The organism is Mycoplasmatota bacterium, from assembly GCA_018394295.1.
Classification (GTDB): Bacteria; Bacillota_I; Bacilli_A; order Haloplasmatales; family Haloplasmataceae; genus JAENYC01.
On the sequence record CP074573.1, the window covers coordinates 1,095,755 to 1,153,425 of the forward strand.

Annotated in this window: 64 protein-coding genes and 2 pseudogenes (2 of these 66 running past the window's edge); 45 read left to right on the forward strand and 21 right to left on the reverse strand. The window is 29.0% G+C overall.

The features are described from left to right. Window positions 1-178: the 5' portion of a hypothetical protein gene (locus KHQ81_04915; protein ID QVK19050.1), read on the reverse strand. The gene continues 1,220 nt to the left of window position 1, outside the view; 178 of the gene's 1,398 nt are visible here — the first part of the coding sequence; it begins with the start codon at window positions 176-178; its stop codon lies off the left edge, out of view. Window positions 179-339: 161 nt separating this feature from the next. Between KHQ81_04915 and KHQ81_04920 the strand changes: the two genes are divergently transcribed. The 7 genes and pseudogenes from KHQ81_04920 to KHQ81_04950 all read left to right on the forward strand — a co-directional run bounded on the left by KHQ81_04920 (window position 340) and on the right by KHQ81_04950 (window position 5,287). Next, entirely contained in the window at window positions 340-510 is a 171-nt protein-coding gene (locus KHQ81_04920) for a hypothetical protein (GenBank protein QVK19051.1), read from the forward strand. A gap of 149 nt (window positions 511-659) precedes the next feature. Continuing rightward, entirely contained in the window at window positions 660-1,106 is a 447-nt protein-coding gene (locus tag KHQ81_04925) for a hypothetical protein (GenBank protein QVK19052.1), read from the forward strand. Window positions 1,107-1,341: 235 nt separating this feature from the next. After that, window positions 1,342-2,067: a methyltransferase domain-containing protein gene (locus KHQ81_04930; GenBank protein QVK19053.1), complete on the forward strand. Its 726-nt coding sequence runs from the start codon at window positions 1,342-1,344 to the stop codon at window positions 2,065-2,067. Window positions 2,068-2,142: 75 nt separating this feature from the next. Further along, on the forward strand, window positions 2,143-2,760 hold the full coding sequence (locus KHQ81_04935) for a class I SAM-dependent methyltransferase (GenBank protein QVK19054.1): 618 nt from the start codon (window positions 2,143-2,145) through the stop codon (window positions 2,758-2,760). A gap of 228 nt (window positions 2,761-2,988) precedes the next feature. Continuing rightward, window positions 2,989-3,306, forward strand: a complete 318-nt coding sequence (locus tag KHQ81_04940; GenBank protein QVK19055.1) for an IS66 family insertion sequence element accessory protein TnpB — start codon at window positions 2,989-2,991, stop codon at window positions 3,304-3,306. Beyond that, the gene (gene tnpB, locus KHQ81_04945) at window positions 3,303-3,572 is read left to right on the forward strand and encodes an IS66 family insertion sequence element accessory protein TnpB (protein QVK19056.1); all 270 of its coding nucleotides are present in this window, start codon (window positions 3,303-3,305) and stop codon (window positions 3,570-3,572) included. The genes KHQ81_04940 and tnpB overlap by 4 nt, the downstream gene beginning before the upstream one ends. A gap of 160 nt (window positions 3,573-3,732) precedes the next feature. After that, a pseudogene (locus tag KHQ81_04950) lies at window positions 3,733-5,287 on the forward strand (IS66 family transposase). Window positions 5,288-5,413: 126 nt separating this feature from the next. Here the strand turns inward: KHQ81_04950 and KHQ81_04955 are convergent. The 3 genes from KHQ81_04955 to KHQ81_04965 form a co-directional block, all read right to left on the reverse strand. After that, a complete protein-coding gene (locus tag KHQ81_04955; GenBank protein QVK19555.1) occupies window positions 5,414-6,724 on the reverse strand; it encodes an ISL3 family transposase in 1,311 nt (436 codons plus the stop codon). Then, complete coding sequence (locus KHQ81_04960; protein QVK19057.1) at window positions 6,711-7,157, reverse strand: transposase family protein; 447 nt, start codon at window positions 7,155-7,157, stop codon at window positions 6,711-6,713. The genes KHQ81_04955 and KHQ81_04960 overlap by 14 nt, the downstream gene beginning before the upstream one ends. A 241-nt stretch (window positions 7,158-7,398) precedes the next feature. Beyond that, a complete protein-coding gene (locus KHQ81_04965) occupies window positions 7,399-8,784 on the reverse strand; it encodes a hypothetical protein (GenBank protein ID QVK19058.1) in 1,386 nt (461 codons plus the stop codon). Between the two features lie 253 nt (window positions 8,785-9,037). On the opposite strand from KHQ81_04965, the gene KHQ81_04970 reads away from it, so the two are divergent. Together KHQ81_04970 and KHQ81_04975 are read left to right on the forward strand one after the other, a co-directional pair. Next, a complete protein-coding gene (locus KHQ81_04970) occupies window positions 9,038-9,673 on the forward strand; it encodes a class I SAM-dependent methyltransferase (GenBank protein QVK19059.1) in 636 nt (211 codons plus the stop codon). Between the two features lie 13 nt (window positions 9,674-9,686). After that, window positions 9,687-9,979, forward strand: a pseudogene (locus KHQ81_04975) (hypothetical protein). A gap of 92 nt (window positions 9,980-10,071) precedes the next feature. Here KHQ81_04975 and KHQ81_04980 read toward each other — a convergent pair. After that, window positions 10,072-11,442 carry an MATE family efflux transporter gene (locus tag KHQ81_04980; protein ID QVK19060.1) on the reverse strand — a complete coding sequence of 457 codons (1,371 nt, stop codon included), beginning with the start codon at window positions 11,440-11,442 and terminating at the stop codon, window positions 10,072-10,074. After that, on the reverse strand, window positions 11,426-12,229 hold the full coding sequence (locus KHQ81_04985) for a TrmB family transcriptional regulator (GenBank protein ID QVK19061.1): 804 nt from the start codon (window positions 12,227-12,229) through the stop codon (window positions 11,426-11,428). Before KHQ81_04985 ends, KHQ81_04980 begins: the two co-directional genes overlap by 17 nt. A 274-nt stretch (window positions 12,230-12,503) precedes the next feature. On the opposite strand from KHQ81_04985, the gene KHQ81_04990 reads away from it, so the two are divergent. The 3 genes from KHQ81_04990 to KHQ81_05000 all read left to right on the forward strand — a co-directional run bounded on the left by KHQ81_04990 (window position 12,504) and on the right by KHQ81_05000 (window position 14,281). After that, window positions 12,504-12,848 (forward strand): four-helix bundle copper-binding protein, encoded by a 345-nt coding sequence (locus tag KHQ81_04990; GenBank protein QVK19062.1) that lies wholly within the window; start codon window positions 12,504-12,506, stop codon window positions 12,846-12,848. Window positions 12,849-12,980: 132 nt separating this feature from the next. Next, a complete protein-coding gene (locus KHQ81_04995) occupies window positions 12,981-13,544 on the forward strand; it encodes a hypothetical protein (protein ID QVK19063.1) in 564 nt (187 codons plus the stop codon). Then, entirely contained in the window at window positions 13,478-14,281 is an 804-nt protein-coding gene (locus KHQ81_05000) for an IS3 family transposase (GenBank protein QVK19064.1), read from the forward strand. The genes KHQ81_04995 and KHQ81_05000 overlap by 67 nt, the downstream gene beginning before the upstream one ends. A 205-nt stretch (window positions 14,282-14,486) precedes the next feature. On the opposite strand, the gene KHQ81_05005 is transcribed toward KHQ81_05000, so the two are convergent. The 8 genes from KHQ81_05005 to KHQ81_05040 all read right to left on the reverse strand — a co-directional run bounded on the left by KHQ81_05005 (window position 14,487) and on the right by KHQ81_05040 (window position 18,932). Beyond that, window positions 14,487-15,026 (reverse strand): CueP family metal-binding protein, encoded by a 540-nt coding sequence (locus KHQ81_05005; protein ID QVK19065.1) that lies wholly within the window; start codon window positions 15,024-15,026, stop codon window positions 14,487-14,489. A gap of 31 nt (window positions 15,027-15,057) precedes the next feature. Then, on the reverse strand, window positions 15,058-15,465 hold the full coding sequence (locus KHQ81_05010) for a hypothetical protein (protein QVK19066.1): 408 nt from the start codon (window positions 15,463-15,465) through the stop codon (window positions 15,058-15,060). Continuing rightward, window positions 15,465-15,644 carry a hypothetical protein gene (locus KHQ81_05015; GenBank protein ID QVK19067.1) on the reverse strand — a complete coding sequence of 60 codons (180 nt, stop codon included), beginning with the start codon at window positions 15,642-15,644 and terminating at the stop codon, window positions 15,465-15,467. Before KHQ81_05015 ends, KHQ81_05010 begins: the two co-directional genes overlap by 1 nt. A 30-nt stretch (window positions 15,645-15,674) precedes the next feature. Further along, window positions 15,675-15,989, reverse strand: a complete 315-nt coding sequence (locus KHQ81_05020) for a hypothetical protein (GenBank protein QVK19068.1) — start codon at window positions 15,987-15,989, stop codon at window positions 15,675-15,677. Window positions 15,990-16,038: 49 nt separating this feature from the next. Beyond that, entirely contained in the window at window positions 16,039-17,283 is a 1,245-nt protein-coding gene (locus tag KHQ81_05025) for a HAMP domain-containing histidine kinase (protein QVK19069.1), read from the reverse strand. Then, window positions 17,276-17,956, reverse strand: a complete 681-nt coding sequence (locus KHQ81_05030; protein ID QVK19070.1) for a response regulator transcription factor — start codon at window positions 17,954-17,956, stop codon at window positions 17,276-17,278. The genes KHQ81_05025 and KHQ81_05030 overlap by 8 nt, the downstream gene beginning before the upstream one ends. A 547-nt stretch (window positions 17,957-18,503) precedes the next feature. Beyond that, window positions 18,504-18,782 carry a hypothetical protein gene (locus tag KHQ81_05035; protein ID QVK19071.1) on the reverse strand — a complete coding sequence of 93 codons (279 nt, stop codon included), beginning with the start codon at window positions 18,780-18,782 and terminating at the stop codon, window positions 18,504-18,506. Then, window positions 18,783-18,932, reverse strand: coding sequence for a hypothetical protein (locus KHQ81_05040; protein QVK19072.1), 150 nt, complete (start codon window positions 18,930-18,932; stop codon window positions 18,783-18,785). Window positions 18,933-19,261: 329 nt separating this feature from the next. Here KHQ81_05040 and KHQ81_05045 point away from each other — a divergent pair, with 329 nt between their 5' ends. Genes KHQ81_05045 through KHQ81_05055 form a run of 3 tightly spaced genes read left to right on the forward strand, consistent with a single transcriptional unit; the run spans window position 19,262 to window position 22,224 of the window. After that, the gene (locus KHQ81_05045; GenBank protein ID QVK19073.1) at window positions 19,262-20,401 is read left to right on the forward strand and encodes an acyl-CoA dehydrogenase; all 1,140 of its coding nucleotides are present in this window, start codon (window positions 19,262-19,264) and stop codon (window positions 20,399-20,401) included. Between the two features lie 14 nt (window positions 20,402-20,415). Further along, window positions 20,416-21,201, forward strand: a complete 786-nt coding sequence (locus tag KHQ81_05050; protein QVK19074.1) for an electron transfer flavoprotein subunit beta/FixA family protein — start codon at window positions 20,416-20,418, stop codon at window positions 21,199-21,201. Window positions 21,202-21,213: 12 nt separating this feature from the next. Then, window positions 21,214-22,224, forward strand: coding sequence for an electron transfer flavoprotein subunit alpha/FixB family protein (locus KHQ81_05055; protein QVK19075.1), 1,011 nt, complete (start codon window positions 21,214-21,216; stop codon window positions 22,222-22,224). A gap of 97 nt (window positions 22,225-22,321) precedes the next feature. Here the strand turns inward: KHQ81_05055 and KHQ81_05060 are convergent, their stop codons facing one another. Genes KHQ81_05060 through KHQ81_05070 form a run of 3 tightly spaced genes read right to left on the reverse strand, consistent with a single transcriptional unit; the run spans window position 22,322 to window position 24,408 of the window. Then, the gene (locus KHQ81_05060) at window positions 22,322-22,882 is read right to left on the reverse strand and encodes a histidine phosphatase family protein (protein QVK19076.1); all 561 of its coding nucleotides are present in this window, start codon (window positions 22,880-22,882) and stop codon (window positions 22,322-22,324) included. Window positions 22,883-22,885: 3 nt separating this feature from the next. Continuing rightward, complete coding sequence (locus KHQ81_05065) at window positions 22,886-23,746, reverse strand: phosphotransferase (GenBank protein ID QVK19077.1); 861 nt, start codon at window positions 23,744-23,746, stop codon at window positions 22,886-22,888. After that, complete coding sequence (locus KHQ81_05070) at window positions 23,746-24,408, reverse strand: class I SAM-dependent methyltransferase (GenBank protein QVK19078.1); 663 nt, start codon at window positions 24,406-24,408, stop codon at window positions 23,746-23,748. The genes KHQ81_05065 and KHQ81_05070 overlap by 1 nt, the downstream gene beginning before the upstream one ends. Window positions 24,409-24,644: 236 nt before the next feature. Between KHQ81_05070 and KHQ81_05075 the strand changes: the two genes are divergently transcribed. After that, window positions 24,645-25,433: a sulfite exporter TauE/SafE family protein gene (locus tag KHQ81_05075; protein ID QVK19079.1), complete on the forward strand. Its 789-nt coding sequence runs from the start codon at window positions 24,645-24,647 to the stop codon at window positions 25,431-25,433. Window positions 25,434-25,501: 68 nt separating this feature from the next. Here KHQ81_05075 and KHQ81_05080 read toward each other — a convergent pair whose 3' ends face one another. Further along, window positions 25,502-26,740: an NAD(P)/FAD-dependent oxidoreductase gene (locus KHQ81_05080; GenBank protein QVK19080.1), complete on the reverse strand. Its 1,239-nt coding sequence runs from the start codon at window positions 26,738-26,740 to the stop codon at window positions 25,502-25,504. A gap of 243 nt (window positions 26,741-26,983) precedes the next feature. On the opposite strand from KHQ81_05080, the gene KHQ81_05085 reads away from it, so the two are divergent. After that, window positions 26,984-27,187 carry a DUF896 domain-containing protein gene (locus KHQ81_05085; protein QVK19081.1) on the forward strand — a complete coding sequence of 68 codons (204 nt, stop codon included), beginning with the start codon at window positions 26,984-26,986 and terminating at the stop codon, window positions 27,185-27,187. Here the strand turns inward: KHQ81_05085 and KHQ81_05090 are convergent. Continuing rightward, window positions 27,181-27,903 (reverse strand): class I SAM-dependent methyltransferase, encoded by a 723-nt coding sequence (locus tag KHQ81_05090; protein QVK19082.1) that lies wholly within the window; start codon window positions 27,901-27,903, stop codon window positions 27,181-27,183. The genes KHQ81_05085 and KHQ81_05090 overlap by 7 nt on opposite strands. A gap of 201 nt (window positions 27,904-28,104) precedes the next feature. Between KHQ81_05090 and KHQ81_05095 the strand changes: the two genes are divergently transcribed. The 7 genes from KHQ81_05095 to KHQ81_05125 all read left to right on the forward strand — a co-directional run bounded on the left by KHQ81_05095 (window position 28,105) and on the right by KHQ81_05125 (window position 35,540). Next, a complete protein-coding gene (locus KHQ81_05095) occupies window positions 28,105-28,533 on the forward strand; it encodes a YbaN family protein (protein QVK19083.1) in 429 nt (142 codons plus the stop codon). Beyond that, entirely contained in the window at window positions 28,530-29,303 is a 774-nt protein-coding gene (locus KHQ81_05100; GenBank protein QVK19084.1) for an EFR1 family ferrodoxin, read from the forward strand. Before KHQ81_05095 ends, KHQ81_05100 begins: the two co-directional genes overlap by 4 nt. Window positions 29,304-29,439: 136 nt before the next feature. Next, window positions 29,440-29,997, forward strand: a complete 558-nt coding sequence (locus KHQ81_05105) for an NTP transferase domain-containing protein (GenBank protein QVK19085.1) — start codon at window positions 29,440-29,442, stop codon at window positions 29,995-29,997. Window positions 29,998-30,028: 31 nt separating this feature from the next. After that, window positions 30,029-31,897: a WG repeat-containing protein gene (locus KHQ81_05110; protein QVK19086.1), complete on the forward strand. Its 1,869-nt coding sequence runs from the start codon at window positions 30,029-30,031 to the stop codon at window positions 31,895-31,897. Window positions 31,898-31,996: 99 nt separating this feature from the next. After that, window positions 31,997-32,854, forward strand: a complete 858-nt coding sequence (locus KHQ81_05115; protein ID QVK19087.1) for a patatin-like phospholipase family protein — start codon at window positions 31,997-31,999, stop codon at window positions 32,852-32,854. An 89-nt stretch (window positions 32,855-32,943) separates the two neighbouring features. Next, window positions 32,944-34,248, forward strand: coding sequence for a glutamate--cysteine ligase (locus KHQ81_05120; GenBank protein QVK19088.1), 1,305 nt, complete (start codon window positions 32,944-32,946; stop codon window positions 34,246-34,248). Beyond that, a complete protein-coding gene (locus tag KHQ81_05125) occupies window positions 34,230-35,540 on the forward strand; it encodes a glutathionylspermidine synthase family protein (GenBank protein QVK19089.1) in 1,311 nt (436 codons plus the stop codon). Before KHQ81_05120 ends, KHQ81_05125 begins: the two co-directional genes overlap by 19 nt. A gap of 259 nt (window positions 35,541-35,799) precedes the next feature. On the opposite strand, the gene KHQ81_05130 is transcribed toward KHQ81_05125, so the two are convergent. Both KHQ81_05130 and KHQ81_05135 read right to left on the reverse strand, forming a co-directional pair. After that, window positions 35,800-36,138, reverse strand: coding sequence for a hypothetical protein (locus tag KHQ81_05130; protein QVK19090.1), 339 nt, complete (start codon window positions 36,136-36,138; stop codon window positions 35,800-35,802). 214 nt (window positions 36,139-36,352) lie between these two features. Beyond that, on the reverse strand, window positions 36,353-37,267 hold the full coding sequence (locus KHQ81_05135) for a hypothetical protein (GenBank protein ID QVK19091.1): 915 nt from the start codon (window positions 37,265-37,267) through the stop codon (window positions 36,353-36,355). A gap of 344 nt (window positions 37,268-37,611) precedes the next feature. Between KHQ81_05135 and KHQ81_05140 the strand changes: the two genes are divergently transcribed. The 21 genes from KHQ81_05140 to arcA all read left to right on the forward strand — a co-directional run. After that, window positions 37,612-38,241 carry a helix-turn-helix transcriptional regulator gene (locus KHQ81_05140; GenBank protein QVK19556.1) on the forward strand — a complete coding sequence of 210 codons (630 nt, stop codon included), beginning with the start codon at window positions 37,612-37,614 and terminating at the stop codon, window positions 38,239-38,241. 11 nt (window positions 38,242-38,252) lie between these two features. Continuing rightward, a complete protein-coding gene (locus KHQ81_05145) occupies window positions 38,253-39,080 on the forward strand; it encodes a kinase/pyrophosphorylase (GenBank protein ID QVK19092.1) in 828 nt (275 codons plus the stop codon). 15 nt (window positions 39,081-39,095) lie between these two features. Continuing rightward, window positions 39,096-41,729 carry a pyruvate, phosphate dikinase gene (gene ppdK, locus KHQ81_05150; GenBank protein ID QVK19093.1) on the forward strand — a complete coding sequence of 878 codons (2,634 nt, stop codon included), beginning with the start codon at window positions 39,096-39,098 and terminating at the stop codon, window positions 41,727-41,729. Beyond that, window positions 41,726-42,247, forward strand: coding sequence for a hypothetical protein (locus KHQ81_05155; protein QVK19094.1), 522 nt, complete (start codon window positions 41,726-41,728; stop codon window positions 42,245-42,247). The genes ppdK and KHQ81_05155 overlap by 4 nt, the downstream gene beginning before the upstream one ends. A 146-nt stretch (window positions 42,248-42,393) precedes the next feature. Continuing rightward, the gene (locus KHQ81_05160) at window positions 42,394-43,782 is read left to right on the forward strand and encodes a tryptophanase (protein ID QVK19095.1); all 1,389 of its coding nucleotides are present in this window, start codon (window positions 42,394-42,396) and stop codon (window positions 43,780-43,782) included. 340 nt (window positions 43,783-44,122) lie between these two features. Next, entirely contained in the window at window positions 44,123-44,371 is a 249-nt protein-coding gene (locus KHQ81_05165; GenBank protein QVK19096.1) for a type II toxin-antitoxin system Phd/YefM family antitoxin, read from the forward strand. 4 nt (window positions 44,372-44,375) lie between these two features. Then, window positions 44,376-44,690, forward strand: a complete 315-nt coding sequence (locus KHQ81_05170) for a type II toxin-antitoxin system RelE/ParE family toxin (GenBank protein QVK19097.1) — start codon at window positions 44,376-44,378, stop codon at window positions 44,688-44,690. A gap of 673 nt (window positions 44,691-45,363) precedes the next feature. Beyond that, a complete protein-coding gene (locus KHQ81_05175; GenBank protein ID QVK19098.1) occupies window positions 45,364-45,744 on the forward strand; it encodes a 3-aminobutyryl-CoA ammonia lyase in 381 nt (126 codons plus the stop codon). A gap of 11 nt (window positions 45,745-45,755) precedes the next feature. Then, window positions 45,756-46,577, forward strand: coding sequence for a 3-keto-5-aminohexanoate cleavage protein (locus tag KHQ81_05180; GenBank protein ID QVK19099.1), 822 nt, complete (start codon window positions 45,756-45,758; stop codon window positions 46,575-46,577). A gap of 12 nt (window positions 46,578-46,589) precedes the next feature. Continuing rightward, complete coding sequence (locus KHQ81_05185) at window positions 46,590-47,624, forward strand: zinc-binding alcohol dehydrogenase family protein (protein QVK19100.1); 1,035 nt, start codon at window positions 46,590-46,592, stop codon at window positions 47,622-47,624. A 20-nt stretch (window positions 47,625-47,644) separates the two neighbouring features. Further along, a complete protein-coding gene (gene ablA, locus KHQ81_05190; protein QVK19557.1) occupies window positions 47,645-48,877 on the forward strand; it encodes a lysine 2,3-aminomutase in 1,233 nt (410 codons plus the stop codon). A 1-nt stretch (window position 48,878) separates the two neighbouring features. Continuing rightward, the gene (locus KHQ81_05195; protein ID QVK19558.1) at window positions 48,879-49,898 is read left to right on the forward strand and encodes a hypothetical protein; all 1,020 of its coding nucleotides are present in this window, start codon (window positions 48,879-48,881) and stop codon (window positions 49,896-49,898) included. Next, the gene (locus KHQ81_05200) at window positions 49,891-51,309 is read left to right on the forward strand and encodes a DNA mismatch repair protein MutS (protein QVK19101.1); all 1,419 of its coding nucleotides are present in this window, start codon (window positions 49,891-49,893) and stop codon (window positions 51,307-51,309) included. Before KHQ81_05195 ends, KHQ81_05200 begins: the two co-directional genes overlap by 8 nt. Before the next feature lie 7 nt (window positions 51,310-51,316). Next, entirely contained in the window at window positions 51,317-52,876 is a 1,560-nt protein-coding gene (locus tag KHQ81_05205) for a lysine 5,6-aminomutase subunit alpha (GenBank protein QVK19102.1), read from the forward strand. A 1-nt stretch (window position 52,877) separates the two neighbouring features. Then, window positions 52,878-53,687 (forward strand): cobalamin-dependent protein, encoded by an 810-nt coding sequence (locus KHQ81_05210; GenBank protein ID QVK19103.1) that lies wholly within the window; start codon window positions 52,878-52,880, stop codon window positions 53,685-53,687. A gap of 9 nt (window positions 53,688-53,696) precedes the next feature. Continuing rightward, window positions 53,697-54,479: an enoyl-CoA hydratase/isomerase family protein gene (locus KHQ81_05215; GenBank protein ID QVK19104.1), complete on the forward strand. Its 783-nt coding sequence runs from the start codon at window positions 53,697-53,699 to the stop codon at window positions 54,477-54,479. 1 nt (window position 54,480) lies between these two features. After that, entirely contained in the window at window positions 54,481-55,326 is an 846-nt protein-coding gene (locus KHQ81_05220; protein QVK19105.1) for a 3-hydroxybutyryl-CoA dehydrogenase, read from the forward strand. Between the two features lie 28 nt (window positions 55,327-55,354). After that, on the forward strand, window positions 55,355-55,999 hold the full coding sequence (locus KHQ81_05225) for a 3-oxoacid CoA-transferase subunit A (GenBank protein QVK19106.1): 645 nt from the start codon (window positions 55,355-55,357) through the stop codon (window positions 55,997-55,999). Then, window positions 56,000-56,677, forward strand: a complete 678-nt coding sequence (locus tag KHQ81_05230) for a CoA transferase subunit B (protein ID QVK19107.1) — start codon at window positions 56,000-56,002, stop codon at window positions 56,675-56,677. Then, window positions 56,667-57,338 (forward strand): Mpv17/PMP22 family protein, encoded by a 672-nt coding sequence (locus KHQ81_05235; GenBank protein ID QVK19559.1) that lies wholly within the window; start codon window positions 56,667-56,669, stop codon window positions 57,336-57,338. The genes KHQ81_05230 and KHQ81_05235 overlap by 11 nt, the downstream gene beginning before the upstream one ends. Before the next feature lie 212 nt (window positions 57,339-57,550). Continuing rightward, window positions 57,551-57,671, forward strand: partial view of an arginine deiminase gene (gene arcA, locus KHQ81_05240; protein ID QVK19108.1) — the beginning only. The gene runs 1,109 nt beyond the window's last position; the window shows 121 of its 1,230 coding nt (coding positions 1-121); the start codon lies at window positions 57,551-57,553; the stop codon falls past the right edge of the window.

A 57,671-nucleotide genomic window follows, 5' to 3' on the forward strand; every position in this document is an offset into this window, starting at 1 on the left:
TATCATATAAATATTGAATACGATCTGGTTCAGATTGAGGATCGTGGCTAGTATCGTTACAACAAGCCCAAAGAATGATTTTAAAATACTTAGGTGCTATATCTGGATTCTTTTTTAATAATATAATTATGCTACCAAAACCCATTGCAATTTGCTTCTTAAATACCTTTTTATTCAATGAAAACCTCCATTTTATAACTATATATTAATTATAATACAAAAGAGAAAAAAAGCACAGGATTTATTTCAATAGGATTATGAAAAACATATTATCCATATTTACATATTATTAATAGTAGTTTATAATTATATTTAAATAATTTTATAAAGGTGAAGTTTGTGAATAAAGTTTCATTTGAAAGTTATTTTAAGAAAGAGTTTATAAGTGGAAGTGTTTTAAAGATTAATCTTGATATAATGGTTTTATTTTCTTTGAGATTAAGAGATGATGAAAAAATAATTGTTGATAGCAATGAATATGACTATGAAAAAACAACTGATGACAAATGAAGAATATATTAAAGGAATAGTAAGAACTAATCTTGAATTATTTTAGATAGTACTTGTTATTAAAATTAGACTTTTTATGATGGAGATAGGATACAAGTGACCACCGTTGTTATTTGATATTACTATATGAATTGTTGAGAGGTGTTATAATGGGTTTTGAGTTAGATAAATTAAACAAATTTTCATTAGAGTATGCTAATATGTTATTTCTAGAGTTTCCAATACTTAGAGATTTTTCAAAAGTTGATAACGATGACGGTGAATATTATTTCTACATAGAATACCCCTGTGCTGACAATAAAAATTATTTATATATTTCAACAGATGATGATGAAATCACTATAGGTTTTGGATTTTATCACGATCATTTTTATGATTTCATTGAATCAATTAACTTTATAAATGATATAATTAATGAAAAAATAGTGGTAGTAAAATGTGAACAAGATTCAAAATGGACAAAAAGTTATTGTGTTGATGTTAATAATTTGTCATCAGAGACTATTAATGTAGTTAAGTGTGATACAAAATATATTTTATCTTGGAAGGGAACTTATAATAAAATACTTAAGATAGATGACAAAAAGAATAAATAAACTGTTAATTCATTCCATTGATACTAGTTAACTAAGTAATTTGCATGTGAAGTAAGTTGGTGATTTCTCTTCAATTAATTAATTTGTAATACTTGGTTCGTCTTATCAACCTCATTTATTACAGTACCTTTATAGTGGGTAGATATAATGTTTTGTTATTTTTAGATCTAGTATTAATGTAGTAATTAAATAAAGTAAAAATGTATAATTAGTTAAAATTGATGGGAGGAATAATATGGGAAGTCCATGGAAACATGAAAAATTCACAAATATCTCACTAGAACATATTGATAGGAAGTTTGCTCCAAACACAACGCAACAAGTATCATTTTTGTTAGATAAAATGAAATTAAAAAGAGATGACAGAATACTTGATTTAGGTTGTGGAGCTGGTAGACACGCGATAGAGTTTTCAAAAAATGGTATTGATGTAACTGGTATTGATATATCTCCTACAATGATTCAAAACGCAATTATTCGTTCAAAAAAAGAGAATCTTAATATTAAGTACATTGAATGTGATTTAGCAAATTTATCTAAATTAAATTTTAAAAACAATTCATTTAATGGTGCAATTTGCTTATGTGAAGCAGGTATAGGTGTTATTGGAGGTTCTCAACAAGATTATAATTTCTTTTCTACTGTCTATAATCTCCTAAGTCCTAATTCATTATTTGTGATTAGTAGTTTTAATTCTATTCGTAGATATATTAAGTCAAAAGACACTAATCCAAGATTTGATTATATTAATAGTACGATGAATTGGGATGCTAATATTGATGGTGAAAATCTATCTGAAGAACAACGTCAATACACGCCTTCAGAAATAAAAATGCTTCTATTATTATGTGGCTTCAAAAACATTAAAATATTATCATGTGCTAATGGTATTTTTTCTGATTCTCCGATGGGGATAGAAGATATAGAAATGCTTGTACTAGCTGAGAAAGATAACACCTAAATATGGAGTGTGGATTTTAGACAGAGGGTCTAAAGAGATGAACTTAATACTTAAATAAGATAAGGTGGTACTATTTTGGGTAATCTAGTTGAAAGTAAAATTCATTATGATATGTTAATTGATGAGGGAATAGATTTTGTTAAAGATAGTAAAATATTAAAACATTATATGAAAAATTGGGATGGAGATCTATTTTATAATGCTTTAGAATTAAACTCAAATAAAAATGTTTTTGAAGTTGGTGTTGGAACAGGTAGAGTGGCATTAGAAGTGTTAAATAAAGGGGTAAAATCTTTTGTAGGTATAGATAATTCTGATAAATCTATTAAAAAAGCAAAAGAGAATTTAAAGCAGCATGAAAATTTGGTTTCTTTAAAAGTATGTGATATTAACGAATTACATATTGAAAATACATATGATGTAGTTTATAGTGTTTTAACATTTATTCATATTAAAGATAAAGAAAGAGCGTTAAGAAATATGGTAAATTCTCTAAAAAAAGGTGGTATTATTGTTATCTCTTTGACAAACAATCCATCAGATTATTTAGATTATTGTAGTAGAATTGTCAAATTGTATCCAGAAAATATAGAATTCTACTTGAAGATTCTAAATGAAATAGGATGCAATATTAAAATGATAAAAGAAACTGAAAACAAATTTGCTACTATTATAAAAGCTGTTAAAAATTAATAATACTAATAAACAAAAGAATAGAATTGAGGATAACAATACATTAATTATGAAAAAACTAAAAAATAAAGGAAACAATCGAAATTAAAGAATATAAAATGAATAAAAATATCCATTTATTATGATATCTACTATATTTATTACGTAAGCGTACAATATAGCACACATTTAATTTATGAAAATAATATGAGATAATCCTCTTAGCTAATATGTTAGGAGGATTTTAAAATGAATTATAATAAGTTAAGATCTGAATGGAAAGAAAGAATTGAAGAATATCAAAAAAGTGGATTATCAAAATCAAAATGGTGTAGGGAAAATGGGTATAAATTACATCAACTTCTATATTGGATTAAAAAGAATAATCAAAATGAAAAACAAGCACAAGAAATTAATTGGGTACCCATTCCTATTAATCATGAAATGGTTGAAATGAATGAAGAAAAATGTATTACGATTAAAATAGGAAAATGCAATATAAAGGTTGAACCAGGGTTCAATGGGAATCATTTAAAAGATGTGGTAAAGGTGTTATCAGAATTATGATTAAACTCAAGGATGTAAAAACAGTTTATTTCGCGACAGGATATACTGATTTAAGAAAATCAATTGATGGACTATCTCTTATTGTAAAAAAACAGTTTGATTTAGATCCATTTTCAAATAACTTATTTGTTTTCTGTAATAAAAGTAGACAAATTTTAAAAATTTTACATTGGGATTATAATGGTTTTTGGATATATAAAAAACGATTAGAAAGTGGTAAATTTAATTACCTAAAAGTGAACAGGAGATTACAAGTTCATCTTTAAAAGAATTTTATTGGTTTTTAGATGGTTATGAAATACGTAATGGAAAGGCCTTTAAAGAGGTTAAGCAAAGGGGGATTGTATAGTTCCCTTTTCTTTATATAATTAGACTTTTTTTTCATTTTATGGTAAAATAAAGTATCAAAAAAAGGTGAGAAAAGCAATGAAAAAAGTAGACTTAAATAAACTAACTAAAGAAGAATTAATTGAATATATCTCATCACAAGATTCTAAAATAGTAGAACTTCAAAATAAAGTGAAAAATTATGAAGAGTTCTTTAAATTATATCAACAAAAGCGTTTTGGATCTTCTAGCGAGAAAATTGATCCTAATCAACAAAGTCTAGAATTATTTAATGAAGCTGAAAAGGAATCAAATTTAAATCGCGAAGAACCTAAACTTGAAAAAATTACCTACACCAGAAATAAAAAAGGACGAAAAAAAGTACTGATTATTTAAAAACTCTTCCTGTTGAAGAAATACATTATTATCCTGAAGAAAAAGATTGTCCACAATGTGGTTTTCTACTTCATGAAATGAGTACTGAAGAAAGAACTGAAATTGTAGTTATTCCGCCTAAAGTAAAAATCAAGAAACATATCCGTCATATAGTATCCTGTCGATTATGTGAGAAAAGTGAAATTAGAACGCCTATAATAAAAGCTAATATGCCTTATCCTGCAATACCAGGAAGCTTAGCTTCATCATCTTTAATTGCGTATATAATGGATCAAAAATATACAAATGGGTTACCTCTTTACAGACAAGAGAAACAATTTGAAAGATTGGGAATATTTTTACCACGACAAAATCTTTCTAACTGGGTAATTAAAGGTGCTGCTTGGTTGGAAATCTTATATAATCGTATGCATAAATTATTACTTCAAAAAGATATCCTACATGCAGATGAGACAACTACCCAAGTATTGAAGGAAAACGGGAGAGAAGCAAAATCAAAGTCCTACATGTGGCTTTATCGAACAGGTTCAGAGGGGAAAGCAATTGTTTTATATGATTATCAGACGACAAGAGCAGGTAAACATCCCGAAGAGTTTCTTGAAGGATTTAAAGGATATCTTCAGGTGGATGCATATACTGGATATCATAATATTCCTAATGTAATACTTGTTGGGTGCTGGGCACATGCGAGGAGAGGATTTGCCGAAATAGTAAAAGCTCTATCGAGTGATGATGTGTCCATTGCGAAAGAGGGATTAACTTTCTGTAATCAGTTATACTCAATTGAGCATAAAATAATGGACTTAACACCTGAAGAAAAGTATGAAATAAGAAATAATGACAGTCGAGAGATTTTGGATGATTTTTTAGTATGGCTTAAAAATCAAGCAGAAGAAATTTTACCTAATTGTAAACTTGGTAAAGCTATTAAATATTGTCTCAATCAATGGGATAATCTTGGAAGATACCTACTTGATGGGAGATTAGAAATTGATAATAATAGAGCTGAAAGATCAATTAAACCTTTCGTGATTGGAAGAAAAACTGGTTATTCTCTAATACTCCTAAAGGAGCAAAATCAAGTGCCATCATATATAGTGTTATTGAAACCGCGAAGGAGAATAATATAAAACCAATTGAATATCTAACCTATTTATTTGATAGATTACCAAATGTAGATTTGAATGATGAACAAATTCTAGACACATTATTACCTTGGTCAGATGAACTCCCTGAAAATTGTAAATTGAACACATAAAAAAATCCCTCATTTTAGTAAATGAGGATTTTTTATGTGTGTTATATTTGACGGTTCTTTCCAAAGTTATTGGATTTATAGTAAAAATTAATAGTAGACTTTATTTGCCTACTTTACTTAAATCTATCATTTTAATGATTCCAATAATAATACTTTAGACCTCAGTAGATCAAATTTATTTCTGCCATACATAATCCTTTTTATAGATTTTAGTTTATTAACACTTCCTTCTACTAAACCGTTATTATAACTATACTTTATGGCATTTTCTACGGCATCTTGGTCATTTTGTATACCATTAATGAAACTATCAATTTCCTGAATTTCAGATTCTCTTGCCCGTTTAATCCATTTACTTAAACTGTCTTCTGTATCTTCAAGTAACAAAAGTCTGAATTCTTTTAGTCTTTCAAAGAGTACTTTTATGTCTGGATATTTTTTGAAAAATTCATTCAATTGATTCTCCGTGATCCCTTTTACCTTTTCAAGTGGTTTATATAATAATTTATTGATCAAACGTTTGTCTAAAAATTCTGTAGGTTCTTTTGTAGACGAGGTGTCTTTAGCTAAACGCTTTTCTTTTGAGATAAAAAATCTCAATCCATCTACAGTTCCTGTGTATCCTTTTTCCCTTATATGTTCTGTAATCTTCTTATATGTTATCCCATTAGCACGCATATCAATAACTTCATCTCTAAATGGCATTAGTTTACCATTTCGGCCTGTTCCATATTGTCCGTGCACAGGATTGAATTCACCTTTGAGATAAGTATCAATGCTTGTAGTGCTATATCCTGTTTTCTTTGATATGTCTCTTTTTGTATACCCTTTATTCCATAATTCTAGCACCTTATTTCTTTTCTGTTCCACTTTCGAAATGGCGTTGATGTGCTCTTTTCCACGTACAGTTATTTTCTCTTTAGGTATATCTTCTTCCTTCATTTTTATATATTTAGCAACTGTTGTTGGTGAAACACCTAACTTATTTCCAATCGTATCATAGCTATTTCCTTCCTTTGCATATAAACGCCTGGCTTCAATAATTTTTTCTCTACGGCTTAAACCACAAAGATAATCATAACGTTTCTTTCCATCTTGTGATATGAGTGGTATTTCAATGCGACCTGTAATTATTCGTTTCATATACTTTGATATGGATTTCACTAAATTTTTAACTAAATGAAAACGATCACTTACCTGAGTGGCTTTAGGATGAGCGTCTGCAATAGCCGAGCGATAAGTTGTTGAGCCGTCACGTGAGACGAGTTTAATATTTGGAAACGTAGTAAGCCATTCCGTAACTTTCATACTATCTCTTGATTCTAATAAGTCTATAATACATTTAGTTTCAATATCTACCATAATTGTTCCATATGATTTTCTCTTTTTTATCGCAAAGTCATCTATACAGACATATTTAACTTCACTCTTGTTTATGACTAGAGTTTTTTTTTAGGTAATTACAAATTGAGCTTTTCTTGATTTCAACGGTCGTATCTGAAAGGTATTTTGCCGCCGATATAGAACTTTGAGTCAAAGAAACTCGTATAATTTCATCAATTAATCTTTTCGTTTTCTTGCCTTTTTGATCAATAAAACCAAAGCTTTCTGAAAATGTATACTTCTTACAATTTGGATTTGTACAGAACATATTTTTATTTTTTAGTGCAATAACAACTTTTTTCCCCTGTAATGGCAAGTCCTGAAAGCTTTTATTGTATCTAGAATGTACTTTTGTACTTTCCTCTCCGCATAGAGGACATGGGAGTGACTCCTTATTTGATTTTACATTAATGTATAAAGTATCATCAATTAACTCATGTGATATGTAATCAAGACTTTCGTCAAGCATTTTAATTATTTCGTCCATAAGGTACCTCCACTTTTGATACCTTTATTATAACATATTTTTACATAAAATTCCAATAACTTTGGAAAGAACCTATTTGACGCTTACTTTATTACTAATGATGTAAAAAAGTTAGAAACGTAAATTTACGATTCTAACTTTCTTTCTAAATAATAAAGAATTAGGCTGCTAATTAAGCAACCTCTTAAACTTTATAATAATGTATTTTTTCTATCTAACTTAACTTAAAAAGTAATTATTTTTAATCTAAGCTAACTTTTTTAATCAATTCATAACTAAAAAAATCGTAAATATATAATGAATCATCTACTTCAATTATTATAGGAAAAAAATCTATAAGACCACATATATTTTTATCTATATATGAGTTAGTTATATAATTAAGTCGATCTATTTTAAAATTATCAATAGATATAATTTCTTGATCAGAAAAATCAATCACTTTACAACCTATTGAGGTTGTATATAAAGTTGAGAAATCACCAGTAGAAAGATTTATTTTTATTAAAACCTGAGTATCGTCTATTGATTTTTTATAGAGTAGGTATATATTATTTTCAATCACTTTTGTAAGGAGTATTTGATCATTAAATTTATCAAATTTACTTGATAAGTTTGATACAAGCGTTACATTATTATCAGAATTTATTTTCACCAAATTTCCTTGTATAATAGCATAAACATCTTCACCTGAGGCAGCTAATGGTGTAAAATAATCAAAAAAGGGTGATTTATTTCTGTAAATTAGGTTATTATTACTATCTAATACTTGAAAATAAGTCTCGTTTATATTAGTTACATCAAATGATACAAGAAATTCATCATCTTTAAACATGCAAACTTCTCGATTTTCTATTTTCGATATTTCACAGTTAAATCGATCAATATTTTCTTCAGTATTTGCAATTTTAGTATAGGATGAGTGATTAAATAAGTATACCACATCATCTATAGTATGAATATAATTATAACGTTTAGTAGTGATTTTAGTTATCTGTTTATCTGAGAATGAATATAAATAGATTCCGTCATATCTTGTATAATAAAGTCCATTCTGATTTACAGACATGCTTAAATTTGATTTATACGTAGTTTTTCCAGTTGTGTAATATAATTGGTCTGCATTAATAATGTCTTTTTTATCACTACTATCTTTATTCATTTCATAAATCTTATCATGATCAAAATAATAGATTTTATCATTATAGACGGTAACTAAATTACCTGAATTTGAGGAACCTATATCATACTGAATATGATAAATTGGTGGTCTATTCATTAGATTTTTATAATTATATAGTTTCCATAATTTTACACTAAAAATTAGATATATAATAATAAAAATAATTGTGACAATAATATAAGTTTTCTTATTTAATTTCATCGTTCCAATAATATCAGAAATTACATAAATTAATAAAATGATGGAAAAATGATCCAAATACATAGTATACTTATTTGAAATAACAGTATCATATAATAATAAACTGATAATTGCTATACCAAATAAAATATCAAGGAAATAAGTAATTCTTTTTTCTTTTTTAGTTTTATCTTTACAATAACATAATTGTTTAATAATGATTATAAAAAAAATTAGTAACGGGATAAGAAAATAATATACCATATAACCCCTCCATATTATTTTTCATGTTTTAAAGTCATTGTAACACAAAACTCATTAAATATATAGAGATTTTTAATGATGTGTTCAGAGTTTTATTTTTAATTTTTTTGATTTTATTACCCTCTTCATCCATAGACATTAATTCTATGAATTATTAGCATGAAAAAGACTCATTAAAAAACTATCAAGTGATTACTATTTATTTTTAGACAGGTTTGTTTTGTAAATAATATGTTATAATTATTATATAAAAATGAAAGCAGGTTACATCATGTATAATATAACTATTTGGAATAATCAGATTATAATTGAAGGACTTGAAGGTGTTTTCTCGCCTAAAAACATAGATACAGGAACTAAAACGATGTTAGATCAAATAGAACTTAGTACTGAAGATAAAGTATTAGATTTAGGGTGTGGAACAGGAGTTGTAGGAATTGCTGTTGCGAAGAAAATAGGTGGCAATAGGGTAGTTATGACTGATATAGATCAAAAAGCCATAGCTTGTAGTAAAAGAAATATTGAGTTAAATAATCTTTCTAACATAAAGTTAATACTATCAAGTGGTTTTGAAAATATCAAAGAAACTGATTTTACACTAATATTGAGTAATCCTCCATATCACACTGATTTTTCTGTAGCGAAAGAATTTATTGAGTCAGGTAAGAAGCACTTACAGATAGGTGGGAAAATGGTATTGGTTGTTAAGCGGTTAGATTGGTATAAAAATAAACTGTCTAGTATATTTGGTGGAGTTAAAGTTATTGAAGAAAATGGATATTATGTACTGATATCTGAAAAAAGGGATGTAAAAAATAGAACAAAAAAGAAAACAAAACCTATAAAGAAAAAACATCTAAAAAAGATTAATTCGAGTAAAAAAAAGTAAAATAGTGGGGAGATTGAAAATGGATAATATTCAAAAGGTGATCTATGAGAATAAAGTTACTAAAGGATTTAATACAACAAATATTGAGTTAGAATTTTGTCTTATCCATGGTGAATTAGCAGAAGCTTTTGAAGCATATAAAAAAAAGATGCCTACTGTGAAGAATTAGCAGATGTCGCTATATATTTATATGGTCTATCTGAAATATTGGGCTATGACCTTAATGAGGAAATAAGAAAAAAAGTTGAAATAAATAAAAGTCGTGTATATGAGAATGTAAATGGAGTTACTGTTAGAAAAAAGTAAGTTATTAGATTTATAGAACTATAAAAAAACCAGCATGATGAATTGATGCTGGTTTTTATCATATTATTAAATAGATTTATAAAATAATAGTATTAGATTCCTTCTTCTAAGGTGGTGTTCATATTAGTCATCCATTTTCTTTTTGAGAAAAGAATTAATCCAACGCCCATTCTAAATAATTCTTCCAATGATACAAAGAAGTACACCCATTGGATAGGAAGATTTGTAAAAGTGTAAATAGCTATACCTACAGGGACACCAATACACCACATACCTATCATCTCTAGAACAAGTATAATCTTAGTATTACCTCCGCTTCTTAAGATACCACCAGCGATTATCATATTAGATACTTTAATCCACAGAATAATTGCGAATATATTAAGTATTTTTAATGCGAATTCTTTAGATTCAGGAGTTATTTTCATAAGGTCAATATAATAACGACCAAATAGTGCGACTATAATTCCAATAATAACTGAAAATATTATTCCAAGTGTAATAAAGTTCTTACCATATGAGTAGGCTTTATCATTCTTTCCTTCTCCAAGTAAATTACCAATCATTATACCAGAAGCTGCCCCTATCCCTGACATTAACCCAAAGGATAAGCCCTGAATAGGGAATGTGGCGATCATTGCCGCAGATTGTGCGCCACCTATATGACCATATATTCCTGAAAATACTGAATCACCAACTGCCCATAAGGTTTCATTAATAAGAAGGGGGAGCATGGTGATGGTAAATAATGATACTAACTTTTTATTAAATTTAAAAAAGTCTAGTATTTTTACGTTTAGTAAATTTTTTCGATGGAATATAGCTAATATAAGGATACATTCTATGAATCTACTAATTGTCGTAGCTATTGCAGCACCTTGTACACCCATTCCATTTATTCCAGCAAAACCAAAAATCAGAATATAATTTAAAAGGGTGTTCAAAATAACTGAAATAAACCCAGTAATCATCGGTGTTTTAGCGTCTCCACAACTTCTAAGAATTGCAGCAAATGAATTAACAATCACTACAGGAATTAGACTAAGAGAAATTATTCTCATGTAATCAGCGCCTAGGGGGATTGCGGCTGTATCTTTTGTATAAAGACCCATGATAAAATGTGGAAATAGAACTGATAATAGGATTGTTATTAGTGCTAAGATACTAGCATATGATAGTGTTATTCCTAACACATTCCCGATTTTCTTCTTATTTCCACCACCCCAGAATTGTGAGGCGTAGATAGACGTTGCTGAAGTTATACCTGCTAAACCCAGCAAAAAGATAAAAGATAATTTACTACCATAACCAATAGCGTTAATTGCAGTATCAGCAGTATCTCCAATTCGACCAACCATAACCTGATCAATCATACTTAGTGAAGTTTGAATAATACTTTGAATTGTAATCGGGATAGCAATATAGGATAGTTTTTTCATAAAGTGTTTATCTAGGTGTATCATCAGAAAAATTCTCCTTTTCCATTAGTGTATTTAATACAATATTTTTATCAAATAGATCTTCACCATATTTTTCTTTCAATTTCATAAGGTAGATATCATGATGGATGTGTTCAGAGATTATTTGGACTAATAGTTTGTTGTAACTGAAAGTTCCGATGTAATCCTCATCCATTCCTTTACTAGCAACTAACACCTCCTTATAATCAACTACTAACATTAATCTTGTGTTAGCACCACATTCACATACATTAATTCCATGACTATAAAATTCAATAGGAATTCCTGTAAAATCAAGAGCTGAGAAGGAAAACATGACAATTCTCACACCTCTTTTTAGGGCATCATGAATATCTTCTTTAAATAACTCTACATCAAAGTCAGTGTTCATATAAATCTCTTTAGTAGAATTTTTTATCATCTCACTCATGTGAGTTATGATGTTTTTCTTTCCTTTTATGTTCTTATATTCATCATTGATATTTTTCATTTGAATATTCTTAAGTTCATCGATGAGTTCATCTGCAGAATTATTAAAATCATTTTTAATATTCTCGATAAGATTTTTAGGATTTGAAGGGGAGTAAATTTTTGTATTCCCTGGAACTAAAGTAATTGCTCCTTTATGATAAAGCGTATCAAGTGCAGCATAGACAGAAGATCTTGAGAGACCTAATATTCTTCCTAACTGATATCCACTCATATCGCCATGTTTTAATAAAGATAGATATACTTTACTCTCTGTTTTAGTGAAATTCAATTTTTCTAGATTGGTAATTAGATTGTCCATTCTGTCCCTCCTTTCATCATTTGATAATATAGTAGTTCATAATGTACTACTATATTATCATAGGTAATTTTTTATGTCAACAAACATTTGAACGAATAAAAAACCGCCATGACGGTTGTCTTTATTACGAGTCATAGTGAAATCACAACGGGTTTTTTCTATAATTTGTACGTCATGGAGAATATATTCAAAAGATTTACTAGAATGATTCATATGAATTAATCAAAATAATATGGATAAAATAAAGTTAGATTATAAAAAAGGAGTAAATCATATGGGAATAATAGGAAATCTTAATAATCAAAATATGCAGGAATGTATTAATACATGTATGCAATGTCTTCAAGCTTGTGAGGAATGCTTAACTTTGTGTATATCTGAACCTAATAAAGATGAAAAAGAACAATGTATGACTATTCTTCGAGATTGTATTGATATTTGTGATATAGCAATTAAATACATGTCCAGGGGTAGTGTACACTCAAAACATATTTGTAAAGAATGTGCTGAAATCTGTGAGAAATGTGCCACAGAGTGTGAAAAAATGAGTGTTGATCATTGTCAAAAATGTGCAGATATTTGTAGAGCATGTGCAGAAATGTGTAAAAAAATGTTATAGGATATATAATAAAAAGAAGCAAAGAGTTAAAATATACCCTATAGTGTGGACACTTTGAAAAAGAAAGTGTTCCCTCTATAGGGTATTTTTGTATGTTATAATAATTTTAGTGTGTATTAAGGAGAAGAGGATATGAGCATTAATGTATTTAATGAAACAGAAATTGAACTAATAAAAAATAATCCAAATGTTAAGCGTGTGTCAAGTAAATCTATTACTTATACCCTTGAATTCAAGATTGACTTTATGCATGAATATAGAGGCGGAAAATTACCACGTCAAATATTTATTGAACATGGTTTTGATGTTGATATTATAGGGATGAAACGAATAGAACAATGTGCAACTAGATGGAAGAGACTTTATAATGACGGAGGCGTTGTTTCACTTGATGATTCCCGTAAAGATAATCGAGGAAGATATAAGCATGAAATTCAAACCGAAGAACAAGAGATTGAGAAATTAAAGGCTAAAATTGCTTTAATAGAAATGGAAAATGATATGTTAAAAAAGCTCGACGAAAGCGAAAGGAGGAATGGGAAAGAAATAAGAAAAAGTGATAAATTTGAGATGATCAAAAAGTCATCCATAAATCTAGAAGACCAGGAATACAAGATTATTTATGTAGTGTGGCAGAAGTATCAAGAAGTGGTTACTATAACTACCATTCAGAAAAATCAAAGAAGAATAGAATGAAAAAGGAACAAAATGATAAGAAAAGATTTAAACTCATCAAGGAAGTATTTGAGGTTGGAAAGAAAAAGTATGGTGCTAAACAAATTAAGATGCATTTAAAGGAAAACATGAATTTGAAGTCCATTAGAAGAATTATGAGTAAATATGGTCTAGTATGTAAAATACGTAGACAGGATCCTTATAAGCAGATGTTAAAAGCAGATCAAAACCATAGAGTACACAAGAATCATTTAAATAGAAACTTTGATCAGCAGTCTCCATATAAGGTGTTACTGACTGATATTACGTATATAAGGTATAATAATAGATTCGCATATTTATCTACCATATTAGATGGTAGTACGAAAGAATTAGTTGCTTATAAGGTATCAAATAATCTTAAAATTGACTTTGTATTGGATACAGTTAAAGAATTAGACAATATAAACTTACCCGAAAATGCCATTATACATTCGGACCAAGGAAGTCATTATACAAGTCCTAAATTCTCAAAAGAAGTGAGGTCAAGAAACTTACTTCAATCAATGTCTCGTAGAGGTAACTGTTGGGATAATGCACCTATAGAATCGTTCTTTGGCCATATGAAAGACTATATAGACTTTTCAGAATGTAAAACATTAAAAGATGTAGAACTAAAAATAGATGATTATATGTACTATTACAATCACCAAAGATATCAGTGGAAACTAAATAAGCTGACTCCTATTGAATTCAGGAATCAGCTTAAAGCAGCATAATATAATATATTCTTTTTTTCAATATGTCCTTGACATAGGGTACAGTTTAAGTTTTTGCTTCTTTTTATTATATACATTATATTAGTAATTCAATTTCTATGAACATCAAATATATTTTACATTTATACATAATTACTAAAAATTTATCCATATATTTCAATTATAAATTCACTTTTGTTCATTCATTACCTTTAATAAACATATATTAAATCAATCTCATGGTAGTTTCACAAGTGGGTTCTCCGCTATAAGTAGAGATTGTTTTTGTACTACTGAGTTCTCCATAGGTGATTGTTATAGTTCCCTTGATGTTTCTAGGCAGCCATAAATCTATAAATCCGTTATCTAAACTTTGATAGTCTTCATTCAAAATTATATTTCCATCATCATTTATGAATTCAATGTGAAATATCTCGTTTGCTAGTTCACCTTTACAACTTGTTGCACTGTGATATAAACATTTATGTGTAGAATTAATGTATGGTGCTACAGAAAGGTAAAATTCATCCTTAGGCATATCAACTGATATTTTGTCTTTACCAGATATCACTATTAACTCATCATCATACACCGATAAATTAAATCTGCTTGAATCAATACTTTTATCCGCAACAGACATCAGTATTTCTTTTCCGCTCATTCCAGCTAATCCTAATTCTTTTAGAGTGTATTCTTGTAAATTATTAGTACAACCTACTAATATTAGTAAACTTGGGAATAGCATAATTAATAATAATTTTTTCATAAGTTACCTCCAAATTAATTATGACAATATTTTAGCACATATGTCCATTCGAAAAATAATGATGATCTATTTCTTCCTTTTGGAAAAATCCCATCATGTTGTCCAAAAAATTAAACATTACCTCATCATTTTTAGATATTTCTTCAAGCGTTATTTGATATTCTGTTAATAATTCATCAATTTTTGCTTCTACAAGTAGTCTTTCTTCTATGGATAAGTTATCTAACATATGCTCTATAAATTGATCAAAATCTCTATCCATCATAGATAAGTTACTCATGTGAGAGGAATAATCACCTGACTCATTATTCCAGTTGTGATGGTTCGTGTGATAAGCGTTATAACCATTGTTAAATAACGCTTTTGCATCTAGATAACTTAGTCCAAAACCAAATCCAACACTTAGTAATAAAATTAAACCTAACTTATATAAATTCATTACTTTTCCTCCTTTAGGGCTGATTTTATATTTCTATACTCTTCAATAGATATTTCTCCAGAGGCTAATCTTTCATCAAGAGTAGAATATGAATTTCTTATTTTATTTGTATTAAATTCAAAATTACCAAATATAAGATAATAAACTAAAGCTACAAATATCACAAACCATATAATCATAAAATCACCTTCCTTTCATACATTTACCAATTATTTTTTAAGTTCTTTAGAGATTTCTTTGAACTCTTCAATACTAATCTCACCAGTTGATAGTCTTTTTTCCAAGATTTCAAGGGCTTTTCTTTCTTTTTTACTATAAGAACTTAATATTAACAAAATTATAATAGAAACTAATCCTAGCCAAATAAAGATATTATTTGGTAGATACCAATAATTAAATGTTTTTCTGTAATAATGATGATACATTATAGGCATTGTATTGAATCCACAAATAATGAATGATCCAATTAAATAACTCACTGAAACAAGTAAGATACAAAAGAATATAATTTTTTTTCCTTTCATTTTATCACCCAACTATATAATAAAATAAAAATATGTCAGAAATATGAACTTATATTATAATTTCAAACTTATTTTTATTACCAATAGATTCTGCTTTAATATCACCAGAAATAGAGTTTAAAATTAGTCTTGAAATATACAATCCTAATCCTTTACCATTTCTATTTGAAGCAGAAGTCCGTTTATTTCTAAATCCCTTGTCAAAAATTTTGATAAGGTTTGAACTAGAAATATGATTACCCTCATTTATAAATTCTATATGAATATTCTCGTCTTTATAGGTATTTATCTCGAGGATTGTATTAGGATAGGAATAGTAATAAGCATTAGATAAAATATTTTCGATTACTCTTGTAAAATCTCTTTTACTCCAATTTACTAAAAGATCAACTTCATTCTTATAGTTTATTTTTATCCCTTTCGAAGCAAATATAGAATCATACCTCTGTATTATTTCTTCTAATATATATGCGAGATTAATTTCTCTGAAGGATCGATTATAATTCTCATCTATTAAATCATTTATTAGATTACTAATATCATTTATAGCTTCAAGTACAGTTTGATGGTTTTTCTCGTAACTTTTTATATCTTCTACATTTTCAAGATAATTTAAAACGATTGTGAGAGGTGTCTTTATATCATGAGCAAGTCCCTTTATATTGATTTCTTTCTGTTCTTTTAGTAAATCTATTTTTTGTAAGTAGATTGATATGTCGTTGTATATTTCTTTAAACTCAGAATAGTGAAAGGAGATTTTTCGTGGAGATTCATTGTCAATAAGTGTCATGACTTTTTTTATGTCATGGTTAATATCTTCACTTGATTTATTACTATTTTTAATAAATAGAAATATCGCAAATATATAGATAATAAATAATGATAAATTCACATAAAGAAAGTTTCTATCGGCAAGGTTAACAGTTACACTATCTGTGTTATCGATGAATATATAATAAATTCCTTTATCAGAGGAAATTGAATACTTGTTTAAAAATTGATTGTTAATATCAGAGGAAAACAACATCACCATATCTTCATTATAGAATTCAACTTCAACTGCATGCGTATGAGAATAATGTTTCATGAACTCGATAACGACAGATGTTTCATTTTCATTAATTAAGTGAGTTGATAAAACGAGAAAAGCAGAATTCTCTTCCTTTATTTTATTAGTAATAAAGTTATGATTAATGATATAAAGAGAAATATTAATTACTATAAAAACAACAGTTAATAGAATTGATAAAATAGTAATATTTTTTCTTTTTGTTGTTTCTGAAAAACTAACCATCTAAATCACCTACTAGCATATAACCTAGACCGTAAACAGTTTTTATTAGTGTTTTATCATATACTTTCTTCACTTTTTGTCTTATATTTTTTATATGAGTGTCTACTACTCTGTCATACACATAAAGTTCGTTATTATACAAATAATCAAGAAATTGTTCTCTAGTAAGAACTTTATTCACTTCTTCAAAAAGAAGATTAACCATTAGGTATTCTACAGATGTGAGTTCAATATCAATTGAGTTAATGACTAATTTATTTTTACCAACTTCAAATTTAACTTCACCATTATTTAAAGATTTTACAGAATCCAGTGACCTTTTTTTATTAAAATAGTTTTCTAGTTTTATTAAAACTTCTTCTGAACTAAAGGGTTTAATTAAATAATCATCTGCTCCTATTCTTAATCCTTCAAGTTTTTCTTCTAATGATACTTTTGCTGAAATAATAATTATGTGAACATTTGACGTTTTCCTTACTTCAGTTATAAACTCTTCACCTGATTTAATAGGTAGCATTAAATCGGTTAAAATACAATCAATCGAGTTATTTTTAAAATCTTGTAACGCATCAAATGCATTAAAAGATGGGAAAACAGTATATCCTTTTTTTAAAAGTAATTCTGTTAATATATTATTAATTTCTTTGTTATCCTCTAGAACTAAAATATTCATAGTATCACCTTTTATTTTTTAGATATTATTTATTGCTTAAACAACTAAAATTTCAATTTAAGCGTTCATTTATAGCATTTGCGGTTTAATTGTTACTACTATGGTTATGTACTTTTTGTCATACAATGGTATTTCTATATCTTCTGTTTAAATAGGATATATTAAAATTGTGTAATAAATATGTTGATGATTTATTATTTACATACCGCTATAAGGAAAATGATTAAAATGTTAGCAAAATTTAAATTAGTTTCTTTAAAGATATGAAGGTTTATTTAGGACTTTCTAAAATAAGCCACAAAAAAATCGTCATAAAAATGACGATTTATCTTTATATATTTGCTTGGTTCATATTTTTTTAATTAATTCGTACTTATTATTTCAATTAAAATGTTGTTACTATCTAGAATCCCAACACTCTCTCCCAAAATATATTTTGTCTATCCACCAGTTACGATTGCGGCGAAATATTTGAAATAAATCATATTTTGATACTTCATTGTATTGAGTGGATCAAAACCTATAAGTTGGTCTACTGTGTATTTATTTAGTCCTTATGGTTAGTAACTCGTTTTATATTTGATGATATTTCATTTAAATAATTACTAATTATTTTAATGTCTATATTTTTTTCTTTCATTTTTAGTTCACTTGAAAATTTTACTTGGCTTGTGATTATTTCATAAATTGTTTTCTCTTCATTTCTGATATTATGAGTAAATGTTAGTTTGAGTTTTTCAGCTACTAGAATAGTTAACGCGCCAATACTATAAGAAACATGTCTGATTGGCAAATAATTTTCTAGAATACTTAAGTTCGTAATCATTTAATTTATAGAATCACTAAACTTTTCTTTAGAAAACTGTTCTAAGGATTTTAGTTCTATATAGTTTGCCATTCCCTCAACTGTCTCTATTTTTGTTTCATAAGTAAGCTCAAAAGCATATGATTTTGATCTATTCTTTCTACCAGTCATTTCTATAACTTCTTTTAAATTATAAATAATATCACCTCTAATTATTTTAATATAAGTTAAAGTAAACAACAATTAATATATGTCATGTTTGTTTTAGAATATTTTTATTAGGATGATTTCCATATTTTTTTGTGATTTTTTTAACAAAATAACTTGACTGATAAAATTTCTAAGGGTAGAATATAGTTGAATTAATATTGTGAAATATTTAACAAAGTAAATTATTATTTTAATTCAGTTTTATTATTTATGTACTACATACAATAAAGATAAGTTAGAAATTAATTGAAGCATTTGTCAATCTATTACATAATTGAAGGAGGAGTAGAATGGATTTTCGATTATCAGAGAAACATCTATTGATGCAAAAATTATTTAGGGAATTTGCGTTAAATGAAGTTAAACCATTAGCTAGTGAAGTAGATGAAAAAGAATATTTTCCTGTAGAAACAGTAAAAAAAATGATTAAAACTGGGATGCTAGGGATTCCATTTCCTAAAGAATATGGTGGAAGTGGCGGAGACAATTTATCCTATATTTTAGCTGTAGAAGAATTAAGTAAAGTTTGTGCTACGACAGGTGTTATTTTATCTGCTCATACTTCATTATGTTGTAGTCCCATCTATGAATTTGGGAATGAGGAACAAAAAGATAAGTTTTTAGTTCCACTTCTTAAAGGGGATAAATTAGGTGCATTTGGATTAACTGAACCGAATGCTGGTACTGATGCAGCTGAACAACAAACAATAGCTACCCTTGATGGGGATGATTATATATTAAATGGATCAAAAATATTTATCACAAACGCTGGTTATGCTGATATATATATCATCTTTGCGATGACTGATAAATCACAAGGAACACGTGGGATTTCAGCGTTTATCGTTGAGAAAGAACGTGATGGTTTTTCAATTGGTAAAAAAGAATTAAAACTTGGAATTAGAGGATCATCAACCTGTGAATTGATATTAAAAAATGTTAGAATTCCTATAGCTAACTTATTAGGAAAAGTTGGACAAGGATTTAAAATAGCGATGAAGACACTTGATGGAGGACGTATTGGAATTGCAGCACAAGCTCTTGGAATTGCACAAGGAGCAATTGATGAAACCATTCAATATGTAAAACAAAGAAAACAATTTGGAAGAGCACTTGCTAAATTTCAAAATACACAGTTTCAATTAGCCAATATGCAAACAGCAACTGATGCTGCTAGATTACTCGTTTATCGTGCTGCTTATTATAAAGACCAAAAACTACCCTTTAGTAAAGAAGCCGCTATGGCAAAACTATTTGCTTCTGAAACAGCGATGGAAGTTACCACAAAAGCAGTTCAATTACATGGTGGTTATGGTTATACACGAGAATATCCAGTAGAACGTATGATGAGAGATGCAAAAATAACAGAGATATATGAAGGTACATCTGAAGTTCAACGGATGGTCATCTCTGCTAATATGTTGAAATAAAGGGGGAATAAAGTATGCGTATAGTGGTATTAGTTAAACAAGTTCCGGATACAACAGAAATGAATGTTGATAAAGAAACAGGGACGTTAATACGTTCTGGTGTACCGAGTATTATAAATCCTGATGATTTAGCAGGTGTTGAAGAAGCACTTAAAATAAAAAATCATTATGGAGCTCATGTCACCGTTATGACAATGGGACCAAGTCAGTCTGAAGGGATGTTAAGAGAATTATTAGCTCGTGGGGTTGATGAAGTCATTTTAGTAAGTGATCGTAAATTTGCTGGTGCTGATACTTGGGCAACATCAAATACTTTATCAAAAGCATTAAAAACAATTGATTATGATTTAATTATTGCTGGTAGACAAGCAATTGATGGTGATACAGCTCAGGTAGGACCACAAACAGCTGAAAGATTACAACTACCTCAAGTAACCTATGTTAGTGAAATCTTAGAAGTAAGAGAAAATCATATTGTGGTCAAAAAAGCATTAGAAGATTGTTATCAAATACTAAAGGTTCAATTACCATGTCTAATTACGACATTAAGTGGAATGAATAAACCACGTTATATGACTTGTCAAGGGATATGGGATTGCTTCAATCAGGAAATTAAGACTTTAACATTTGATGATTTAAGTTTATCTATAGGAGAAGTTGGGTTAAAAGGATCACCAACTAAAGTGAAAAAAACTTTCACAAAAGATGTAACTAATGTGACTGAGAAACACAATTTATCTTCAGATGATGCCGCAAAGTTTATAACGAACATATTAAAAGAAAAACAAATTGTAGGTTAGGAGATAAAAGGTATGAATTTTGATGAATATAAAGATATTTATGTATTTGTTGAACAAAGAGATGGTAAAATATGGGATGTTAGCTATGAATTAATTGGAGAAGCAAGAAAGTTAGTCAATCAAATACATCATGTAGATTATAAAGTTGTTGCGATTTTAATGGGTAATGAAATAAAAGATAAAGCACAGGAATTAATCTATTATGGTGCTGATAAAGTGATTGTTACTGAATCATATGAATTAATAGAGTACCACACAGAAAATTTTGCCCTTGTTTTAGAACATATTATCAAACAGTTTAAACCAGATGCATTATTAATTGGTGCAACTGTTATGGGAAGAGACTTAGCACCACGTGTTGCTGCTCGTGTCAATACAGGATTAACAGCTGACGCTACAATTTTAGAGATTGATAAAGAACAAGAGAATTCTACATTATTATGGGTAACAAGACCTGCTTTTGGAGGAAACTTATTCGGTACGATTATTTGCCCTAATCATCGTCCGCAAATGGCAACGATTAGACCAAATGTATTCGATATTCCTAAAAGAGATAAATCAAGAACCGGTGAAATTATAGAATTTCCAGTAGAGGTTCCAAGTGATTCAAAAGTAAAAATAATGAAAGTTATTGAAAAAGTTGAAGAAGGTATTGACATTTCTAAGGCAGATATTATTATTTCTGATGGACGTGGCGTTGGTAATCGATTTGATATTCTAAAAGAAGTAGCTAATGAAATCGGTGGAGTTGTTGGTGCCTCACGGGCAGCTGTTGATGAAGGATATGCTACAAAAGACATGCAAGTCGGTCAAACAGGTAAAACAGTAAAACCACGCTTATACATTGCTTGTGGTATATCAGGAGCAGTACAACATGTAGCGGGAATGGACAAATCTGACTTTATTATAGCGATTAATAAAGACCCTGAGGCAGCTATCTTTAATTGTGCTAATGTCGGTATTGTAGGAGATGCTTTGGCTATCTTACCATTGTTAAAAGATGAAATAAAAAATTTAAGATAAAACTAATAAAAGGCATATCTAAATTAACATTAGATAGCCTTTTTTTATTGATAATATTATTTAATTAATATAAGCATCTATAAATTTTACTAATACTTTAATCATTTGTCCATATTTTAGTTTGTTGAATAAATATATTATCTTCAAAACTTAATTGATAAATATCTGGCATCTTTAACTGTTTCCAAAATTCTAGACCTATCTTATTATTAAAATAATTCATAATTAAAACCATGATATTTCCATGGGTTCCAATGACAATATTTTTTCCTTGATAGTTATTAAGTATTGTATTTAATGCAATAATCCCTCTTTTTTGAGCGATTAAATTAGATTCTCCTAATGGAAAACTAAAAGATGAATCGGTCCATACTTGTTTTAATGCCTCCATAAAGTCAATATCTTTTAGTTCACCTAATTTACGTTCTCTAAATCCTTCAACAATTTCAATTTCTTTATTTATTGTTAATGCTAAATTCTCAATCGTTTGAATGGCACGTTTATAAGGACTAGAAATAATCTTATGAATATTATGATTAATTAGTAAATTAGTTACTTTAGAAACCATTTGATGACCAATATTCGAAAGTGGTCTTCCTAATTCATCTTCAGAATAAATTGAATGTGCATGTCTAACTAAATAGATGTTTGTCTTCAAATTTTACCTCACAATAATTTTCAATAACTGTCTTAATATATCTAATCTTTTATTTATTTTTTTCTTATGATCAATCATAAGTACTCCAAGAATTCGTATTAAAGCAACATGTAATAATATAATCAAAAATATATCTTCTAAATCAGAATATTCTTTATAATAATGAAAATAATTTAATAAATCAATTTTTTGGATGTTATGGTTATCCCATAAGTAGTTCCAATAGATAAAATGACCCAAAGAATATAATTCATGATTGTAATCAGGTGTAAAATCAATGATGGATATTACTTCATCTTGATTAAAAATAAAATTATCTGGTCCTAAGTCAGAATGTATTAATTGTTTTGGAAGGTTTTTTAATACGTATTTGTATTGTGATAAAATATCTATTCCTTTATGGATGTCCTTATCATTTGTTATTGGTGTTAATTCATTAATTAAGTAATCAATTGAACGCATCTTATCCCAATGATTTTCAAGTGGTAATTCATCTTCTACAAAAGGAACAGTTTTAAGTATTTGATGATATTTTTTCATGTATAAAAGTGCATTCTTTTCCTGAATAGGATTAAATTGATGATAGGTATAACCAGGAATGTAGGTATACAAAACAAAATCATTAACTGTTAGTAGATTTTTATTTGATCTAATAACCTTGCACTGATTGATTCCTTGTTTATTTAGTATGGGTTCAACTTTCTCATAGATATTAATAATACTCTTTCGATTATTCAATTTTCCAATATATTGATTTTTAAAAGTTTTTATTAAGTAGGTACTCCCACTTCCTGATTCAACTTTTTCAATTCTAAGTGGATGAAGTGTATAATCCTTTTTTATAATTGTCTCTATTTTATTCATTAATTTATTTTCTTCAAATAATATAAACGTTCTGTCATAACACCATGATTAACTTTGACAACTTTTTCAATCACAAAAAGATTATCAAGTAAGGTTTTTAATAATTCATCACTAATATTCCATAAATATAGTCCCTCTGAATCTACATAAAAATCTGACGTAATTTCTTTTAACTGATTTTCTTCACATTCTACTTTCGTTAGATAAGGGTTCAATTTTAATAGAACATAGCCATTATCATCAATGATTCGATGTATTTCATGAATTAAACTTGTACCATCTTTAATTGTCATATTGTCTAGTATATTAAACAAAATAGCGCCAGAACAAGACTTATTGTCTTCTTCTTTTAAGACTTCTATTCCACCTGTTTTTGAAGTGACACGATTTTGCAGTTGATAGGTACTTGCTACTTTTTCTACTACTTTTATCGCATTTTGACTAATATCCATAGCACAAACATCATTAGTTCCAAGCATCAAACATCTTAACAACATTTTTCCATGTCCACACCCATAATCAATAATTGATGAACAATTCTTCCCCATAAATTGTAAAGCTTCCTCAATCACCTTAATCTTAATTGGATCATTAGGATTAAAAGTCATTTTTTCATGAAATATCTGATTCCAAAATTGTATAGTTTCATTGTACTCTTCCATAATTCTCCTCCTAAATTTTTAATATCTTAATTATACCGTATTTATCTGGTAAATGGAATAATTGTTTTATCATATTCTTGAGATGAAAATTGGTTTATATTTATAGTAGTTAATATAATCTAATTTATGGAAAGTCTTGACAAATCTTAAGGTTAGGAATAGTATGATTGTGTAATTATGTCATTAAATAAAAAAATATTTTTAATAAATTAAGTAGAATTAGGGTGATGAATAGAATGAATCCAGTAATAATAATGAGTATCGTTATACTAGTTATAGCTATTTCAATGTCAATGGTAGGAAAAGGTGGAGGAAACTTCTATGTATTGGCAATGGTATTAGCTGGTACTTCAATGCATAAAGCAGCTACTACTTCACAATTGATTATGATGGCAACTTCAGTGACGGCAATGATTGTTTTTAATAAACATAAAAAAGTTGATTGGAAACTAGCGTTAATTATTGATCCTCCTACTGACATCATGGCTTTTGTTGGAGGATATTTTGCTGGATATATTGAGGGAACAACTTTAAAACTAATGTTTGCTATACTGTTAGTGGTAATATCAATTTTTATGTTTATTTCAGTAAAAGAAAAACCTATACAACATAGTGATAAATTTGGTTATTGGAATAGGACTTTTGGAAAATACGAGTATACTGTAAATCTATGGCTTACAATACCCATTACAGCTATCGTAGGTTTTTTTGCTGGTGCTATTGGAATTTCAGGTGGTGCTTTTAAAATTCCACTGATGGTTATGTTGTGTGGTATCCCTATGGGAATAGCAGTTGGAACTTCATCAGCGATGGTTGCAGTGACAGCTTTGATGGGATTTATGGGACATAGTATTAATGGTGATTTTAATCCTCAATTTGCTATACCACTAACTATTGTTGCTGTAATTGGTGGATTAATAGGAAGTAAATATGCTATTAAAAGTAAACCTAAAAATTTAAAGAAAATCTTTGCTATCACAAACCTTTTTGCAGCAATAACAATGATAATTACTATTATTACTTAAACTTTCTATAAAGTAATTGAGTTCATTAAAAAAAATCAATTAAAATAATAATTGATTTTCGATTGAAACTATTTAATTGACATACCAGCACTATGACCAGTGGTTAAGGCGATAGTCATATTGTATCCACCTGTATAACCGTGTAAATCTAATACTTCACCTATAAAATAAAGACCAGGGATGAGCTTAGACTCCATTGTTTTTGGATTAATTTCTTTTAAGGAAATACCACCACCTGTCACAAATGCTGCTTGGAGTGGTTTTACTTCATGTACTTTAATGGTAAATTTCTTAATAAAATTAGTGATTTGGTTAATAAGTTTGTTTGATATATCTGCCATCTTCAACTGTTCACTTATCCCTTGTGTTTTAAATAAATAATCTAATAGTCGGTTTGGAAGTAAATCTTTTATGATCGTCTTTAAGTTTTTTTGTGGTTCATTATTTCTTTTTTTCTTTATCAATTGAATTAGATCTTCTAATGAAAATTCAGGTAAGAAATCTATTTGTATAGATGCTTTTCGATGGTCTTTTAAGTAATGATATACAAATTGACTGAGTTTTAATGCTGCAGGTCCACTTAATCCGAAATGCGTGATGATTAAATCACTTGTATGCGACTTAATCACTCTTTGCTCTTCGTCTACTAAAGATAAGGTCACATCAGAAAATGATAATCCTTGTAATTCTTTTGAGTGAATGAGGGGATCATGTGAAATAAGGGGACTTTCAGTAGGGAATAAATCGATTAGCGTATGATTTAATTTTTTTGCGATATCATAACCAAATCCTGTAGAGCCTGTATGAGGATAGCTTTTTCCTCCAGTCGCGATGACTACATTAGGTGCGATGTATTCATCTTTTGTCGTCTGTACTCGTTTATAATCAGGTAAAAATTCAATATTTGTAACTTCTGTATCGCATTTTACAATGACATGGTATAAATCAAGTTGTTTTTTTAATGCTAAAATAAAATCAAGTGATTGATTGCTTTGTGGAAAGACCTTATCATCTTTTTCTATTTTTAAAGGAACACCTAATTGTTCAAAATAATGATAGATATCCTGTGAATCAAATTGATTTAATGCACTATATAAAAATCTGCCATTTTTGACTGGTAAACTATTTATAAATTGTTTAACGTCTTTTAAATTGGTTATATTACATCTTCCACCACCCGTTAATCTCATTTTTTTACCAATCTCAGTATTTCTTTCTAATAATAATACTTTTTTACCATTTTGGCTTGCTCTAATAGCACACATCATTCCACTAGGACCAGCACCAATAATAATAACGTCGAACATTTTAACACCTCATTAATTACATATAAACATTTCTTTTCAACCCTTATTTTATCAGAAATATAACTTAAAAGAAATTAATATATCATAAGTATCAAAAATAGTATCACTAATCAATATAATAATTATAATATATCTAATAAAAATAAAAAGTGAAAACTGATAATAATAGATAATTGGTTAAAAATAAGATTGAGTATTTAACTTAATCTTATTTTGTTTTATAATAGTATAGAGGTGAATTTCATGTTGTCAAAAGAAAAAATGATACGATTAAAGGAACTAGCGAATAAAGCCAAAAAAGAAGGCTTAACTGATAATGAAAAGGTTGAACAAAAAAAATTGCGTGATGAGTATTTAACCGTATTTCGTAAACATTTTCGTAAACGTTTAGATAATGTTGTATTTGTTGATGAAAAGGGAAATGAAATTAAAAAACCAATTCAATAAGAAGCAGTTAATACTAAAGTATATGATTTCTCTTTTTCATATTCTGTAAAAGAAAAATCTCCATATAGATTAATATTGTAATAACCTTCTTCTATAAGTATGTTTTTTAATTCAAAAGATTGTATTGGGAGTAAAGAAATTGTGTTACTTATGGATTGATTTTCTACCGTAAGTTCTGTGTTAAATGCTATTTTATGATTGTTTTCATTTAATAGATAATTACGAGTAAAACTTAATTGTTTTTCTTTATTATGAATGGTTGGTAGATGATCAATTTCCTGACTAATAATTCTGTCGTAGTTAATTATTTGAATAATAATGGTACCATTTGATTTTAATCGTCTTTTGATGTGGTTTAAAAAAAAGGCGATTTCTTTATTTGATTGAAGATGAACTAAAGAATTTCCGATACAATAAATGGTATCAAAAGTTTCTTCCATATTAAAGGAAAGCATATTTTTCACACTAAATTCAATCGTTAGATTTTGTTTTTTAGATTTAAACTTTGCTTTTTCTATCATTTTTTGATCTAAATCAATCCCTGTTACATGATAACCATATTGCGCTAATTTGATCGCATAACTTCCGGTACCACAGGCAATATCCAATATTTTTTTAGGAGGTTCTCCTGTAACTTTTTTTATAAAGTTCACTTGATTTTCTTTTGGGATAAAAATATCATCATAATATTCAGCGATTTTGTCATAAAAATCCATTGTTAACACATCCTTTAAAATTATTATAACAGGTTTGTCTTAAAATATTAATAATCTGATGTTTAATCATATAAACTAATGAAAATTATTCATTAATATATTTTTTAAAACCTTGCTTATGATATAATAGTGTGGAATGTAATTTTTGGAAAATAAAATGATTGTTAAAAATTAATTTGAATAGATAAATAGGTGAGATAAATGAAAAATTTTAAGAAAACTTTATTAATTATATTTGGCACAATATTTGTATTTTTGGGAATTATCGGATTGATGTTACCCATTGTACCCACAACCCCATTTTTAATACTAGCTGGAATTTTATATATCAATAGTTCAAAAAAGTTATATGCACGACTCATTAAAATTAGATATTTTGGTCCAGAGATAGAAAGTTATGTTGAAAGAAGGGAAGTTACAAGAAATTTTAAAGTTTGTAGTTTATTATTTATAATTGTTCCAACGATTATTACCCAATTTTTTATTGGTAAAAATTGGATTCTACGAATTTTCCCCATCCTCTTTGTTGTTATAGTAGTATGGCATATTTTGAGTCTAAAAACAGTGAATAAAGATAAGATATTTAGTAATTCAAATCAAACGGTTAAAGAAGAGGAGCGATCAAATTGAAAATAGCACTTATATACTTTAGTGGTACAGGAAATACAGAGTATGTTGCAAGGTATATTAAACAAAATTTAGAAGATGTTCATTTATTTAACATTGAAAAAATAAAAGATCATGATTTCAAGTCCTATGATACATTAATCTTTGGTTATCCTGTCTATGCTTGCTATCCTCCTAAAAATGTGAAAGAAGTATTAAAATCATTTCCAGAAGGAAATCAAAGTGTATATATTTATTCTACAAAGGGATTTTATAATGGAATATCTTTAAATATAGTTTCAAAAATATTGAAGAAAAAAGGCTATTTGGTTAAGGGTATATTATCAATCAAAATGCCTGGTAGTGATGGACTGGCTATGATGAAAAAAGATTCAAAAACATTAAAGAAAATGATTACTAAAGATTTTGAACACCTATCAAAAATCGATAAATGGATCAAAATAATAAAAAATAATAAAAAGCAGTATAGTTTAATAAATCCACTTAATTATTTGATTTCTTATTCTGTAAAAGGAGTATATAACCTAGTTGAAAAGAAAATGAAGGATAAATTTTATGCGGATTCAACTTGTACCCATTGTCATTTATGCGAAAAGAATTGCCCAATGAATAATATTAGTGTTACTGATACAAAGGTAGTTTTTAATAAGAATTGTATATTATGTTTACGATGTTTACATCAATGTCCGAATGAATCGATTCAAATTGGAAAAATAACTAAAGGAAAATATCGATATAAAGGACCAACGGGTGATTTTAAAGCGAATCATTAATATAATCTATCAAGGAGAGAAGATTAATAAACTTCTCTTTTTTTTGTTTATATCTAGATAGTTACTAGTCCGTTAGGTATATTTATGAGTTAAATTAACTATATTTAAGTGAGAGATAAATGAAGGGAAGAATAATATGGAAGAAGTTGGTTTAATATTAGCGGATAGTTTATCATCAATAAATAATGATTTTAAATTAACCCTAGAAATCGCTGGGAAGACCATACTTGAACGTTGTATAGAATCGATGATTCAACATGTTTCTAGAATTGTTGTTGTATGCGGGGGTAAAGAAGAAATCATTAGAAAAATCGTCACAAGATATTATCATGTCGAAACAGTATTTAATCCTAATGATAAACAAGACATGATTGAATCAATTAAAAGTGGACTAAAAGATGTTACTACAAGTCGAGTGTTTATTATCCCTGGTGATTTTCCTTTGGTTAAAAAAAAGACCTATGAGGATTTATTAAATCACAAAGGAAATATGATTATTCCAACTTTTAAAGGTGAAAAGGGGTATCCCATTTTAATTAATAAAGACATTATTTTAGATACTAAAATGATTAGAATGGAAGATATTTTAGATAAAACACCACAAACATTAATTGAGGTAGATGATGCTGGAATTCTAGTTGATATTGACACAATAGAGGATTATTTGTGTATTTATCGAACATTTAATCAATAAGGTAAATCCTATTTTGAAGTGAGGAGTGCGTATGAATAAAAATAAGATTTTACATTTAGTAAAAAGTGCGCTTATAAAAGAAATAAACGATAATATTAGTCATTTGCTTGTTTATTTTAAAGATGTGGATCATGATGAAATTGATGAAATCATTGCTCGATATGTCATAAATAATAATGAATTCACTACAGTCTTAAAATATCGTAATTATGACTGGATTATCGTTAATCAAGATAAAATTAAACTTTATCCTGCCTATATCCATGCTGTTGGTGGTAAAAAATGGGGTTATATAAATGAAAAAGGAAAATATTGTATAAAACCTACCTTTAATCATGATGAGGAATTTAAAGATGAACTAGCGATAGTCCAAGTAGATAATTTATTTGGAGTGATTAATGATAAAGGAGAATATATCGTAAACCCAATCTATGAAAATATTGAACCATTTCATGAAAACAGGGCAATTGTTACTTTAAATAATGAGCAGTTTATCATAAATGAAAGAGGAGAAATATTATCTGTAAAAGGATATCCTTATTTAGGAAACTTTCATGATAGCCGTGCAGTTGTAAAAGATAAGGTAAATAAAGAATATTTGTTTGGATATCTAGATTCAGCAGGTGAGGTAGTTATCCCAATTAAGTATAAAGAGGCAAATGATTTTAATAATCATAAAGCAGTGGTCAAAGCTACTAAATATCAATTAATAGATTTAGAAGGAAACATCTTACAGGAATATCCTTATGCTTATGTAGGCAATTATGGAGAAGGACGTTTAGTGATAAAAATTCAAGACAAGTGTGGATATATTAATGAAACAGGGGAAGTTATTATTAATCCACAGTATCAAATTTGTCATGCCTATAAAGATGATTACGCGATAGTTAATCAAGAACAGGAATTATATAATACCTATGGGTTAATTGATTTAGAAGGGAAGGAACTCTTTAAACCGATATATAATCATTTAATCCCATTAGGTGAAAAACGGTATGCAGTAGGATTGGCAAAAAACAAAAATAAACCCTACTTAGGCATATTATATGCCATTGGAAACGAAATGGGTGAATTTTTAACGGATTTTAAATATGAACAGATAAAACCCTATTATAATCATCTAGCAAGTGCTACTAAGAACAACAAAACATTTTTTATTGACTTAAATGGTGAAATAATTGAATCTTTACCAATTTTATCAGGCGTGGGTTCATTACAATTTATGGATCATATTATTCAAGCGAATATAGATCATGAATTGCATTATATTGATGATGAAGGTCAAATTATAAATTATCCAAATTATATTATCCCAATTAATGATTCACTTGATGTTGTAACAAAAAAATATAAACCTAATAAACAATATTTAGTTTACTATCCTAAAATTGAAAAGATAGGTATTCACAGAAGTGTAAATAAAAAATTAAAACAGTTAAGTCGAGTAAAAGAGGTACCCACCCATATACAATATGAATATTATGGGGATTTTACAGTTCTTAACTTACTAAATAATTTACTTCAAATTAAAATTGAAGGATATAAGTACCAGTATGGGGCAGCTCATGGATTTTCCTATCAAGAATATGCCCATATTGATATAGAAACAGGTATATTTTATCAGTTATTTGATTTATTTAAAGAACAATGTGATTATCACTTGATGTTAACAAATTGGGTAATTGAACACAAAAGAGATAAACACACGTTAATTGATGAGATGTATATTATAAAGGAGGATCCACTATTTTTTGTTGACACGAATCACCTACATATCGTATTTAAACCTTATGAGGTTGCCCCATATTCAGAAGGTTATATCACATTTTCAATTCCGTTCTCATCTATTATGAATTGTATTGATATCAATAATGATTTTTGGAAATCATTTCATAATTAGATCCAGGATAATCCCTTTTTAATTACCTAACTCTAGTAACATTTTTAATATTTACATAATATGATTTATTAAGAAGGTTTTTTTTGGGGAGGTTTTTTTTTGAAAGTTGATGCATTTTTTGAAGGTGGTGGGATATTAGGAATTAGCTTTATAGGGGCGTATAAAGCATTAACTGACCATGGAATATATATCGATAAAGCAATCGGTATTTCATGTGGTGCTATCCTAGCTACACTGATTACCGCAGGATTTTCAGCCAATGAACTAATTACTTTATTAAATGTTTATAAAGACTTTTCTTTCCTCAAACAAAAGACACAGACTTCCAAAAGAAACTATATAGGAAAACCACTCTCACTATTATTAAATAAAGGAATCTATGATAGTTATATTATTGAAAAGTTTATAGATAAAACTTTAAAACAAAAAAAAATCTCAACATTTGGTGATGTAATGAGCTTAGGTGAGAGTAAGCTTAAAATGATTGCAGCTGATTTTACTAATAAAAGGATGCTTTTACTTCCTGATGACCTACCATTATATGGTTATGATCCAATGGAATTTAAAATTGCGAAAGCGATTCGTATGAGTTGTGCAATCCCGTTTTTTTACACCCCTTACGAATTAAAATCAACTCATAAATCAAATTATATTATTGATGGGGGAGTTATTAGAAATATCCCTACATCAGTCATTAATAAAAATCAGGAATTAAGTAAATTAACATTAAGATTTAAAATAAAAGGTAGTAGAAATAAATGGTTTAATAGTTTTAAAGATATTCAAAATACCTTGAAATATAATAAAGATAATACAAGTTATGAAAAACATATCATAATTAATACAGATGGGCGTTTAAAAATAACAGACTTTGAGGTCAGTAGAGAACAAATAATTTATTTATATAGAGAAGGTTATAAAGCAGTCTATCAATTTATTAAGCATGAATTATTATAAGTTACAGTAGTCTGTAACTTTTTTCTGTTTAGAAAAATGTGATATAATAATTATAACTGGAAAAAAATGGTTTTGAAGGATGTGATATTGTGAGTAGAAATCAAATAGAATTAATAGAAGCTTATTTTAAACAAAATGAAAAAAATAAAAGAGATTTTATGATGGGTGCTGAGTTTGAATACTTTGTGGTTGATAAAAAGACTTTAAAAGTCATTTCATATGATGGTGAAAATGGCGTTTTAAGCACACTAACAAATCTATTACATAAAGGATATGATGGAATTTATGATGAACATCATCTAGTAGGTTTAAAAAAAGGGCAGTCGACTATTACTTTAGAACCAGGAAGTCAATTAGAAATTAGTTTAAAACCAGAAAAAGAAATTGCTTTTTTAGAATCTGAATATAAAAAAATATGTATGGATATTATCCCAATACTAGAGACAAAAAATCAAACATTAATCGCAACAGGTTATCAAGTTCATAGTCGTTTAGATGAAGTAAGTTTAATCCCAAAAAGAAGATATCATCGTATGTATGAGTACTTTAAATCTTGTGGAATTTACGCTCATCATATGATGAAACAAACTGCATCTACACAAATTTGTATAGATTATGAAAGTGAATCTGATTATCAAAAAAAATATCGTATTTTAAATACTTTATCACCTATTTTTTATACCTTTTTTGATAATGCACCATTTTTTGAATCAGAAACTTTTCCTAAACAATGTATTCGTTCACAAATTTGGGATAATTGTGATGAGAATCGTTGTGGTATCATAAAAAATTCTATATCTGATGATTTTAGTTATAAAGGATACGCTAATTACCTATTAAATCAATCGATTATTATTAGAGATGATGTTAATACATCTCAATCCTTATATAGGGATTTATTAAATCCTAATCATGTAGATGAATTAGAACAGGCGTTATCAATGGTTTTTCCAGATGTTCGCACAAGGAAATTTATAGAAGTTCGAATGATTGATTCACTACCCTATCCACTTAATTTATCAGTCGTTGCATTCTTTAAAGGATTGTTTTATGATGAAGCAAACGTAAATGAATTATATCAATTCTTAAAAAAAATTAATATAGAAGATGTTTTAAATGCTAAACTAAAAATAGTTGAGTATGGGATAGACACGAACTTAAAAGACTATAGTATATATGAAGTTATGAAGTATTTATATACACTTTCATATAAAGGATTAAATAATAAAGAAAAGAAATATTTATTACCACTGATGAATCTCATTCAATTAAAACAAACACCACAACAATTAACAAAAACGCAATTGAACCTAGGAAAATCAAAAGCTTTAGAATGGTGTATGATACAAGAAGGTTTATTTAGGGAGGTGTGTATATGGATGCAAGCTGTATAAATGAAATGTATATTGAGTTGATTAAAAATGGGGATTATGAAACAGATTATCAAAAGATGATTAATCAAGCAACTCATTTAAATTTATTGTATAAAGGGGAACCAATCCCCTTTTTATACCATCCGATGTTTTTTACAGAAAAAGATATCAAGCAGTTTAAAAATATTACTAAAACTTTAATGTCTATTGGAAATAAAGTCATTAAAGAGTATATAGACTCTCCTAGCTACCGACTAAAATTTGGGTTTCCCCCTTTATTAGAAGAATTAATATTAAAAGATCATGGGTATGATATTAATATCCCGATAGGAAGATTTGATCTATTTTATAATGGCGATGAATTTAAGTTCTGTGAACTGAATACTGATGGATCATCCGCTATGAATGAAGATAATACCTTAGCAAAAATATTACTTGAGTCTAAAGTTCTTAAGAAAATGAAAGATACTTATCAAATAGACTATCTTGATTGTATCAATACCTGGGTAGATGAAAGTATTAAATTATATCATGAGTATTCACTAAGTGATGAAAAACCGACGGTAGCGATTGTTGACTTTAAAGAAAGTGCAACAACGTATGAGTTTATTGAGTTTAAAAAAGCTTATGAAAACAAGGGATATAATACACTAATTTGTGATGCTCGTGATCTAGAATACATAAACGGCAAGTTATTTTATGAAAGCCAGCAAATTGATTTAATTTATCGAAGAATTGTGACAAAAGAATTGATAGATAGAAGTCATGAAATAGAAGATTTTATTAAAGCTTATAAAGACCAAGCAGTATGTGTAATAGGACCTCTAAAATCACAAATACTACATAATAAAATAATTTTTAAAATTTTACATGATGAGGATACGCTTGAATTATTAAGTACTGATGAAAAACAATTTGTGAAAAAACATATTCCAATCACAAAGCGATTTGTTGGTGGTTATGATGTCTATGAAGAAGTATTAGAAAACAAAGATAAATATATTATTAAACCTTGTGATTTATATGGGTCCCGTGGTGTTTATGTTGGACTAGATTTTAGTAGAAAACAATGGGAAGGTAAATTAAAGAAATGTTTTAATAATGATTATTTATATCAAGAATATTTCCATCCTTTTGAAAGAAATTTTATTGAATTTGAAAATCATAAGATAAAAGTCAGCCCATTCAAATGTATTACAGGATTATTTGTTTATAACGAGAAATTTGCCGGATTATATACAAGAATTGGGAAGAATCATATTATTTCTGGATTACATGGCTATTATACGGTTCCTAATTTGATTATAAAATAAGTCCGATTTTTAATCGAACTTTAAAATATGATTTTATATATAAAGAGAACTCATATTTTTGTGATGGTTTCCGTTTTTAGGGACAAAATTTAAAATATTTGATGAAAAAAACTGACTTAGAAGTCGGTTTTTTGAAATATCCAATTGAAATAATCATAATTCTTCGAGTAAACCATTTCATGATTATCCTCTAAAATATTTAAATAATAGTAATATAAATCATTTTTTCCTTCTATTGATTATGTAAATTCCGATTAAACTAATAACTAATTACATATATAGAGTATAATTTTATGGTTGCTTTTTTATGATAAAATTCAGCATAACATCTATCATAGTCAGTAATATATTTAGGAAAATAAGATTCAATTATAAAATAATCAGAACATTCAAATTGTAAAGTTTCACTTTTTCTAAACAATACTATTGCTAAAATTAAGAGTAATATACCTAGAACAATAAATATTAATCCAATAATTGTAAAATCATTTTTCTTCTTCATTTTAATTGTAGTAATAGTAGGACAACCACAATTAGAGCAAAATTCTTTTTCTATAGGATATTGTTTTTTACATTCACTACACTTAATTAAACCCATAATTTTCACCCTTTTTTATAATAAATATTATTTCTTTTTATACTATCTACATATGTTGTATTTTTTACCATAACAAGTACATCATCTTCAACTGAAACAATTTGACTAAAATGAGGGTATTGTTTTGTTTTATCAATACACTTGTTCACACCTAATAATAGCTTTTGATTACACCCTTTCAATTTATAAGTTATATATATGAAAGTCCTTCTAATTAAATTCGATTAAAATTCTTTAAAATAATAAGCGTTTCTAATGTTTGGATAGCGATCCAATCAGAAAATGATTTTTTAAAGTTTCCCTCGTAAAAATTACTTCCCCAACTAGGTGTTATTTTATGATTTTCTGTTAATTCTTGAACTAAGTAATCTAAATTAAAGTCAATTTGTGTTTTATCAATTCCAAAATAAATCATAGTGGGATGTTTTACAAAACTTAGTGGTGTAGGGACATATTCGGTTTTCCATTTTACTTGATTATATTCAACAAGTTGATGAACAGCTTTTGAAAGCTGTTTTTTTAATCTTTCTTTTAAATGTCCATCTAATTCATGATAAAGTGCTATAAAACAGTATAGTTCATGTTCACATTGAAATAGTTCAATATTCTCAATGTACTCTAACATATAGTTGACTAAATCATCTACATCAAGTGTTCTAACATATTGTTTATATCGAACAAGGTAGGCGATAACCTCAGCTGTAGGATTTCCATAATGCTCATCAATAGCAGTCATTTGTTTTTTTTCATCAAACTCCCACCAAATGGTATGCGGATATTCATTCACTTCTTTTGGTAGGGCGAACCAACCATGTCGTTTTTTGTTATATTGTGACTCTAAATAATGAATTGCCTGTTCAATTATGATTAAAGCTTCTTCTTGTTTATCTAAATCCTTCAAATGAGCTAGAGCTACTGTTGTCTGAAATGGTGAGGATAAAGGGAGTAATGCATCTGGTTCTAAACCGTGACCGAAACCACCATCTTCATTTTGGTATTTTAATAATGCTTGTAACACATTCTGTGTATTGTCTTCTATGAAAAAGTGTTTATATAATTCTTTTTCTAATAATCTACCTTCTTTTAAAATAAAATCACCACATTGATTTAGTACTTCTTTATCAATCATCACAAAGCCTCCTGTTTCGTTTAAATTAAATCCCATTTATATAATTATAACATGAAAATTCTTGAATAATTGGGTTAATGAGTTATTTTTTATAATATTTTATAGCTATAAATCAAGTTATTTTAGATTAAATTCATCATATTAATCTAATTTGTGACCTTTTTTTTATTTAGTATAACCTATTTATGATAATATTCGACACATTTCCTCATTAAATGTAACAGTAAATAAATATATTTATAAAATAAAATAAGAATATTTAACTTTATGGTTTACAAAATTTAGGAATATATATATAATATACTATATAAATAGTATAACACATTAAAAGAGGTGGTAGTGTGATACAGTTAAATAATCGTCTGAAACAAATTGTAGAAATTGTTCGTAAAGATCAACCGATAACTGGTGAACAAATTGCTTCAAAATTATCGGTTACAAGGGCGACTTTAAGGCCTGATTTAGCCATATTAACGATGTCTGGTATATTAGGAGCGCGACCTAAGTTTGGCTATTTTTATATTGGAATGGATGAAAATGTGCTTATTTCTAGAAAAATCAAAGAGAAAAATGTTGAAGAGATAAAGAGTTTACCGATTATGGTAAGTGAACAAACATCAGTTTACGATACTATTGTTACGATGTTTTTAGAAGATGTTGGGACAATTATTGTGAGCCAAAAAGGGTATTTGTCTGGAATTGTATCTAGAAAAGATTTACTAAAATCAGTAATTGGTGGTGGAGATATTAATAAAATTCCTGTAGGCATTATCATGACAAGAATGCCTAATGTTGTTTTTATTGAACCATTTGATGAGGTGATTACCGCAGCGAAAAAAATTATTGAACATGAAATTGATTGTTTACCTGTTGTCAATAAAGAAGTGATTGAAGATAAAGAGTATTATAAGGTAGTCGGGAGAGTCACCAAAACAAATATTACGAAATTGTTTGTTGAGTTATCTGGGGAGTAAGGGAGGAAAATATGAGAAGTTTAATCATCTATGTCATTTCAGATTCTATTGGGGAAACTGGGGAGCAAGTGGCAAAGAGTGTTATTAGTCAATTTGAAATTGAAAACTATGAAATAAGGAAATATTCCCATGTATTAGAAGAAGATTATTTAAAGGTAATTTTGGAACAAGCCACGAAAGAAAATTCAATCATTATTTATACCTTAGTAGAACAAAGACTATCACATTATGTAAATCAGCATTGTGAAGAATTACAAATACCTTATATTGATTTATTAACCCCATTATTGAATGCGATTGCTTATAGAACCAATTTAAAACCATTAAGAGAGCCAGGAATTAATCGATTATTAGATGACAAGTATTTTAAACGTGTCGAAGCAATTGAATTTGCGGTTAAATATGATGATGGAAAAGACCCTAGAGGGATATTAAAAGCTGATTTAGTTTTAATTGGGGTATCTCGTACATCTAAAACACCATTAAGTATGTATTTAGCGAATAAGAATTTGCTGGTAGCTAATGTTCCATTAGTTCCAGAAACACCTGTACCTAAAGAATTATTTCAAATTCCATCTAAAAAAATACTTGGTTTAACTAACTCACCAGAAAATCTCAATATTATTAGACAAGAAAGGTTAAAAGCATTAGGTCTTTCTGGGTATGCGAGTTATGCATCTTTAGAAAGGATTTTAGAAGAAATAGAGTATAGTGAAAAAATAATGAAAAAACTTGGTTGTCCAATTATCGATATTTCATCAAAAGCAATTGAAGAAACAGCAGGTATAATTCTTAATCTATTAAAGAAAAATGGTTTTTCAATAATAAAGGATAATTAATTACTGGAGGGAAAAATGGGTAAGTATGTTTTTGATTTTAAAGAGGGAATTAATAAAGGGAAAGCTTTACTAGGAGGAAAAGGGGCTGCCTTAGTAGAAATGAGTCGTCTTGGGATTAATGTTCCGAGTGGTTTTACAATTATCACGAGCACTTGTAATCTTTTTTATGAAAAAGAAGAAAAATTATGGGATGAATTAAAAGAGGAGATTATTGAGCAAGTGTTACAGTTGGAGAAAGCAACTGGTAAAAAATTTGGTGATATGGTTAATCCACTACTTGTATCAGTTCGATCTGGTGCAGCGATATCAATGCCAGGGATGATGGATACAATATTAAATTTAGGATTAAATGATCAAACCGTATTAGGATTAGCACAAAAAACCAATAATCGACGCTTCGCCTATGATAGTTACAGACGGTTTATTGAGATGTTTTCTTCTGTTGTTATGGGGATAGAAAAATATAAATTTGATCAAATTTTTGATTTTGTTAAAGAACAAAATCATTATCATCATGATATTGATTTACAAGAAGAAGACTTACAAAGAATTGTTTCAGAGTACAAAAAAATCTATCAAAAAGAGACAGGATTAGAATTTCCTAATGATACTTATGAACAATTATTTTTAGCGATTGAAGCAGTATTTAAATCATGGAATAATAACCGAGCGATTATTTATCGGAATATCCATGAAATTCCTCATGATTTAGGAACAGCAGTAAATATCCAATCAATGGTTTTTGGAAATATGGGGAATCAAAGTGGAACTGGTGTTGCATTTACTAGAAATCCATCGACTGGGGAGAATAAATTATTTGGAGAATATTTAATTAATGCACAAGGAGAAGATGTTGTTAGTGGTGTCAGAACACCAAAAACAATACAAACATTATCAGAAGAACATCCACAAATATTTGAAGAATTGAATACAATCGCTAAACGTTTAGAGAATCATTATTTAGATATGCAAGATATTGAATTTACTATAGAAGAAGGTAAATTATACCTCCTTCAAACTCGAAATGGTAAAAGAACAATTCAGGCAGCCATTCGTATCGCTGTAGAATTAGTGAAAGAAAGTAAGATTACAAAAAAAGAAGCCATTTCAAGAATAAATCCAAAGCAACTTGATCAGTTACTTCATCCAAATTTTGATCAAAAAGAATTAGAAGAAACACAAGTATTAACAAAAGGCTTACCAGCATCCCCTGGTGCTTCATCTGGTAAGGTATATTTTAACGCCCAAGATATTCTAAAAGCAAAAGAACGAGGAGAGACAGTTATTTTAGTTCGTCAAGAAACTTCACCTGAAGATATTGAGGGGATGGTAAATGCAATCGGAATAGTGACAAGTCGTGGTGGAATGACAAGTCACGCTGCAGTTGTTGCTAGAGGAATGGGTAAGTGTTGTGTTGTTGGTTGTATGGAGATGCAAGTAAGTGAACAATTAAAGGAAATTAGAGTTGGAGAAAATATTGTTAAGGAAGGCGATTATATATCACTAGATGGTATGACAGGAAATGTCTACTTAGGTCAGTTAAAAACAGTGGATGCAAAAGCACAAGATAATTTCGCATTATTTATGGAGTGGGTAGATGAAATTAAACGATTAAAAGTTAGAGCGAATGCAGATACAACAAAAGATACGCAACTTGCATTAAACTTAGGGGCTGAAGGAATTGGCTTATGTCGAACTGAGCATATGTTTTTTGCTGAAGATAGAATCTTAGAAGTAAGAAAAATGATACTATCAAAAACTATAGATGAAAGACAACTTGCTTTAGATAAATTATTAAAAATTCAAACAGAAGATTTTATCAATATATTAAAATTAATGGAAGGTAAACCATGTACCATAAGATTATTAGACCCACCATTACATGAGTTTTTACCAACTAGTGATGAAGATATTAAATTATTATGTCAAGAAATGAATTTACCTATAAATGAGGTTAAAAGAAGAATAAAAGATTTAGAAGAATTTAATCCAATGTTAGGTCACCGCGGATGTAGATTAGCGATTACCTATCCTGAGATTTATTTGATGCAGACAAGAGCGATTATTGAAGCTACAATCACATTAGTTGAAAAACAAATGAACATTATTCCAGAAATAATGATTCCTTTAGTTGTTGATGCTAGAGAATTTCAGTCTATTAAGGCGTTATTAACGAAAGAGATAAATCAGATTTTTAAAGATAAAGACATTTCAATACCATATACATTAGGCACGATGATTGAAACACCGAGAGCTTGTTTAGTTGCAGATGAGATTGCAGAAGTTAGTCAATTCTTTAGTTTCGGTACCAACGACTTAACACAAATGACTTATGGTTTTTCAAGGGATGATAGTCATAAATATATAAAATCCTATATAGAGAAACAGATTTTTGAAAAAGATCCATTTCAAATTCTAGACCAAAAAGGACTTGGAAAAATAATGAATTTGGCGATTGAACTTGGTAGAAGTAAAAATCCATCACTTAAATTAGGAATTTGTGGTGAACATGGTGGTGAACCAAGCACAGTTGAATTCTGTCATCATCTAGGGTTAGATTATGTCTCATGCTCACCATATCGGGTACCAATCGCTAAACTCGCTGCTGCTTTAGCAGTTATAAAAAAGGAAAAGGAGGATGTATCATGATTGACAATAATATGACGATGAATCATATGAGAATGAAATCAGGATTTATTTTCTCTTACCCAAGTCCTATTCTAAATAAAGGTTGTTTTCCTATTGATCGTAAAACTGAAACTCAGCTTAATAAACTACTAGCAAGGTTAAATAGAAAATATCCAACATTATTTCCTTCTTGTCAGGCTTCGTATTATACAATTGTTTCTTCTTATACAAAAGAAAATATACATCCGAAATTTATTGATATAACGACTATTAGTGATTATGATAATCTCAGTCGAATTAAAGATGAAATTAAAGATTTATCGATCGTGATTTGTTTTGGGGAGAAAGCATATTATGCCGCAAAGAAAGTTGAACAGACATTTAATATCCAATTTATAATAATAAAAACAAAAGAAATAAGTTATTCTTTGAATCGTCACATAAATTCATTTAATCAAACGAGTCCTAAACGAGTAAGAACAAATTATAATGTCTTAACACAGTTTAACGATATTGATAAACAGTTAATAAACATCTGATTTATAAAGACAACGAGTGCATTTTTCACTTGTTGTCTTTATATATTATATTGAAATAACAGTTTTAAGTAATTTTTGATATTGTACTAGTTAGGTTAGTTTGTTATAATAGGAATGAAAGCGTTTTTAATAGAAAGGGTGAAGATATGAAAACAAAATATGTAGCGCCACCATATCGTATAAAGATGGTAGAGCCAATTAAAATGACGACAAAAGAAGAGAGAATTGAGTATTTAAGAGAAGCAGGATATAATCCATTTGCCTTGAATAGTGAAGATGTTTATGTTGATTTATTAACAGATAGCGGAACTGGAGCGATGAGTCACTATCAATGGGGTGCTTTAATGCAAGGTGATGAGGCTTATGCAGGAAGTCGTAGTTATTTCCATTTAGAAAAGGTCGTAAAGGAAATAACAAATTATCAATATGTGATTCCAGCGCATCAAGGACGGGGAGCAGAACAAGTAGTATTACCGCAATTAGTAAACCATGAAGGAATGTATTTTATTAGTAATATGCATTTTGATACCACACGAGCACATGTTGAGATAGCAGGTGCTAGAGCGATTGATGTTGTCATAAGTGAATGCTTTGATACAGAAACTTATCATCCGTTTAAAGGGAATTTTGATTTAGAAAAACTTGAAAAAGAAATACTTAATAAAGGACCAGAAAATATTGCTGGTATAATTATTACCGTGACAAATAACTCAGCCGGTGGACAACCTGTTAGTATGGAAAATATTCGTTTGACCAAAGAAATTGCGAATAAATATCATATTAAAACAATCATAGATGGTGCTCGTTACGCTGAAAATTCATTTTTCATAAAACAAAGAGAAAAAGGATATGAAAATAAGTCAATTAAAGAAATTGCCCAAGAAATATTTAGCTATGGCGACATTTTCTTGATGAGCGCTAAAAAAGATGGGTTAGTTAATATCGGAGGAATTATTGCGATTAAAGAAGATACTGAACTTTATCAAAAATGTCGTACTTATATTGTTCCGATGGAAGGATTCCCAACTTATGGTGGTTTAGCAGGACGTGATATGGAAGCATTAGCCGTTGGTTTACAAGAAGCATTAGATGAAGAATTTTTGCGTCATCGGATTGATCAAGTTCGCTATCTAGGTGACCGATTAAGGGAAGCTGGTATTCCTATTCAATACCCAGCAGGAGGACATGCTGTTTTTGTTGATTGCAAAAAAATATGTCCACATATCCCATATTATCAATTTCCTGCGCAAGCTGTTTGCAACGAAGTGTATATAGAATCTGGTGTTAGAGCGGTTGAAATCGGATCATTCTTATTAGGACGTAACCCAGATACAAAAGAAAATTTACAAAGTCCATTAGAATTCATGAGACTTACAATTCCTAAAAGAACGTATACTTATGCTCATTTAGATGTTGTTGCTAATGCTGTGATTGAAGTTTATAAACGTCGTGATACCTTAGTAGGTTTTGATTTTGAATATGAACCTCCTGTACTTCGTCATTTTACCGCGAGATTAAAACCAGTTAGTAAATAAAATGATTATTATATTTTGAACCTATAAGATTATTTTTCTTATAGGTTCATTTTTTACTGTAATTCACATTTAAGAAAATATTAAGAGTTATAAAATGCATCAATCACTTATAATAGCCAATGTAATAATTCAAATCAAAAAAATTATCATTAAATTAATTCAATATTTTTGGTCAAATTTTGTATTGCTTATAACCTTTTAATTAATGAGTAAACTGATTCAATTAAATAAATTTGTGTATATCATTTAGATATATGAAATTATAAAAAATACTTAAAATTTTAATTTGAATTTTAAGTAAAATTAGCATATAATAATATTGAAGAAAGGAGTTGATATTATGCCAAATATTAAACCTGTCTCAGATTTGAGAAATTATAATGAAGTATTAAAAGATATTACCATTGGTGCACCTGTATTTTTGACAAAAAATGGACGAGGAAGATACGCTATTGTTGATATTGAAGAATATGAAAAAAATCAAGCTACAATTAAGTTGATGTCTAAATTACTGGAAGCTGAACAAGCTGTTAAAAATGGTAATGAATGGTTAACTGAAGACCAAGTAAAGAAGGATTTGGGAGTGTAATACAATGCATAAACTAAGATTAAACCCTCTTGCTAAACAAGACTTAATAGATATAAAAGAGTATATCTTAACAGAGTTTGATAATCCTTCCGCAGCAGCTAATGTAATAAAAAGTATTATTAAGAGTTATGAAAAGTTAAAAGAATTTCCAATGTTTGGTGCCCTTTTATCATCAAAAATTGATATTAAATCTGATTATAAATATTTGATTTCAGGAGAATATATAATTTTTTATAAGGTTGAAAATCCTTATGTCTCAATTTATAGAATCTTATCTTATAGAAGGGATTATATTAAAATTTTATTTAAAGAAGTGTAAGTGATTAATAAAAAATATAAGGTTAGACACTCAATAGTGGGTGTCTTTTTTATTTTTAACAGGGAAGAGGAGGAACATGGCAAATAATTTTATATAAAAGGTGCTGAGTGTGTAAGGAACTCCTTACTACATGCTAATCAAAGTTTTAAAGTCATTGGTTCAGAACTTAATCTTGTTAGGAAGATTTTCCTGAATAGCAGTAGAGTCATTCGATATAATAATTACTATACCTACTAAAAGGCTCATAATTAATAGGGTATTAGCAACAATAGTGAGGTGTGTTAAAAATAAACAAATGTTTTCTTACTAAATAAGTTAATTGAGTAATGAAGTGAAATTCAAAAAAATATTTCTATTTTTGTTTGATAGAAAAATCATGATAAAAAATAATTGACATATAATGTAATAAATGATAAAATATCAGTAGAAAACGCTTACATATATTAAAGGTAGAGGCGCATTATTAATGAATACATGGTCAGAGGGTTGGCACCGTAGAAGATTATGGAAGATTAATAGTGCCGAAATGAATAATTAGGCCAACTATTATTCATTGGAATTACTTTACAATTCTGTCATTGTTTTTGACAATGGAGCGCTACCGGTTAAACATACAATCTTTTTTATGTTTAACCGGTTTTTTGATTTTATTTTATAGAAAAGGAGAAAAAGAATGGAAGAAGTGATGATTAGACTTCGAATGAGTGCACATGATGCTCATTATGGTGGTGGATTAGTTGATGGAGCAAGGATGTTAGCATTATTTGGAGATGTAGCGACTGAGTTATTAATTCGTCTTGATGGTGATGAGGGATTATTTAGAGCGTATGAAAGTGTTGAATTTTTAGCACCAGTTTATGCTGGAGATTATATTGAAGCAGTGGGGCGAATTATTAAAAAGGGAAATACCTCAAGAAAAATGGAGTTTGAAGCGAGAAAAGTAATCCATCCTCGTAGTGATATCAATGATTCAGCGTGTGATGTATTAGAGGAACCTATTATAGTTTGTAAAGCAGTCGGTACATGTGTTGTACCTAAAGAAAAACAACGTTAGGAGGTGTAAATATGGAAAAACTAATAATTACTGCAGCGATATGTGGCGCAGAAGTAACCAAAGAACATACTAATGCAATTCCTTATACAATTGATGAAATTGTACGTGAAGCATATGGTGCTTACAAAGCAGGTGCTAGCATTATCCATTTACATGTAAGAGAGGATGATGGAACACCAACACAAAGCAAAGATCGTTTTAAAGAAGCGATAGATGCGATTAAGGCACATTGCCCAGATGTTATTATACAACCATCAACTGGTGGGGCAGTTGGTATGAGTTGTGATGAGAGATTACAACCAATTGAACTTAATCCTGAAATGGCAACCCTTGATTGTGGAACACTTAATTTTGGTGGAGATGATATCTTTGTTAATACAGAAAATGATATTAAAGAGTTTGCTCGTCGCATTCAAGAAAAAAATATTAAACCAGAATTAGAGTGCTTTGAAAAAGGGCATATCGATATGGTATTAAGACTTCATAAAAAAGGGTTTATTAAGGGACCACTTCACTTTAGTTTTGTTTTAGGTGTTAATGGGGGGATGAGCGGAGAATTAAGAGATTTCTTATATATGAAAGAATCATTGCCACAGGATACTACTTATTCAGTAGCTGGAATTGGTCGTTATGAATTTCCACTAGCTACAGTATCTATTTTAAGTGGAGGTCATGTAAGAGTTGGTTTTGAGGATAATATCTATCTTAAAAAAGGTCAATTAGCGCAATCAAATGGTGAATTAGTCGAGAAAGTTGTACGACTAGCCAAAGAATTAGGGAGAGAAATTGCAACACCAGATGAAGCGCGTAAAATATTAGGAATAAATAAATAGGAGGATTTAAAAATGAAAAAAGGAAACAAGTTTGGAGTTCATCGAGTAATAGAACCAAATGGTGTTATGCCACAAGCAGCACAAATAGTTGATAATACAATGGAGATTTATAATAATGAAATACTGATTGATGTGTTAACATTGAATATTGACTCAGCTAGTTTTACCCAAATCAAGAAAACATGTAATAGTGATAAACAAAAAATGAAGGAAATGATTACTGAAATCGTTTCAAAAAGAGGTAAAATGCAAAATCCTGTTACAGGTTCAGGTGGAATGTTAATTGGAATTGTAAAAGAAATTGGTCCAGATTTCCCTGATAAGAACTTAAAAGTGGGCGATAAGATTGCCACTTTAGTATCACTTACATTAACACCATTAAAAATTAATGAAATTAAAGATATTAAATTAGATGCTGACCAAGTTGATGTTAATGCACAAGCGATCTTATTTGAATCAGGAATATATGCAGTCATTCCATCTGATATGCCAGAAAAATTAGCATTAGCAGCATTAGATGTTGCTGGGGCACCAGCTCAAGTTGATAAACTTGTAAAAGAAGGAAACACCGTGGCGATTATTGGAGCTGCTGGTAAATCAGGAATCTTATGTTGTTACCAAGCAATGAAAAAAGCTGGACCAAATGGAAAAGTGATTAGTGTTGTAAGAGGTGAAAAACATAAACAAGAATTATTAGAATTAGGATACACAACAGATATCGTATTAGCTGATGCAACAAATGCGATGGATGTGTATGAAAAAGTACTAGAAGCTAATAATGGAGAACAAGTTGATGTAACTATCAATGTCGTGAATGTACCAAATACAGAAATGTCAAGTATTTTAATTACAAAGGATACTGGTGTTGTATATTTCTTCTCTATGGCTACATCATTTACAAAAGCTGCTTTAGGTGCAGAAGGAATTGGTACTGATGTGACCATGTTAATTGGAAATGGTTACTCAAAAAATCATGATCAAATCACCTTAAATATAGTTAGAGAATCCGATAAAATTAGAAAAGTTTTCGAAAATAAATATCTTTAGGAGTGATCTAGTTGTTAAAAATTAATACAGAATATCTAAGGAGAAGAAAATCTTATTTTCCGAATGTAACAGATGAAGAGTGGAATAACTGGCACTGGCAAGTTCGGAATAGAATTGTCTCTTTAGATATGCTTGAAAAATATATTAAATTAAGTCATGATGAGAAAGATGCTATTGAAAAAGTATTGGGTAAATTCCGAATGGCTATTACTCCATACTATTTAACCTTAATGGATCCTGAAGACCCTAAATGTCCGGTTAGAATGCAAGCGATACCGACGATTAATGAGATGCAAGTTGGTGCTCATGATTTTGTTGACCCTTTACATGAAGATGCAGATTCTCCTGTTCAAGGATTAACCCATCGATATCCTGATCGTGTTTTATTTTTAATCACTGATATGTGTTCAATGTATTGTAGGCATTGTACACGTAGACGTTTTGCTGGACAAACAGACAATGAGGTATCTAAAACAAGAATAGATAGAGCAATTGAGTATATTAAGGATCATCATGAGGTAAGAGATGTTTTATTATCTGGTGGCGATGCATTATTAGTAAGTGATGAAAGAATTGAGTATATATTAAAAAAATTACGTGCTATTCCCCATGTTGAAATCATTCGATTTGGTACACGTACACCTGTTGTAATGCCACAACGAATAACTGATAAATTTGTCAATATGGTAAAAAAATACCATCCAGTATGGCTCAATACACATTTTAATCATGTGAAAGAAATTACACCAGAATCCAAAAAAGCAATTGAAAAAATGGCTAATGCAGGTATTCCACTTGGCAATCAAAGCGTTCTTTTAAGAGGGGTTAATGATTGTGTCCATGTGATGAAAGAACTGGTTCATAATTTAGTGGCGATGCGTGTACGACCTTACTATATTTATCAATGTGATTTATCGACAGGAATAGAACATTTTAGAACACCAGTTTCAAAAGGAATTGAAATTATTGAGGGGTTAAGAGGTCATACCTCAGGTTATGCTGTACCAACATTTGTGGTTGATGCACCTGGTGGTGGTGGAAAGATTCCAGTTATGCCACAATACTTAATCTCACAGTCGCCAGGTAAAGTTGTATTACGTAATTTTGAAGGAAATATATCGACTTATTATGAGCCTGTTGGTTACCAAGAAGATTGTCATTGTGATTATTGCTCATCACATAAAGAACACCATTCAATTGGTGTATCACGTTTACTTTTTGGGGAACAACTAAGTCTTGAGACAAAAGAATAAAATGATTTCTTTAATAGAAAATTATAAAGTCATCTCTATTATTGGAATGGCTAAAAATGTTGGTAAGACAACGACATTGAATTATTTGTTAAAACATTTATATCATAAAAAGGTAGTAGGGTTAACATCAATTGGAAGAGATGGGGAAAATGTAGATGTTGTGACAAATACTCCAAAACCTAAGATTTATATAGAAAGTGGTACGATTATCGCAACAACAACGATATGTTTACAGAACTCTGATTTTACAAAACAAATATTAGAAACAACTGATATTAATACACCTTTAGGTGAAGTGGTGATTGTTCGAGCGTTAAGTGATGGTTATGTTGATTTAGCTGGTCCTTCATTCAATCAACAAATGAAAAGGGTTATTTCTAGATTAAAACATTATTCAGTTGATGTGATATTAATTGATGGTGCCATCAGTAGAAAAGGATTAGCTTCAGAAGAGGTAAGTGAAGCAACAATTTTGTGTACTGGAGCTGCTTATTCAAGTCAAATAAAAACTGTGATAGAAGATACAGAACATATTGTTCATTTATTTAACTTAAAAGAAGTTGATCAATCATTATACACTGATTTTAGTCGAGTTATGGATGAATCTCCTCTTTCACTTGTTTATCAAAATGGATTTATAAAATCAATTAAGGTGAAAACAGCATTAAATTCAGCGAAGCAAATTATTAATGAATTAAATTATGGGGTAAAATATTTGCTGATAAATGGTGCTTTAACGGATGAATTTCTTAAAGTATTGTTTGAAAATCGTAATAAATTTAAATCATTAAAGGTTGTCGTACCTCATGCGACTAAATGTTTGTTTCATAAATATACAAGTGATAAATTAAAGCATATTAATGTTGATATTCAAGTATTAGAGAAAACTAAATTACTTTGTGTTTCAATTAACCCTACATCTCCTTTAAATTATGCCTTTGATGCAGAAAAGTTTCAATTGGCATTAAGTCAAAAACTAACGATACCAATATACAATGTTGTGAGGGATAATGATGAATAAATTTATTAATGGACAAGTCAAAAAAGTTATCAGTTTTAATGATTTAATGAAAGAAATAACCATTCATAGTGCTTATGGTAATTTCTTTCTTCATCACTTGACTCCATTTGATTCAAAAGATGAATTATTGAAAGAATATCATTTAATTGAAAAATTTATTCAACATTTTAATGATTTTGATAAACTAGAACGTATTTTAGATAAATTTAAAGATATTAAATTAACATTGAAAAATTGTAAAGAAGGTAAGATATTAGATATTGTTGACTTATATGAAATAAAGATACAAGCTATTTACATGAATGAACTTAAGAAAGTTTTTAATCCTTTTGATATTGAATTATTAACGATGAACGATTGTCAAGATATTATTCAATTACTATCATCAAGCAATAATGATATAACTACAGATTTTACGATTTATAATTCATATTCAGAACATTTAAAAGAAATCCGTCTAGAAAAAAGAAAAATTGAACATCAATATTTTAAAGCAGATGATAAAAATAGAGAACAGCTTCAAATATTACGATCAAAGTATGTCATCTTAGAAGCAGATGAGGAATTAAAGGTACGAAAAAAATTAACACATCAATTACAAAATATGGTTTGTAAGATGGAAGATAATATTAGTAAAATAAGTCATATCGATGTACTTATTGGAAAAGCTAAAATGGCAGTTAAGTATCATGCCGTGAAACCAACGATTTCAGAAAACCTACTTAGTCTAGTAGATATGGAGAATCCTTTAATTAAGAATCAAGTTGAACAACTAGGTAATCATTATACTAAAAATTCAATAGAGATGTATCAAGGAACAACCATATTGACTGGGGCTAATATGAGTGGGAAATCGTCAGTTATTAAAACAGTCGCATTAAACGTTTGCTTAGCTCATCTTGGATTTTATGTATTTGCGAAAGAGGCGTTTATTCCTATCGTATCAGGAATTGAATATGTTGGTTATGAATCTGAAAACGTGATACATGGTTTATCTTCTTTTGGATTTGAAATTGCTTCAATAAATAACACGATAGAAAAGATGAAGAAAAATACTTATTTGATATGTGTGGATGAATTTGCTCGTTCAACTAATCCGAGTGAAGGACAAAAATTTGTTAAAGCCTTTGCAGAATTTTCGAAAAATTATTCTTCTTACACATTATTAGCGACTCATTATGATGGTGTTGTTACGTCTAATATGAATCATTATCAAATTGAGGGGTTAAAAGATGAAGAGATAGATAGTGTTACTATTCACTCAATAAAAGATTTTAATCGGTTTATGAATTATACATTAAAAAAAGTTACAAAAATTGAACAGGTACCAAAAGAAGCTTATAAAGTATCCGTTTTATTAGATATTGACAAAGATTTTAAAGCATACTTAGATAAATGCTACGAGGAGTGATCAAGATTTGAGTAAACTTAATTTAGATTGGAATGTCGTTAATGAAGCAAGAATCCATGCTAAAAATATAGCTCAAAATGTACAAGAATTTATTGATAAACATACAACGGTAAGCGTTGAAAGAACCATTTGTCGACTAGTAGGCATTGATGGTGTAAATGATTTAGATGTTGCTTTACCTAATGTTGTCGTAGACCATATTAAAGATAGAGGAAATATTGGATTAGGGGTTTGTTATTACATAGGAAATGCAATGATAGAAACAGGACTTAGTCCACAAGATATTGCAGAAAAAATTGCTTCAGATGAATTAGATATTACGAAATTACCTAAAAATGATATATTTGATATTCGTCTTGCCTTACAACCAATTGTAGAAAAATATTTGGATTTTATTAAATCAAATAATGTGTACAGAAAACAACAATTTAAAAAATATGGGATAAAAAAAGGACCTGAACTTTATGTTATTGTTGCTACAGGTAATATATATGAAGATGTTACACAAGCAGTAGCAGCTGCAAAACAAGGGGCTGATATCATTGCTGTGATTCGTTCAACCGGACAATCACTATTAGATTATGTACCATATGGTGCTACAACTGAAGGTTTTGGTGGAACCTATGCAACTCAAGAAAACTTTAAAATTATGCGAAAAGCACTAGATGAGGTAGGAGAAGAATTAGGTAGATACATAAAACTAGTTAACTATGCTTCTGGTTTATGTATGCCAGAGATTTCAGCGATGGGTGCTTTAGAACGTCTTGATGTTATGCTTAATGATTCATTATATGGTATTCTGTTCCGGGATATAAATATGAAACGTACTTTTGTTGATCAATATTTTTCACGTGTAATTAATTCATATGCTGGAATTATTATCAACACTGGTGAAGATAATTATTTAACTACAAGCGATGCGATTGAAGAAGCACATACAGTTTTAGCATCACAATTTATCAATGAACAGTTTGCTTTACTTGCTCATTTACCAGAAGAATTACAAGGATTAGGTCATGCTTTTGAAATAAACCCTGATGTTGAAAATGGATTTTTATATGAAGTTGCTCAAGCGCAAATGGCAAGAGAGATCTTTCCAAATGCTCCATTGAAATATATGCCACCAACTAAATTTATGACAGGAAATGTCTTTAGAGGACATGTACAAGATGCCTTATTTAATATGACAACCATCATGACCAATCAAAAAATTCATTTATTGGGTATGATGACAGAAGCAATACATACACCATTTATGTCTGATAGAGCTTTGGCGATTGAAAATGCTCAATATATTTTTACAACGATGAAAGATATAAGTGAAGAAATAGAATTTAAAAAAGGTGGAATTATTGAAAATCGTGCTAAAGAAGTATTAAATAATGCAAATAATTTACTTTCGAAAATCGAAAAAATGGGAATCTTTGAGACATTAGAAAAAGGCATTTTTGCTGGAATAAAACGTCCACAAAATGGTGGTAAAGGATTAGAAAATGTCTTTAAAAAAGAAAATGCCTATTTTAATCTTGTATTAGATTTAATGGTAGAGGAATTAAAGGAGGTTTAAAATGGGATATTCACTAGATAAAAAAGATTTTGATAAAACATTAGATTTGACGAAAGTAAAACCTTATGGGGATACCATAAATGATGGAAAAGTACAAGTAAGTTTTACACTTCCGGTTCCTTTTAACGAGAAGGGTGAAGAATGTGCTAAAGAATTAGCTAAAAAGATGGGATTAATTGATCCACTTGTATCACATGGTCAAGATCTTGATGATAATTTTTCATTTTATATTATTTATGGTAATTTAATGCATTCTGCTGATTATACTAGTATTCATGTAGAAACAGTTGAAACAAATCACATGGATATGCATGATATCGAACATTACATTGAAGAAAACATTAAAAGAGATATTGTGATAATAGGTGCTTCAACAGGAAGTGATGCCCATACGGTTGGAATAGATGCAATTATGAATATGAAAGGTTATGCAGGACATTATGGGTTAGAACGATATCATGGGATTGATGCTTATAATTTAGGAAGTCAAGTAGAAAATGAAGTATTTGTTCAAAAAGCGATTGAATATAACGCAGATGTTTTATTAGTATCACAGACAGTTACGCAAAAAGATGTACATATCAAAAATTTAACACATTTAATAGAGTTATTAGAAGCAGAGGGAATTAGGGATCAAGTCGTTCTCATTTGTGGTGGTCCAAGAATTTCTCATGAATTAGCGAAAGAATTAGGGTATGATGCTGGGTTTGGTGTGAAGAAGTTTGCAGAAGATGTTGCCGCATTTTCTGTATGTGAAATGGTTAAAAGAAATTTGGTAAATAGACTACCTTTAGGTACAAAAAAGCGTTAGGAGGAATGTATGAATACGATTCTTTATGAAGTAAATGATAACATCGCGAAAATTACTTTTAATAGACCTAATGCCTTAAATGCAATCAATAAAGAAATGTTAAACGAATTGGATCAAGTTATTAATGAAATAAAGGCAGATGATAATATTCATTTTGTTCTCTTTACAGGTGTAGGGAAAGCATTTATTGCTGGAGCTGATATTTCAGAAATGGCTCATATGAACACATCAGAAGCAAAAGCTTATGGAAAATTTGGTGCAGATGTTTTTAGGAAAATCGAGTTATTAAAAAAAGTGACAATAGCAACAATTAATGGCTATTGTTTAGGTGGTGGAAATGAACTCGCAATGGCATGTGATATTCGTATCGCATCAGAAAAGGCTAAATTTGGGCAACCAGAAGTCTCATTAGGGATTACACCAGGATTTTCTGGTACAATCCGTTTACCTAGAATTGTTGGTGTATCAAAAGCGAAAGAATTATTATTTACAGGTAAAATGATTGATGCTAAAGAAGCATTAACAATCGGTTTGGTATCATCTGTAGAACCATTAGAGTCTTTAAATGAAAAAGTTCATCATTTAATTCATTCTATTAACAAAAATTCATTACACGCTGTTTTGTCGACAAAACAAGTTGTAGATGAAGGAATTGAAGGTTCTTTAGACGATGGAATAGAATTAGAAACTGTTCATTTTTCAAATTGTTTTTCTTTCTATGATCAAAAAGAAGGAATGAATGCCTTTATTGAAAAAAGGAAAGCTAAATTTAATCACAACAAGGAGGAATAAGATGAAAGTCCTTATTATTGGTAGTGGAACAATGGGAAGTGGCATTGCTCAAGTTATTGCACAATCTGGGCAAACGGTTATTTTAAATGATATATCAAGTGAATTAGTTGAAAAGGGTTATCAAAAAATTACACGGAATTTAGAAAAACTTGTTTCTAAAGGAAAAATAACAGAGGAACAAAAAAATACAATATTAAATCATATTTCAATAAATACTGATATTAAAGAAGCCTATGATGTGGATTTAGTTATCGAAGCTGCTGTTGAAAATATGGAAATTAAGAAAAAAATATTTAAGCAACTAGATGAAACAATACAAAAAGATGCGATTTTAGCAACGAATACTTCTTCACTTTCGATAACAGAAATTGCTGCTAGTACAACTAGATGTGATAAAGTCATCGGAATTCATTTCTTTAATCCTGCTCCAGTAATGAAATTAATAGAAGTAATAAAAGGATTAACAACAAGTACTGAAACATTTAATACAATCATCGAGTTTGTTAAAAGTATTGGAAAAGAAGTGGTTAATGTTGAAGAAGCACCAGGATTTGTGGTTAACAGATTACTAATTCCTATGATTAATGAAGCAATAGGCATATTATCAGAACAGGTCGCATCAGTAGAAGACATCGATAAAGCAATGATGTATGGCGCTAATCATCCGATGGGACCACTTGCCTTATCTGATTTAATCGGTAATGATGTTGTTTTAGCGATCATGGAAGTATTATTTAAAGAATTTGGTGATCAAAAATATCGTCCGCATCCGTATTTGAAAAAAATGGTGCGAGCTAATTTATTAGGAAGAAAAACTGGAAAAGGGTTTTATAATTATAAAAAATAAATTAAAATTAACTTCAGGAGGTAAATATATGAAATTAATTGACATCAATGATTTTAAATCTCATTTTAAAGATGGAATGTCAATTATGGTAGGTGGATTTATGGCTGTTGGTACATCAGAACCGTTAATTGATGCTTTAGTAGAATCTAATGTCAAAGATTTAACAATTATATGTAATGATGCTGGATTTCCTGATAAGGGGGTTGGGAAATTAATTGAAAATAAACAAGTGAAAAAATTGCTAGCTTCTCATATTGGATTAAATCCAACGGCTGGAAAAATGATGGCATCAGGAGAATTAGAAACGGTCCTCATTCCACAAGGGACTTTAATTGAACAAATACGCGCAGGTGGGGCTGGGCTTGGTGGTGTATTAACAACAACAGGGATTGGAACAATAGTAGAAGAGACAAAACAAAAAATAGAAATTGATGGTGTTGAATTTTTAGTAGAAAAGCCTTTAAAAGCTGATGTAGCAATTATTAGAGGTTCAAAAGTTGATAAATATGGGAATGTCATCTATAATGCGACAACACGAAATTTTAATCCAATGATGGCAATGGCTTGTGAAAAGGTTTTTGTTTGGCCAGAACAATTAGTGGATGAATTAGATCCAAATCATATCATAACTCCACATATCTTTGTTGATTACATTGTGAAGGAGGATGAGTAGATGGATAGTAGAAGCATTAAAGAAATTATAGCTAGAAGAGTTGCTTTAGAGTTAAGAGATGGTGATGTTGTTAATTTAGGAATTGGATTACCAACTTTAGTTGCTAATTATGTACCAGAAGGTATAAATGTTTATTTTCAATCTGAAAACGGGTTAATTAATTTAGGTCCTAAACCAAATGAAGGTGAAGAAGACTTTGATGTAACCAATGCAGGAGGACAACCGGTAACTATATTACCTGGCGGTGCATATTTTGATAGTTCTATTTCATTTTCTATAATACGTGGTGGACATGTTGATTTAACAGTCCTAGGGTCTTTAGAAGTAGATGAAAAAGGGAATATCGCTAATTGGATAATACCTGGAAAGATGGTACCTGGTATGGGTGGAGCAATGGATTTATTAGTTGGTGCTAAAAAAGTCATTGTTGCCATGAGTCATACAAATAAAGGAAGACCAAAAATATTAAAAGAATGTACATTACCATTAACCGCTAAGGGTGAGGTTGATATGATATTTACTGAAATGGGTGTCATGGAAATTACACCATCTGGTATAAAGTTAATTGAAATAAACCCAATGTTTACTGTAGAAGAAGTACAGGAAGCAACAGGTGCGCAATTAATTATTTCAGAAAATTTAAAAATAATGGATGTTCCATATGAAAATAAAGCGTAAAGATTCTTTATTTGTAATAATTTTTATTTTAATATGTACAATTCTTGTTGTTAAACAATCTAGAAATACATTTATTGATTTAACAAATCAATATCCCTACTTAATGGGATTTATTAAAGTAGCTGTATTGGCGACAATGGGTGAGTTATTAGCATCTAGAATTTCAAAAGGTACCTATAAGATTAATGGTATAATTTTGAAAATGATTATATGGGGTTTGATTGGGTGTAGTTTTGTTTTAGTTTTTAAACTTTTTGCATCAGGTGTTATTGCACTTCAAGAAGATTATTTACTACCTCAGATTAGTCATCATACATTTTTAGGTAAATTACTTTTTGCTTTCTTAACAAGTACATTGATGAACCTTATCTTTGCGCCAACTTTTATGGCATTTCATCGTATTACTGATACATACATAGAATTAGGTCATGGAAATCTAAAACAAATAGCATCTATAAAATCAGAACAAGTAATTAAATCCATTGATTGGAATCATTTTATTAAATTTGTTGTTTTTAAAACAATTCCTTTCTTCTGGATACCAGCACATACGGTTACTTTCTTATTACCAGAAGTGTATCGCGTTTTAGTAGCTGCTTTGTTATCAATTGTTTTAGGAATCATTTTATCATTGTCTAAAAGACAAATAAAACGATTATAATATGCTTTTTTAAAAATATTTTGATAATATATGTTGTAATTTCCAATTTAATGGTATAATTTAAATGTATGCGTTTACAATCAGCGTTTCACATGAAAATTTAGAAGAATGGGATGGTCAGTTTATAACCTTTTTGAGGTTCTTAATTGCTGACATTCCACTTTTTTCTGAGATTTAATATTATCACAAGTCATATTTAAGGAGTTGATACATTGAAACACATAAATGTTAATTCAGAAATAGGAAGACTAAAAAAGGTGTTGCTACATAGGCCAGGAAAAGAATTAGAAAATCTAAAACCTGAATGGTTAGAAAGGTTATTATTTGATGATA

Coding starts and splice junctions, on each gene's coding strand:
- KHQ81_05225 (QVK19106.1), top strand. CDS start 55,355: ATGAAATTAATTGACATCAATGATTTTAAATCTCATTTTAAAGATGGA.
- KHQ81_05170 (QVK19097.1), top strand. CDS start 44,376: ATGCATAAACTAAGATTAAACCCTCTTGCTAAACAAGACTTAATAGAT.
- KHQ81_05090 (QVK19082.1), bottom strand. CDS start 27,903: ATGGATTTTTATGACAAAATCGCTGAATATTATGATGATATTTTTATC.
- KHQ81_05070 (QVK19078.1), bottom strand. CDS start 24,408: ATGGAAGAGTACAATGAAACTATACAATTTTGGAATCAGATATTTCAT.
- KHQ81_05050 (QVK19074.1), top strand. CDS start 20,416: ATGCGTATAGTGGTATTAGTTAAACAAGTTCCGGATACAACAGAAATG.
- KHQ81_05065 (QVK19077.1), bottom strand. CDS start 23,746: ATGAATAAAATAGAGACAATTATAAAAAAGGATTATACACTTCATCCA.
- KHQ81_04930 (QVK19053.1), top strand. CDS start 1,342: ATGGGAAGTCCATGGAAACATGAAAAATTCACAAATATCTCACTAGAA.
- KHQ81_04985 (QVK19061.1), bottom strand. CDS start 12,229: ATGGACAATCTAATTACCAATCTAGAAAAATTGAATTTCACTAAAACA.
- KHQ81_05110 (QVK19086.1), top strand. CDS start 30,029: ATGAATAAAAATAAGATTTTACATTTAGTAAAAAGTGCGCTTATAAAA.
- KHQ81_04995 (QVK19063.1), top strand. CDS start 12,981: ATGAGCATTAATGTATTTAATGAAACAGAAATTGAACTAATAAAAAAT.
- KHQ81_05035 (QVK19071.1), bottom strand. CDS start 18,782: ATGATTACGAACTTAAGTATTCTAGAAAATTATTTGCCAATCAGACAT.
- KHQ81_05135 (QVK19091.1), bottom strand. CDS start 37,267: ATGATTGATAAAGAAGTACTAAATCAATGTGGTGATTTTATTTTAAAA.
- KHQ81_05040 (QVK19072.1), bottom strand. CDS start 18,932: ATGACTGGTAGAAAGAATAGATCAAAATCATATGCTTTTGAGCTTACT.
- KHQ81_05180 (QVK19099.1), top strand. CDS start 45,756: ATGGAAAAACTAATAATTACTGCAGCGATATGTGGCGCAGAAGTAACC.
- KHQ81_04925 (QVK19052.1), top strand. CDS start 660: ATGGGTTTTGAGTTAGATAAATTAAACAAATTTTCATTAGAGTATGCT.
- KHQ81_05185 (QVK19100.1), top strand. CDS start 46,590: ATGAAAAAAGGAAACAAGTTTGGAGTTCATCGAGTAATAGAACCAAAT.
- KHQ81_05145 (QVK19092.1), top strand. CDS start 38,253: ATGAGAAGTTTAATCATCTATGTCATTTCAGATTCTATTGGGGAAACT.
- KHQ81_05200 (QVK19101.1), top strand. CDS start 49,891: ATGAATAAATTTATTAATGGACAAGTCAAAAAAGTTATCAGTTTTAAT.
- KHQ81_04980 (QVK19060.1), bottom strand. CDS start 11,442: ATGATACACCTAGATAAACACTTTATGAAAAAACTATCCTATATTGCT.
- KHQ81_05095 (QVK19083.1), top strand. CDS start 28,105: ATGAAAAATTTTAAGAAAACTTTATTAATTATATTTGGCACAATATTT.
- KHQ81_05075 (QVK19079.1), top strand. CDS start 24,645: ATGAATCCAGTAATAATAATGAGTATCGTTATACTAGTTATAGCTATT.
- KHQ81_05195 (QVK19558.1), top strand. CDS start 48,879: ATGATTTCTTTAATAGAAAATTATAAAGTCATCTCTATTATTGGAATG.
- KHQ81_04970 (QVK19059.1), top strand. CDS start 9,038: ATGAAAGCAGGTTACATCATGTATAATATAACTATTTGGAATAATCAG.
- KHQ81_05025 (QVK19069.1), bottom strand. CDS start 17,283: ATGGTTAGTTTTTCAGAAACAACAAAAAGAAAAAATATTACTATTTTA.
- ppdK (QVK19093.1), top strand. CDS start 39,096: ATGGGTAAGTATGTTTTTGATTTTAAAGAGGGAATTAATAAAGGGAAA.
- KHQ81_05015 (QVK19067.1), bottom strand. CDS start 15,644: ATGATTATATGGTTTGTGATATTTGTAGCTTTAGTTTATTATCTTATA.
- KHQ81_05055 (QVK19075.1), top strand. CDS start 21,214: ATGAATTTTGATGAATATAAAGATATTTATGTATTTGTTGAACAAAGA.
- KHQ81_05125 (QVK19089.1), top strand. CDS start 34,230: ATGGATGCAAGCTGTATAAATGAAATGTATATTGAGTTGATTAAAAAT.
- KHQ81_05165 (QVK19096.1), top strand. CDS start 44,123: ATGCCAAATATTAAACCTGTCTCAGATTTGAGAAATTATAATGAAGTA.
- KHQ81_05010 (QVK19066.1), bottom strand. CDS start 15,465: ATGAATTTATATAAGTTAGGTTTAATTTTATTACTAAGTGTTGGATTT.
- KHQ81_05160 (QVK19095.1), top strand. CDS start 42,394: ATGAAAACAAAATATGTAGCGCCACCATATCGTATAAAGATGGTAGAG.
- KHQ81_05020 (QVK19068.1), bottom strand. CDS start 15,989: ATGAAAGGAAAAAAAATTATATTCTTTTGTATCTTACTTGTTTCAGTG.
- KHQ81_04965 (QVK19058.1), bottom strand. CDS start 8,784: ATGGTATATTATTTTCTTATCCCGTTACTAATTTTTTTTATAATCATT.
- KHQ81_05130 (QVK19090.1), bottom strand. CDS start 36,138: ATGGGTTTAATTAAGTGTAGTGAATGTAAAAAACAATATCCTATAGAA.
- KHQ81_05220 (QVK19105.1), top strand. CDS start 54,481: ATGAAAGTCCTTATTATTGGTAGTGGAACAATGGGAAGTGGCATTGCT.
- KHQ81_05105 (QVK19085.1), top strand. CDS start 29,440: ATGGAAGAAGTTGGTTTAATATTAGCGGATAGTTTATCATCAATAAAT.
- KHQ81_05005 (QVK19065.1), bottom strand. CDS start 15,026: ATGAAAAAATTATTATTAATTATGCTATTCCCAAGTTTACTAATATTA.
- KHQ81_05155 (QVK19094.1), top strand. CDS start 41,726: ATGATTGACAATAATATGACGATGAATCATATGAGAATGAAATCAGGA.
- KHQ81_05215 (QVK19104.1), top strand. CDS start 53,697: ATGAATACGATTCTTTATGAAGTAAATGATAACATCGCGAAAATTACT.
- KHQ81_04990 (QVK19062.1), top strand. CDS start 12,504: ATGGGAATAATAGGAAATCTTAATAATCAAAATATGCAGGAATGTATT.
- KHQ81_05230 (QVK19107.1), top strand. CDS start 56,000: ATGGATAGTAGAAGCATTAAAGAAATTATAGCTAGAAGAGTTGCTTTA.
- tnpB (QVK19056.1), top strand. CDS start 3,303: ATGATTAAACTCAAGGATGTAAAAACAGTTTATTTCGCGACAGGATAT.
- KHQ81_05030 (QVK19070.1), bottom strand. CDS start 17,956: ATGAATATTTTAGTTCTAGAGGATAACAAAGAAATTAATAATATATTA.
- KHQ81_05175 (QVK19098.1), top strand. CDS start 45,364: ATGGAAGAAGTGATGATTAGACTTCGAATGAGTGCACATGATGCTCAT.
- KHQ81_05080 (QVK19080.1), bottom strand. CDS start 26,740: ATGTTCGACGTTATTATTATTGGTGCTGGTCCTAGTGGAATGATGTGT.
- KHQ81_05085 (QVK19081.1), top strand. CDS start 26,984: ATGTTGTCAAAAGAAAAAATGATACGATTAAAGGAACTAGCGAATAAA.
- KHQ81_05210 (QVK19103.1), top strand. CDS start 52,878: ATGGGATATTCACTAGATAAAAAAGATTTTGATAAAACATTAGATTTG.
- KHQ81_04940 (QVK19055.1), top strand. CDS start 2,989: ATGAATTATAATAAGTTAAGATCTGAATGGAAAGAAAGAATTGAAGAA.
- KHQ81_05045 (QVK19073.1), top strand. CDS start 19,262: ATGGATTTTCGATTATCAGAGAAACATCTATTGATGCAAAAATTATTT.
- KHQ81_04960 (QVK19057.1), bottom strand. CDS start 7,157: ATGGACGAAATAATTAAAATGCTTGACGAAAGTCTTGATTACATATCA.